The sequence below is a fragment of the Flocculibacter collagenilyticus genome (genome assembly GCF_016469335.1).
Taxonomy (GTDB): Bacteria; Pseudomonadota; Gammaproteobacteria; order Enterobacterales; family Alteromonadaceae; genus Flocculibacter; species Flocculibacter collagenilyticus.
Genome location: NZ_CP059888.1, coordinates 865,074 through 922,530, shown reverse-complemented (window position 1 = coordinate 922,530; position 57,457 = coordinate 865,074). Strand labels below are relative to the sequence as shown.

Sequence of the window (57,457 nt, the reverse complement as noted above, 5' to 3'; positions counted from 1 at the left end):
GTATCCTGACTTACAGCTTCTCGGCGTATTCCTTCCCAGCAATTGCCAGTGGTTCTTAATAACATAATGATTAATACGCTGCTCTGTATACAGTTGCGGGTACAGTTGTGGCCTTTCACCACATTCCCAGCGCCAATTAATTTGGCATCAACAGTTTATGCTGCGAATTATCGACTTATCCGTACAAATAGCAAGCGCTATACGCACTTTCATCCTCTGACCAGTTAAAAAAATAAATTTTTTTTGATTTCTATGTCAACCAAACCGTAACTGCCTCGTTTGAACTATTGAATACACCAACATACTCGATGTTTTTGAAAGCGCGCCAACATGAAGTCAGCCGCATTTAAATACCGTTGAGATAATAAAATCTATCAGGAGCGTATTATGTTTAAAAAACTATCTTTCGATTCAGCAACGGCTAGCCTAGTCGTTGGCGCTGCATTTGTCATTATGGGCACGACACTGCTTGTATCTACGCCAGCTCATGCTAAAGCAGGTGGGCATGGTGGCCCAGGTAAAGGCGGTATGCATAAATTCATGAAAGTTGATACCAACCAAGATGGGATGCTTGATTTAACTGAAATGACAACTGCCGCTCAATTAAAAGCGGAAAAGAAACTAGAACGCGTTGATGCTGACGACAATGGTTCAGTATCGTTTGAAGAATATACAGCAACCCGCCGTGGTGGTGCAGATTTAACCGAATATGCCGAAGACATTATTCAATGTGTAACCGATTTAAAAGAAGAGTTAGGCTCAACGACCATTCAAATTCCTAGTGTTGACGACTTTAAAACCCCACAAGCGCGCTTTGACAGCAAAGACACTAATAGCGACGGCATGATTGACTTAAGCGAAGCGCAAGCAGCCGCAACAGCTAAAGCCACCGAAAAATTTGAAAAGCTGGATGCCGATGAAGACGAGTTAGTAACAAAAACCGAAATTCGCGACCATCACCAACAGTTTAAAGGCACTAAACGCGCCATGAAGCACTGTATAAAAGAAACGCTAAACGACAACATAATGAGTGATGGCTTATAACCAACACTGTTAATCTGGTTTTCATGTTGGCGCTAGTTTTCAGCCTGTTGCAACTGTTACTAGCGCCGTTTTTAAAGGGATTAACTACACCTAAATAGTGGTAGTAAAAGGGATGTTCACAGAATGGATGCTCAAGGAGAAGTACAGCGATGGAGCGCAATTTCTACTGAAAGCAAAGTGACAGCTTATTCGTCGTATTACTGATAATTCGCTACTTAGCCAAGCTTTTCAGTCATTGTAATATTTATGCGTTAAATAAGTAGTTGGTATCTCCTTATTTTAATCAATTGCATAGCCAGCAAAGCTAACTTCCTGCTGAAGTTAGCTTTTTTCATTAGGATAAACGACGGTTACACAAAATCTGTTACAGGGTCATATTTTCGCTTTTAGGCTCCCTTTTCGCGTTCACGCTCCATCTTTTCATTAAATTCTTTCGCTTTATTCTGAATTTTTAAAATATCAATCGAGTGACTATCAGGCTCAACTTCAGGTGCAACTGCATCGTTAGTGAGCCTTGTGTATCGTACTAACAAAACATAAAGCTCTCCATCCAAATGCTTTAATGCATAGCTGTAACCTGATGCCATACTCAAACTCGACAGCTTTTCTTCTCGAAAGCTCATTGATAAAAAGTAATCGCTACGCTCATCAAATGTTTTCGCAGAAATATGTATTACTGGAGAATTATCAATCAAACTACTTTTTGTTGTAACTGTTTTTAGGTAAACACGATTGATGGTCCTATCTTCGAAAAAGTTTAAACTAAGATTTATAGGGGTATTTAAACTTTCATCTTTAGTTAAATTGTAGGTAGTATAAGAGTCACTAAGGCTTGGTGTTAAGTCATTTTTTATTGCCTCAGACAAAACATCGGACGCTAGCGCCTTTACTGATAGCAATGCATTATCATTTAATTTTACTAGCCTATGCCTCACTATGTGGTGAGCCGTTTCATTATACTTTAACACTTCACGATACAACTTTTGCTGAGCATCGCTAAGTGTACCGACGCCCTCTTCAACGGCTATAAATGCTTCAGCTAGATAGCCTCCTCTGTCACATACGTTCCTATCCAAACAAGCGGCATCTTTTGCCAACAGTGTATGACTAACTAACACAAGAGTTATTAAGTAGTATTTCATTCAATTTCCTTAAAAGTGAATTTATTTTGACTGCTATGTAAATGAACCAGTTAACTTACTACTTCTGATACGTTCAATTTAACTCCCAAAGGAATCCCCAACATTACCTTCAAACAAAGAAACTTTAAATAAAAATACTTTTTATTTTCACTAGCCCTAAACTAATTTGCCAGAACTAATCTCAGACACCATTAATGCCTGTAAAAATAACATTACTAATAATAAGGAAAATCGATTATTAACGAAGAATAAAAAACGCCAGCTGCTGTGTAATCCAACAAATAATCCTGTATAGTCGCGCCGAAAAATACGCCCTCCCTTTATAGCAATAACAACATAAGTACATAAAAATATGATGAATATGGTTGAAATATTTTTATTATCCATTGCCGTACTGGCATTGCTCAGCATTGTTTTTGAAGAAGTGACACACATTAACAAAGCTAAAACTACGTTATTCTTTGGTTGTATCGCATGGATAACATTATTCGTGACCAGCAATCCAAGCCAACACCCCCACATCAATCACAGCTTAGAAGAAAACCTGCTAGAAATAGCAACACTGTGGTTATTTTTAATGTCGACCATGACGTTTGTTGCATACCTAAACGCCAAGGGCGTCATTCAAATGGCAGTGCAGCGACTTTTTCCTGCTAAAACCACCACTAAAAAGCTAATGATTTGGGTTGCCTTGTTTTCGTTAGTAATGTCGGCAATCTGCGACAATGTTACCGCTACACTGGTCTCTCTTACGTTGTTACAAACCTTTAATATTGACGCTAAAACCAAGTTGAAAATGGCTATTTTAGTGGTTTTTTCGGTTAACTCAGGTGGTGTTGCATTAATTACCGGCGATGTAACCACATTAATGATTTTCCTTGATGGGCATGTACAAATGTCTCAGCTGTTTTTATTGTTAATCCCTGCGGCGCTAAGCGTACTCTTTTTAGCCATTATCTTTTCGTTTGGCGCAAAAGGTGTAGTGGTTACGCAACCTGCAAAGCACAATGTTGAAACCGTGGATATTTTAATTGCCGTGATTTTCTTTAGCACTATCGTTTTAACCATGCTGATGAATGTATTGTTTGGCGTACCGCCAGTGCTTACCTTTTTAACGGGCTTATCAGTCATGTTTTTAGTTGGCCGAATTTACCGTACCGACAAAGAAGAAAGCCAAATTTTAGAGTATATTCGCCAAATTGAGTACGACACTCTACTGTTTTTCTTAGGCATTTTATTACTTGTTGGGATGTTAAAAGAAATCGGCGTACTTCACCTTGTTACTGAACTTTACGCGCAGTTCGACCCTATGTTTTCTAGCTATGCCGCAGGCATGGGCTCAGCGTTATTAGACAATGTACCGCTTACCGCAGCCCTACTTAAAGCTCAGCCAATGTTATCAACACCACAATGGTTAGCCTTAACCTATGCGGTTGGTGTGGGAGGTTCATTATTAGTTATCGGCTCTGCCGCCGGGATTATTGCCATGAGCAAAATGAAGGAGATTACTTTCTTATCATACTCAAAATATATTCCCGCTTTGCTTGCCGCTTACACACTAGGTTATGGCTTAACGGTAGTATTGGCGAATTATATTTATTTGTAGACTGATACACTTTGCATACGCCTTGTAAGAATACAGCGAGGATGACTGTATTCTTACAGCGGTAACATTAGCTAATGTTCTGCCCGCATGGATGGGTTAATGTGTATTTAACATCACCATCATCATTAACGCTCCCCCGATGCCAACCTTGGGTTTTGTAAAAAGCATCGGCTCGGGTGTTTGGCTCTGTCCATAAGTTAATTGCTTCTTTACCTAATTGAAATAACCATTCTGCGGCAAGATTAATTAACTGCTTTCCAATGCCGCGTCCTTCATATTCGGGTAATACAAACAGTGCCCAAATTGCAGACTCCACTTTATCAGCGTAACTAAAGCCCACGACTTTTCCTTCTAACTCGCACACCCAACCCGCTCCTAATTTTTCTAAGTAATCTTCATACATTTGAGGTGTAACACGGTCATGGTTTATTAACACGTTTTCCTTAACAGCCAGCCTGATGGCAGACATCTCTGCAATATCGTGTAATTTTGCTCTGCGAAATATCACTTAACCTTCCTTTAATTTCCTATTAAATATGCACTTTCCTATTCTTAGCCACATTTATTTATGTGTGGATTGATAAAAAATACTAACGTCATTTATTAATATCATTTACCCTAGACAACTTACCTGCAGCTAAGAATACAAAATAGTAAATCATGAAAATAAAATCGCCAAATCTCCTTGCTTATTCAACCTTGTCACTTTCTATTATTGCTTTATGTTCACTCAGCCTAACGAGTGTAAATGCTTCAGCTGCAAGTGTATTTGTCAGTGCTGGGCAAACAGAGCTGTCGGCCGATGTTGGTGAAAAAGTAGTTAATTTCAAGCCTCGCGGTTCAAGCTTATCGATGTCATTTGAGCCAAGCGAAAATTGGTCTCTTAATGTTTATTTAAGCCAATATAGTGACGATGCAGACCTGACTTTGGATAATAGCCTGCCAACGCAAGCCGATTACAACGAAGACAGCTACGGGCTTTCAACAACCTATTTTAACGAACAATGGTCTTATCAACTCGGTTACTCGGTTTATCAAGACGACTTAATATTATCTAACCGAAAGCATGAACCATTTAAGGAAGACACTCGTGCGCCATCATATTTCGGTAGTGTGGGGTATAGCTGGATAGGTGAAGATAGCAATTCGTCACCATTTGGTGATACAACACTACAAAGCAGCACTTACCATAGTATTTCAGCGGGCCTGCAATACAGTGACTGGGAGCAACATCAAGTACGCTTTGCACCGCCACAACACCCGCCACGTTTAATGCCACCTCAATCGTTTGACAATAAAGGCAATAATTTATACGTAGATCTGAGTTATGACTTTTCTTTATACAACCCGTTATCATCTGATGCTGGTATTGTTTGGGGAGCAGCCCTATCTTGGCATTATTTAATTTCAGGGGAGTCTAACTTAATCGCCATTAACGGTAGAAGCATTAATCAAATTGTTAGCCGCTTACCCAAAAATAGCCGCACTACAAATTTCATAAATAGTACGCGCGCCTCGTCATCAGGTAGTAGCTATGGCGTTGTCGCAAGTTATATCTCATTCGAGCTAAACAAAAACTGGACGGTTGAATTTGAAGTATCCTCAAGCATTGCTGGGGATAACGATACACAGGCTGGATCAATATCTGTTGGCTATACTTTCTAACGTACCTACAGCTAAGTGACATAATCAGGCGGTACTTAATTTAGGGTAAAAATTAAAGGCAAAAATCAGAACTCAACAAATACGGAGCGCTGCTATGACTACCACATCTTCAACTACGTCTTACCGCATCGAAACAGACAGCTTAGGCGACGTTAAAGTACCCAAGTCAGCGCTCTACCAAGCCCAAACCCAACGTGCAGTAGATAACTTCAACTTTACGCCACGCACTATGCCATCGCTGTTTATTATGGCGTTAGCTTACATCAAACAAGCCGCAGCACAGGCAAATGGCGAGCTAGATTGCATTACATCATCCCATGCAGACTTAATTAGTAAAGCATGCGATGAAATACTTGCTGGCAATCATTTAGATCAGTTCCCGGTTCACGTATTTCAAACAGGTTCGGGCACTAGCAGTAATATGAACATGAATGAAGTGTTAGCGTCCTTAGCTAATCAACTTAGCGGTGCTAGTAGCAAAGGTGTTAATGACAAGGGTAATAACCAAGTACACCCGAATGATCATGTAAATTACGGACAAAGTAGTAACGACGTTATCCCAACCGCAGTGCAACTATCGGTGCTACTTTGCTTGCAGCAGAAACTTTTTCCTGCTTTACAACAATTATCTAAAACCCTTTCAACCCTTGCCACGCAATATCAAGCCATCATCAAAACGGGTCGCACCCACTTAATGGATGCAATGCCCTTGTCATTAGGCGACGAATTTAATACTTGGCGTCATCAAATTGAAGAAAGCCATACTCGAATACAGTCAAGTATTACAAGGCTAAGCGAATTGCCGATTGGTGGAACAGCTATTGGCACAGGTATTAACAGTGATAAGCGTTTTGCTGACTGCGTGATTAAACACCTTCAACACAATACAAAAACTGAACTCGCACGTTGTAGTAACCTCGCTTCAAGAATAAGTTCGCAAGATCCAAGCTTAGAAGTACATGGGCAATTAAAGGTACTAGCAACGGTTTTAATGAAACACGCCAATGACTTACGTTGGATGAACTCTGGCCCAAATTGTGGTTTAGCCGAAATTCAGCTTAAAGCTCTTCAGCCTGGTTCATCTATCATGCCCGGTAAGGTAAATCCTGTTATTCCGGAAGCTATTAGCATGATGTGCGCTGAGGTTATGGGAAACGATACAACACTGACTATTGCAAACCAGTCAGGCAATTTTCAACTGAATGTAATGCTGCCAATTATCTGCGATAAGCTTATTGGCTCAATCCAGTTATTAAGTGACTGCTGTAACGCTATGGCTGATAAGGCATTAAGCGACCTTAATGTAAACGAGCAAACATTAGCACAACAAGTATCAAGAAATCCTATATTAGTCACAGCTTTAAATCCCATTATTGGCTATGAACTTGCCGCAAAAATTGCAAAAACAGCCTATAAGGATGGTCGTAGTGTCATTGACGTGGCTGAGGAAATGACCGAGTTAAATAAAACTGAACTTGAGCGCCTACTCTCTCCTGAAAAACTGGCTAAACCGTTTGATTTATAAAAATTAAAAGGTTTAGCCCTCAGCAACAATCTGCTATAAAGTGTGAATAAAAAATGGGTTCATGAAAAATGAGACCGACAGTAATTTTTTACACTTAACATTCATTAAAAGGCTTTCTTATGTTACTGACCATGTTCAGTATGGTATTACTTACCTTTGCGGTGGGCTGTATCACTCTTTATATTCGCTTCACGAGCGTTAAAAAGCGTGATGTTTCAATAAAGTATTTTCAACTTATGCATGATAATAATGGCAAGCAAATACCTGATATTGTGGCAAAAACCGGCAATCACTTTAGTAACTTATTTGAAACCCCGGTATTATTTTATGTAGCCGCATCGTTAACCTTAATTATGGGGGTAGAAACGCGTTTAGCGTTAGTGCTAGCATGGCTATATGTCGGGTTTCGCATTATGCATGCTTATATTCACCTAACTTATAACAATGTATTGCACCGTATGTGTGTTTTCTGGTTAAGCTGTTTTTGTATATTGGGTTTGTGGATTAATTTATTACTCAAATTAGATGGGCTTCGTTTATTTTAAATATTTTCAGTCTTCTAAAAATATAACTGAATAGTCGGCAACAACGGAACGCAATACAAGGAGCAGAATCAATGAAAAAAATGAAGAATGAAAAAGAGTTATTAAAAAAAGCATTACAAGTAGGGCAAACCTACGCACAAAACCGACAATATAAACCGTTTAGTGCTACTGATTCTCAAGATCAAAAAATAGAATGTATTTATCGTTTATTAGTTCAAGACAAACTCATTACAGCCTTACCCGCAGAAGAAGAAAACGGTTTGAACATTAAGCGCAGACTAGCAAAGTGGATTGCGGGACAATTACCCAAAGATCACCCTTTGTTGCAGTAATTGTGTAGCACGATTTTAAAAGCAACTCAGCAATATACGTTGCTAACTAAGAGCTGTAGCAGATTCATGAACAGCTCTTAGTACTTACTCTTCTAACATTACAAATTGAAATAGACTTTTATACCACTCAGCGCATTAGTGGTTGCCACAGCGGTAAGAATTAATCCCATGACTCGGCTAACCACACTTGCGCCACTACTACCGATGATGCGATTAATAAAGTTAGAACCTAGCATGAGTAGGTAAACAATTAATAACACTAGCAGCATTACACCCGCAGTTTGCACTTGCTCTAAAATATTAAACTTGGCATTTTCTGTTAATAAAACTGCGGCCAGCATTGCCCCCGGCCCTGCAATAGACGGTACTGCTAATGGAAAAATGGCGGTGTCGTTGTGGTTAGTCGCAAGTTTAACTTCCTCTTCTGGCTTACTTTCACCGAAAATCATTGAAAGCGCAAATAAGAATAAGACAATGCCACCAGCAATTTGAAATGCAGCAAGTGGAATGCCCATCGCGGTTAAAATAAGCTCTCCGGCAACCACAAAAAATAACAAAATAGCTGCTGACACAATGGTAGCGAACAATGCAATTTTACGTTTAGCGGCATCGTCATAGTTCTTGGTCACCGCAATAAACACAGGTACCGTACCAATTGGGTCGATAACTGCGAAGAAGAAAATAAAGGTTGCTACAAAATCAATCATGCCAGTCTCATTTATTAACGGCGAACTTAATTCAGCATGACCGTGAAGTTAGAAACTGTCAATAAAGCTGATGATTTTATTAAAGAAACATTAAGTATGTATGAGATACGAATCAGTGCGGAACACAACTAAACTTTACCACATGATTAGTTAGTGTCTTCTAGGTCGTTTTTGCTTATGCTGCTTATTTTTTTGATGCTGGCGCTGCGATTTATTTTTCTTTGCATGTTTATACTGTTCGCGCAAATTACGCTGTTTATCGGCAGGCATCGATTTGAACGCATCCATTGCGCTGCGTAACTTTTTTTGTTTTTCAGGTGGCATCGCCTTAAACTTTTTAAACTGATGTTTAAGTGTTGCTTGTTTTTCTGGTGATAACCTTTGCCATTGATTAAAACGCTCCATAACAGCATTGCGCTGCGGCGCATCCATCTTTATCCACCGCTGAGCACCTATAGCCAACTTTTCGCGCTTAGCGGCAGGTAATGCGTCCCATTGACCAGAAAACTGCTTTAATACCTGTTGCTGCTCATTACTTAGCGTCTTCCATTCAACTGCAAATACGCTGTTAGCAAACAAACTACTCACCAATACAAGAAGCAGTACAATTAAGCGACTTAACATGCTCATTTTTGCTGCTCCTTTTCTTTAGTTGTGGTTACTTTGCCTTGGCTACTGTTATTCTTGTCAGTTAAGTCGATTGGCCCTACAAGCTTTCCATCGACTTCATCTAACTCAGCAAGGTATTCCAAAAACGCCATGCTTGGCATTTGATTAGCGTTTTCGTTAATTTCAGTGGCTACTTCAGTTTTTGTTGGTTTGGTTGTTGGTTTTGTCGTTAGTTTTGGCTCAGTTATTTTGGATTTATCTTTTTCATGTGCAGGGCGTTTCGCTTTATTATCGACGGCTTCATTATCGAGGGCTTTGTTGTCAGCAACGTCACTATCTATGCTGCTGTCGAATACAGCTCCAGTTGAATGAGAAAACGCAAACACTGACAGTGGCAATGTGCTCATGGATGAATAGAAACAACATAGCATGCTAAAGCACCCTACCTTCTTGATCAGTATTTTGTTGTTCCGACAACCAGTCAGCAAATTCTAAGTCCTGTAACAATGCCAAATCTTCTAACGGCAATTCTTCTTCCACTAATTCAGCAGGTAACTGAGGAATAGTGTCGACATGAGAAGCTGCAATATTATCTTCACTGAAAGATGAGGGTGGAAGAGAGTGCTGCTCGCCAAGCTGGTAGTGTACTAAGATCCCCAAACAAACCGCAAGTGTTACTGGTGTCATATTTTTCAACGTTAAGCTGCTTTGTAATGTATGTAGTATTCCCCTTTTAGGTTGCTGAGTTAAATATGCATTTAGCGCCTTAACACGTACAGCCTGAATATCCTTTTCCACATTTTGTGACATAGTCTGGGTGCTGGCGTTTAGTGCATTATTCGCAGCACTTAGCACATCTTGCTCGGTAGTTAGTTGTGGTCTCGCCTTTTGCTTCTGCTCTGTGTTAGATGGCCTGTTCATGCTTCGCCTCCAATAACGCCTTTATTTTGGTTACTGCTCTGAAGTAATGCGTCTTTACACTTCCCTGCGAGCAGCCCATCACCTCAGCCGTTTCAGCCACCGACATTCCCTCCCAACTACGCAATAAGAAGCACTGTTGCTGCTTAACCGGTAACTGCTTAATTTGCGCTAACACTGCTTCCTGTTGTTGTGCAAGTACTAACTCTTGTTCGGGCTGATCACTTCCATCTTCGTCCGGTGCTTGCCACTCTTCTTGCGTTTCATCATCACTATTACGCCAAAAGAACAGCATGTTTTTTACTTTTTGCTGTCGATGCCAGTCTCTTACTTTGTTTTGTAAAATTTTATAAAACAACGCTTTCCACTCTGTCGCTGGCTTGTCTTGATATTTCGTTACTAACTTAATCATGCTGTCTTGCAATAAGTCGATGGCATCGGCGTGCCCACCAGTCGCAAACTCGGCAAACCGATAAGCTTTTTTTTCAATATAGCTTAAAAACTCCGCCATGGTCTGCCACTCCAACTGCTGCGGAGCCTGCTCATTCATGTCAGCGCTACTGCTTGTTACATCACTTGCAGTATCGTGTGTTTTCGCTGCTTCGTTAGCAGAACTCAATTGCATTTTAAGCGCTAAACTTTCGGCTCAATAGATTACATTTAATAAATGCAGTACACCTAAACTTATTCAATTTGTTCACTGCACTTTCCTATATTATTTAAATGCACCACTAGATTAAACTCCTAATAATTGTAGCGTTAGCCTGTAGCATTAGCGCTTATTTTCATGCTGTTCTACTACTACAACGTTTCAACATTCATTTGGTTGACATCAAAATAAAAAATTTTAGCTTTTTAAATATTGATGATGAAACGCTAAGTGCTCATCAATATAACTAGCAATAAAAAAGTAACTGTGATCATAGCCAGGTTGCATCCGGATTTCTGCACTCACTCCCGCAGTTTCGCACGCTTGTTGCAAATTATTGAAGTTTAACTGTTCTGCTAAAAATTCATCTGCATCACCTTGATCAACTAACATTGGCAAGGCCATACCTTTTTGCTTAATAAGCTCGCAGCTGTCGTATTCTGTCCAGTCCGCTTTTTTATCACCTAAATACAGCCCGAATGCTTTATGTCCCCATGGGCATTGCGAGGGATTGGCAATAGGTGCAAACGCCGACACGCTAGTATAATTGTTGGGATTTTTTATGGCACAAATTAACGCTCCGTGCCCTCCCATAGAATGACCACTAATCGCTTGTTTATGGTTAACAGGAAAGTTTTCTTTAATAAGGCGGGGCAATTCATCCACTACATAGTCATACATATTGTAATGCTTCGACCAAGGCTGCTGTGTTGCGTTAACATAAAATCCTGCGCCCTTGCCTATGTCCCAACTCTCTTTAACATCTGGCACCTCGTCGCCACGAGGGGAGGTGTCTGGAGCAACGATCGCTATACCCAGCTGCGATGCTAGTTTTTGTGCCCCCGCTTTCTGTATAAAGTTCTCGTCGGTACATGTTAACCCTGATAACCAATACAGCACAGGCACTTGGTTTTGCTCAGATGCGCCAGAAGGTAAAAATACCGAAAATGTCATCTCGCATTGAGTTGATGAAGAAAAATGGCGGTAGCGTAGTTGCTTACCATCACAACACTTATTTTCTGAAACTAACGTTAGTTCGCTCATGATTAGTCCTTTTGAAATGCTCTAAACGGCACCACTTACTCGTTAATGAAACCAAGTAAGTGGCTAAATGGATTGTTTTGCAGTTTATTTATCGAATAGTACAACCGAGCGAATGCTTTCTCCTTTGTGCATTAAATCGAACGCACGATTAATATCTTCCAGCGGCATCGTATGAGTCACGAAGTCCTCTAACGGGAACTCACCATTTAAGTAGCGTTCAACATAATCAGGTAATTGACTACGACCTTTTACTCCACCAAATGCTGAGCCACGCCATACTCGCCCTGTCACGAGTTGAAATGGCCTCGTCGCAATTTCCTGACCTGCTCCTGCAACACCAATAATAACCGACTCGCCCCAGCCTTTATGACAACACTCAAGTGCAGAACGCATGGTATTTACGTTACCAATACACTCAAATGAGTAATCGACACCACCGTCAGTTAGGTCAACAATAACTTCCTGAATTGACGCATCATAATCTTTTGGATTAATACACTCGGTGGCGCCAAATTTTTTCGCCATTTCAAATTTATCTTCATTAATATCAATGGCGATGATGCGCTCTGCTTGAGCCATTTGAGCACCAAGAATAACTGATAAACCAATACCACCTAAACCAAATACAGCAACCGTTGAGCCTGGCTCTACCTTCGCGGTATGTTTAACCGCACCCATGCCAGTTGTTACCCCACACCCCAGCAAACACACTTTGTCTAGTGGTGCGGTTTTATTAATTTTGGCGACGGCGATTTCTGGTAACACGGTATATTCAGAAAAGGTTGAAGTGCCCATGTAGTGATATAGGGTTTTACCATTAATTGAAAAGCGTGACGTGCCATCAGGCATAACGCCTTTACCTTGGGTCGCACGAATGGCCTGACAAAGATTCGTTTTGCCACTTTTACAAAACTTACATTCGCCGCACTCTGGGGTGTATAACGGAATGACATGATCGCCAGGAGCAACACTTGTTACACCAGCGCCTACTTCCATCACTATACCGCCTCCTTCATGGCCTAACACACTAGGAAAAATCCCCTCAGGATCATCGCCTGATAACGTAAACGCATCGGTGTGACACACGCCCGTCGCCACTATTTTTACTAGTACTTCACCCGCTTTTGGTGGCGCCACTTGAATTGTTTCAATTTGTAGTGGCTTGCCTGCTTCATAGGCAACGGCTGCACGCGCTGTGATCATAACAATATCCTTAGTTTTTAATGTTTTATTAGTTTATATATTTTGCCATTGGTGCTGTCTGTAGCAATGTAAATAGCGCCATCAGGTGCCACATTTACATCACGAATTCGCTCACCTAAATCTTTTAACAGTGATGCTTGGCCTACAACTTTATTGCCCTGCATCTTCACCCAGCGTAGTTCTCTATATTTTAGTGCACTCGCTAAATAATCACCGTTTATTTCTGGAAACATATTGCCTTGATAAACTGTTAACGACGATGGCGCAATTGATGGCGTCCAGTCCACAAAAGGCTGCTGCATGCCATCATATTCAGTGTAAGGTGAAATAATAGCGCCAGAATAATCACGACCGTAAGTGATAACTGGCCAACCATAGTTTTTTCCGGCTGTAATAATATTAATTTCATCACCACCTTTTGGACCATGCTCGTTCGACACCAACCATTTACGCTGTGCGTCGTACACAATCCCCTGCGGATTACGATGGCCATAGCTCCAAATTTCATCCCGCTTTCCAGCCTGTCCTACAAATGGATTGTCTGTCGGAATAGTGCCATCGTCATTTAAACGGATCATCTTGCCTAGTAAGTTATCCAGCTTTTGTGCTTCTTCGCGATAATCAAAGCCATCACCAGAGGTCAGTACCAACGTGTTATCCGGTAAAAAAGTGATGCGCCCGCCATAATGCACAGGGGTATCTTTCATTGGAGAAACAGTAAATAACGTTTGTACATCAACTAATGCGTTATCTTTTAATTTTGCACGAAATAACCGTGTCGCATTTTTATCCGCATCGCCATATGCGTGAGTTAGATAAATCCAACCATTGTTTTTATAATCTGGGTGAAGCACAACATCCATCAAACCGCCTTGGCTACGCACATACGATGCTGGCACATTTTCGACTGGTGCCGATAATTTACCCTGCTCGACAATTCGTAAATTGCCAGAACGCTCCGTCACTAACAGCCTATTATCAGGCAAAAACGCAATTGCCCAAGGGTGGCTCAGCCCAGACGTTACCTGCACCAGTTTAAATGCAGGAAACGCTTTTGCGTCTAGCATTGGCGCGGCTTGTGGTTTATTGTTTGACTTTGCGGACACAGCTTCTATGTTGAAGAAACTTAATATCACTGTGCACACAATAAGGGCTGTCACAATGGAGCGGTGTTTTATAACGTTTTGCATAAAATTTCTCTCATCAATGTGTTCGCGCTATTATGGTTAAAAGATAAATAGCACTTAACGTTTTACCTATTATTCCCTGATTAGTATAACTAAGTAAACGAGTATCAATGACTTACATTCATAAAAAAACATTATTCGCGTTATTTACCGCGGCGTTTGTTAGCTTCTCTATCGCTAGTGTTTTACATACCCAATTTGTTTTATATCGTTTAACAGCGCTAAATATAAACATTTCATTGAATACTCGTATTAATGCCACTGCGCAAGATTGGCTTGGATTACTTCCTGGTTATGGCGCTATCATTTTACTTGGTTTAGCTGTCGGCTTTATGTGCGTGTACTTTGCTGCCAAAGCAATGTCGAAATACTTAAGCTTACGCATTTCGGCTCATTCTACCGCCTTATATGGCTTTGCTGGAGTATGTAGTTTTATTGCTATGTTTGCCCTAATGCAACCTATACTTAATATAACATTGATAGCAAGTGTACGGTCTGAATTAGGTTATTTGGCTCAATGTGTTGCTGGCGGCATTGGTGGTATTATTTTCGGTAGATTAAGTAAGCCTTAATCTATCTACTATGCTCAACGCTGAACTGAGCTTTACTAATCATTGAGTTAAATTTTAATATTTTGTTAAATTAGCTTTTTCTACTGTCCATTTTATGGGAAACTTCGCCCATGAAAAACAATCCTTCCAACTTACCTTCGCAATCAGCTGCTGAACAGCCGAAATCTGAAGCGTCACAGGTAACGCGCCCTACCATGAAGCAGCGCAGAGAAAAGCGCATGCTTAGCTTTCGACGAAATATGGTAAGAGTGAAGCACGCACTAGCACAAGAAAAGCAAGAAACGCGTGAAATGTTGGCTATCTACAGGAAATATACGCAAGGTAAAGCAAGCAAGGATGAGATGCGCACCGCAAACCAGCAGTTTGTTGATTTGCTTAAGGGCGTTGGATTAGGTATTTTCGCCGTGTTACCTTTTGCTCCCATTACCATACCTATCGCATTAAAATTAGGTCGCTGGGTCGGGGTTGATATTCTCCCGAGTTCCTTTCAAGAAGCTATTGACGATGCTATCGATGAAACCAAGCAAACCTTAACCACTAACACTCAGCAAGCACCTATTATTAAAAACATTGAAGAACAAATTGAAGAAACCATTGCTGTTACCGCTGCTGAAACCATTAGAGAAACAGTACAGCAAACGGTAGAGGAAAAAATTGATGAAACCATTGCAAAAGATGGTAGCCATCACACTACAGCAAGCGTAAAAACCACTACCACCCATGCAATTGATATTAAATCGAACCCTAAAGATGGAAAATCATAACTTGTTATATTTTGGTTGCATTTTGTTCCCACTCTAATCCCGACTGATCTTTTTCGCTTGGTTGGCTAAAACCTTGTGACACTAGTTCAGAATAAATACTGTTATCCATGTTTCTTCCTGTCATTTTCATTGACGTCACAAACTCTGGATAGGCTTCTACACCACACTCTGAATTATCAATCCCTTCCACTTCTTGTTCTAGCGTGACCCTTAGCCCTATCACTTTCTTAATAACGGCCCATACAACCACACTGGTAATAAATACCCAGCCAAAAATAGTCAGTGCTCCCACGAACTGGCCAATAACACTTGCATTCGCATTAGTTAGTGGCACTAACATCAAGCCTAACACTCCCACAACACCATGTACTGAAATCGCACCTACAGGGTCATCAATTTTAAGCTTATCTAAACCAATAATCGAAAAAACAACTACGCCACCACCTATAGCACCAAAAAGTAATGCTTGCCAAGCGGTTGGCGTAACAGGCTCAGCAGTAATAACCACTAGCCCCGCTAATGCTCCGTTTAACACCATGGTAAGATCGGCCTTTTTAAACCAAGCAACACTCACCAATAAAGCTGCGATTGCTCCGCCAGCCGCTGCTGCGTTAGTATTTAAGAAAACCAGAGCGACTGAGTGCGCATTGGCGATATCACCTAGCTTTAACACTGAACCACCGTTAAAACCAAACCAGCCCATCCACAGTATAAATGTACCCAAGGTAGCCAATGGCATATTAGCGCCAGGAATAGCATATACATGGCCATTTTTCCCATACTTACCTTTGCGAGGACCAAGCAGTAATACTCCTGCAAGCGCCGCAGCAGCTCCCGCCATATGAACAATACCAGAGCCGGCAAAATCAGAGAATCCAATCTCAGCTAAACTATATAAGCCTAAGACCTCCTTTCCGCCCCACGTCCAACTGCCTTCCATTGGATAAATAAAGCCGGTAAGCACAACCGTAAATGCTAAAAACGCCCACAATTTCATGCGCTCTGCCACCGCTCCGGAAACAATCGACATTGCCGTAGCAACAAAAACCACCTGAAAGAAAAAGTCAGAAGCAGCAGAGTATATTGCACCACCTTCGATACCCTGCTCCCGTTGAGCAAATTTATCTAACGTAGATGCAGTATCTAATGACTGGATTCCTGATAAAAATAAGCCGCCATCATACATAATGGCGTAGCCACAAATTAAATACATAGTGCAAGAGATGGCAAACAGTGCCACATTTTTTGTTAGAATTTCTGTCGTATTCTTTGCTCTTACCAGCCCTGCTTCTAACATGGCAAAACCAGCGGCCATCCACATCACTAGTGCACCGCAAATTAAAAAATAAAAGGTATCTAACGCAAATTGTAATTGGTAAATATTTTGTTCCATGATCTGCCCTCCTATATCGCTTCAGCGTCTAACTCACCAGTGCGAATTCGCACTGCGGCTTCAAGCTCAGTCACAAATATTTTCCCGTCACCAATTTTGCCAGTGTGTGCAGCGGAAGTAATTGCTTCTAATAGACGATCAATATCTTCATCGTGAGTCGCAATTTCTAATTTTACTTTTGGGAGGAAATCAACTTGATATTCGGCACCTCGATATAACTCCGTGTGCCCTTTCTGTCGTCCAAAGCCTTTCACTTCGGTTACGGTTAACCCCTCAATCCCAAACTGAGCAATAGACTCTCTTACATCGTCAAGTTTGAATGGCTTGATAATAGCGGTAACTAATTTCATTCTTCACTTCCTTTTTTATGATTATATTTTGAAAAAGAAAGAGGAAGTTTTATGCCAAATATAATTAGCTATAGATAACAATTAGTTAGGGTTAAATAAAAGATTGGATGAAGATAAATGCACCATCAGGCAACAGTGCTTCGCACTAATGCAGTGCAAATATTAGTCAGCGCGATGACTCTTCAATATTTTGGGAAAAGCCTGTTAATTTTGAATAAAATCTTGCCAAGCGTTAAGTAATAACACCAAGTCTTCAATGCCACAACTTGCTGCATGGCCATCAAGTTCTACATATAAGTCTTGTTCTGCGTAATCATCACCAAGCTCATCAGCTTGCATTACATTTGCTGTTACTTCAGCTTCCATTTGGTTCAAGGTTAACGTAAATTCTTTGCCAATTAACCGCAACTCTTGATGAGGGCTAGCGTTTGCTAAGTCGATCACATTAAACACTTTTTCCAACTCATCCGCGCTTTTACCAATTTCTTCCGACAACCAACGACCAAATACAGCTTGTTCAGATGAGATCTTAACGTGAAAACCACCAGTAATTGAGTCGTAAAGAAATTCGTATTCCACTTATGTAACCTTAATGTTAATTGTTAAGCGTGTGCAATGATACGTTGATCTTAAAAGAAAGTGAGTTGCATATAAAGATTTGTTAGTAAGATACTGATTACAATCCTTAACTAATTGCATTAACCTGTCTATTTTTTATCCTTTTCATCAAGTATTTAGTAATCGCACACAAATAATTTCACAACGCCCCTGCGTTGATAAAAGGCTAATGCCGACTTCAGCCCAAAATCTTGTGAGATATCTCCTACATTAATGCAGGAGATAACGTATTATTTACATCGAAATAACGACAAAGGAAAGCATAAGTCATTGATTTGTATAGAAGCACTTCATTCAAATGGTGTATGTAATTAATCTTACAATGTAAATTTTTTTATCATACCTATGATCCAAATCTAAGCAGCGTATTATGCATTTCAACGGAGCAGGAAATTCCTCAAGGTAGAGGACAAGGATGTAGGGACTTAAAGGGACGTCTCGGGATGGGACGAAAAGACAAGGAATGTAAGGCAGGAGCCTAGCACGAGGAACGTGCATTAAGGAAAGATTCAACAGGGAAATTACAGGAAGTATGATCTGCTTTAATCAAGCAGCTATGTGTAAAGGACAAACCAGGAAGGTTTAAGGAATGCTTAAGGATAAGCAGCGTTCACGGATGATGTAATGGATGCAAGTTAATTGGTTAAGGAAGTAACCAACTAAATGGATTAAACATGAACTGCGTATGGATTTAGCGCATACCAAACTATGGATGGCATCAGGACGATTAATACAAGGACAGTTTAAGCAAGGAAATTAAGGATAGAGGCGCACAGGAAATAGCGCGAAAACGGATTTATCAAGGATGGATAGCTAGGAGCGAGTTCAAGAAGAACAGACATGGATGACATGGAAGAACTTCAGGCAGATAAGGACTTGCCGACCTACTGGCGGTGCGGAGTGCCCAGTAATAGGAATTGGAGTAAACGGAATTCCAGAATGTAAAACGAGAGAGGAAGGATTGCAAAAGGAAGTAAGCAGGATGCAATCAAAGGAATACTTCAGGGATAAAAATAGATGGAATTTTCAAAGAATTTTAGAGCAGCCAACAGGCTGCTTTTTTTTGCTTTCACGTACACTCATTTTCTAGTGTAAGTTAATTGCTACTAGTCACTTGCTATTAGCCACATGCTACCAATAGCAATCAGCCTACATCTGAAAAAATACACGCCATTAAATTAGCTATAAAATCCTATTTTCCTGCCAAGCTTTTTCTCGCGCCATTTTCTTCTTACGTTTATCACATGGATCATCGCAGTCACACGCTTTATCCATGCCTATTGCCCCGATACCGCCGCAACTTCCAGAAATAGATTTACGCTGTACAATCATGCCAATAGACATCGCAATAACAACAATTAAAAAGATCGCAAAAGTTAGAATAAAAATAGACATAATATATACCTAGCCAATTAATTTAAATAAGGCTTAAAAGCGTTGCTCGTGCGCTCTTCAAACCCGTCAGCGGTTTTTAAAACCATTAAAATAGGAATATTTTCCTGTTCAGCTAACTGCAATCCCTTTTCTGGTCCCATCACATTAATCGCGGTCGCTAACCCGTCTGCAATCATACAGGAGGGATGCAACACAGTCACTGAGACAAGATTATGATTGATGGGTTTCCCTGTGTTTGGATCGATTAAGTGAGAATACCTAACGCCATTATCTTCAAAATAACTGCGGTAATCACCAGACGTGGCAATGCCCATAGTACCTGTTGCAATTACCCGCTGGATTGCGCGCTCATTAGCTGTAGGCTTTTCAATGGCAATTTGCCAGTTACCATTTGGCTTTTTACCAGAAATACGCATTTCGCCGCCCACTTCCACTAAATAGTTGGTTATTCCCTTAGACTCTAGTAGCTCAGCAACAACATCAACACCGTACCCTTTTGCAATTGCGTTCAAATTCAGTGTAAGTTGAGCATTCGGCTTAGTAATTGTATTACCTTCAAGTACTAACTTATCAAGCCCCAATTGTGATTTAACTTCAATAACGTCCTGCGCTGATGGCGCGGAAATAATTCGCCCTTCTGGTCCAAATCCCCACAAGTTAACTAGTGGCTCAATGGTAATATCTAACGCTCCAGAGGTTAAATTGCCTAATTCAATTGACTCAGCAATTACATTTGCGGTTTGTTTAGAAAAAGCTACTACGTCACCTTCATTAGCGGCATTGAACTTGGATACCTCTGAGCTTGCTAAGTAAGTCGACATTTGCTGATTCACCTTTTCAAGCGCCTGATCGACATCAGAGTATAAGTTCATTGATTTAAGCTGTTCTTCAGGAATGTAAAGCTTAACCGAATAGGTAGTTCCCATCGTTTTACCTTGCAGTAAAACTTCTTTAGGCACTGTTTCTACTTGCGTACAAGAAACGAAAATGGCCAGCCCTATTAGGGCCAGCCATATATTTTTATTAATGATGAAGTTCATCAGTAATTAAACCGAATTACCCACCGAAGTCATCAAGTAAGATGTTTTCATCTTCAACGCCTAAGTCTTTAAGCATATTGATAACTGCGGCATTCATCACTGGTGGTCCACACATATAGAATTCACAGTCTTCAGGTGCTTCATGATCTTTCAAATAATTATCATAAAGTACATTGTGAATAAAGCCTGTGTAACCATCCCAATTATCTTCCGGTTGAGGGTCAGATAATGCAACATGCCAGTCAAAGTTTTCATTCTCAGCAGCAAGCATATCGAAATCTTCTACATAGAACATTTCTCGTTTAGAACGTGCACCATACCAGAAGCTAATCTTACGATCTGACTTCAGTCGACGAAGTTGGTCAAATATGTGCGAACGCATTGGCGCCATACCAGCACCACCACCAACAAATACCATTTCAGCATTTGTGTCTTTCGCAAAGAATTCACCAAATGGGCCTGAGATAGTTACCTTGTCACCTTGTTTTAGGCTCCAAATAAATGAAGACATGATGCCACAAGGTAGTGTTAAGTTATTAGGCGGCGGTGTTGCAATACGTACGTTAAGCATAATAATCCCTTCTTCTTCAGGATAGTTTGCCATTGAATACGCACGAATTGTTTCATCGTCAACTTTAGATTCTAAACTGAAGAACTTAAAGCGCTCCCAGTCAGGACGATATTCTTCAGGAATATCATAATCTGCATACTTAACATGGTGAGCCGGAGCTTCAATTTGAATATAACCACCAGCGCGGAAAGGTACACTTTCACCATCTGGGATCGCTAATTTTAGCTCTTTTATGAATGTTGCTTTGTTATCGTTTGAGATAACTTCACAATCCCACTTTTTAACACCAAAGATTTCTTCAGGTAGCTCAATATCCATGTCACTTTTGACGTTAACTTGACATGCCAAGCGACAACCTTCTTTTGCTTCACCTTTACTGATGTGATCAAGCTCAGTAGGTAGAATATCACCACCACCACTTTTTACTTTTACTTCACACTGGCCACAAGAGCCACCGCCACCACAAGCAGATGAAACAAAGATACCTGATTCTGCAAGCGCGCCTAACAATTTGCCACCCGCAGATGTTTTGATTGCTTTGTCAGGATCGCCATTAACAGAAATTATAATGTCACCACTAGCCACTAGCTTTGATTTAGCAAATAAAATAATTAAAACCAAAGCCAGTACGATCGCAGTGAACATACCTACGCCTAAATATATTTCAGCCATGATATATTCCTACTCCTTAAAGAGAAACGCCAGAGAACGACATAAAACCAAGTCCCATAAGACCTACAGTAATAAAGGTAATCCCTAAACCACGTAGTCCATCTGGTACATCCGCATATTTCATTTTTTCACGAAGACCTGCAAGCGCTGTAATTGCTAATGCCCAGCCAACACCGCTACCCAGTCCAAATACCACACTTTCTGTAAAGTTGTATTCTTTAGCAACCATGAAAGATACCGCACCAAAAATTGCACAGTTAACCGTAATCAGTGGTAAGAAAATCCCTAACGCGTTATAAAGCGCTGGGAAATACTTATCTAACGTCATTTCTAATATTTGAACTAACGCAGCAATAACACCGATATAAGTTAAGAAGCTTAAAAAGCTTAAGTCTGCATCTGGGAAGCCTGCCCATCCAAGTGCACCTGGAGCAAGAATTGATGTATAAATTAAGTTATTAACAGGTACTGCTAAACCTAATACAACGATTACTGCAACACCTAGACCCATTGATGTTTTTACTTTTTTAGATACAGCAAGGAATGTACACATACCTAAAAAGAACGATAAAGCTAAGTTTTCAATGAAAACAGAGCGAACAAACAAACTAATATAATGTTCCATCAATTCACTCCTTAGTCTTTAGCTTCTACTTGATCTGGTCTTAGTTGCCTAATACCCCAGATAAGTAAACCAATAATGAAGAACGCACTTGGAGGCATCAATAAGAAGCCCATCGGCTGATACCAACCACCGTCTTTAATTAGCGGTAAGATTTCAATACCAAATAAAGTACCTGAACCAAATAGCTCACGAATAAAGCCTACTGAAAGTAAGATAGCGCTATATCCTAAACCGTTACCAATACCATCTAAAAAGCTCATCATTGGTGGCGACTTCATTGCATAGGCTTCAGCACGCCCCATTACAATACAGTTAGTAATGATTAGGCCAACAAATACCGCTAGCTGCTTAGCAATATCAAATGCATACGCTTTAAGTAATTGGTCAACTAAAATTACCAATGAAGCAATAATCGTCATCTGCACGATAATACGTACGCTTGACGGTATTTGATTACGAATAATTGAGATAAATAAGTTTGAAAACGCAGTAACCATCGTCAATGCAATTGACATTACTACTGCAGTTTCCATTTTACTGGTTACAGCGAGTGCAGAGCACACACCTAAAACTTGTAATGCAATCGGGTTGTTGGCCAAAATTGGGCCAAGCAACACCTTTTTCATTTCTTTAGTATCGGCCATTATAGTGCTCCACTCTTAAGATCTTTTCGCACATTGTTGATGAAAGGACCATAGCCATGGTCACCCATCCAAAACTCGAATGACTGTTCAACGCCATTACTAGTTAGTGTTGCGCCTGATAAACCATCAATTTTGTACTGAGCATTTGGATCGTTTTTGCTTACGCTACCTTTTACGATCTCTAGCGCAAATTCACCTTGATCGTTAAATAGCTTTTTATCTTCCCATAAAGCAACCCAGCTAGGATTTTCAATTTCGCCACCTAGTCCAGGCGTTTCTTTATGCCAGTAGTATTTAATACTTTTAATGGTGCGCAAATCTTTTTCTAAGGCCACGAAACCAAGCATTAAGTCCCATAGTCCTTTGCCATAAACTGGAAAAACTACAGTATCAACTTTGCCTGACTCAGACTTAACAAAGTAAACCGGCGCAATGTCAGCGCGACGCTTAATACCCGCTACGTCATTTTTCTTTTCAATTGAGTCACCATTACGTTTAGCCTTTTCATAGTCAAACGTTGTGGGATCAACTTCAGTAGCAAACGTACCGTCATCTAAGTTTACTAAACGTGCTTCTACACGTTTTTCAAACGTAGCTTGCACGCCTTCTGCAGCAAAGTTAACACCTGCGGCGCTTAGAACATTGCGTTGTAGATCTTTAGCTTCATTTTCTTTTTGTATCGGCTTTAGGGCTACTGCAGCACTAGATACAATAATTGCACAAACTAAACATAGAGAAATAACAACTATTAGCGTTTTGCTGATCGAATCGTTATTACTAGACATGACGCGCTAACCTCCGCTTGATGTTGCCTTGTACAACAAAGTAATCCATTAATGGAGCAAATACGTTAGCGAATAGAATTGCTAACATCATACCTTCAGGGTATGCCGGGTTCACAACACGGATCATTACAACCATAAAACCTATTAAGAAACCGTAAGCCCATTTACCTTTATCAGTAAATGAAGCGGATACTGGATCTGTAGCCATGAAGAACATACCAAATGCAAAACCACCTAATACTAAGTGCCACTGCCACGGTAAACCGAACATCACATTAGTTTCGCTACCTATCAAATTGAACATGCTACTGAACAGAACCATACCAATAAAGGTACCTAACACAATACGCCACGAGGCTATACGCATGTACATAATCATCAAGCCACCAGCTAAAAGTGCAAGTGTAGATGTTTCACCAACTGACCCTTGAATGTTTCCTAAGAATGCATCCATCCAAGTAATACCTGAAGCTTCAAGCGCTGCAACTGAGCCCATCGCTACGTCTGCACCAGCAGCAACACTTAATGCTGTTGCACCAGAGAAGCCGTCTACGGCAGTCCATACAGCATCACCAGAAATTTCAGTTGGATAAGCAAAGAAAAGGAATGCACGACCTGCTAATGCAGGGTTTAAGAAGTTTTTACCTGTACCACCAAAGATTTCTTTCGCAACAACTACACCAAAGGTAATACCTAGTGCAGCCTGCCAAAGTGGGATTGTTGCTGGTAGAATTAGTGCAAATAACACTGACGTTACGAAAAAGCCTTCATTAACTTCATGCTTACGGACGGTGGCAAATAACACTTCCCAGAATCCACCTACCGCAAATACAGTGAGATAGATAGGCAAGAAGAAACACGCGCCATAAAACATTTTGGCTCCCCAACCTGCATCAGCAGTGAGTGAACCACCTAACATTTGGAATAAACCAACTTGCCATGCGTCGCCTATTTGAGACCCATTAGCGATTGCCATTGCTGCTTGGTCGCCCACGTTGAACATACCAAAAAACATAGCTGGGAATGTAGCTAACCAAACCGTGATCATGATACGTTTTAAATCAATATTATCACGTACATGCGTTCCGTTCTTAGTTACTAAACCCGGTGTGTAAAAAATCGTGGCTGCGGCTTCATATAGCGCGTACCACTTTTCATATTTACCGCCTTTTTCAAATTGCGGTTCAATGCGCTCTAAGAAATTCTTTAAACCCATTTTAGCCTTCCTTCTCAATAATAGTCAGGCAATCACGCAAGATAGGGCCATACTCATATTTACCTGGGCAAACAAAAGTACATAATGCCAAATCTTCCTCATCTAGCTCTAACGCACCTAGCGTTATTGCACTATCAGTATCTCTTGCAATTAAGTCGCGCAACAGCAGCGTTGGCAAGATATCAAGCGGCATAACACGCTCATAGTTACCAATTGGTACCATGGCACGCTCAGAACCACCTGTTGAGGTTGTCATGTTAAATAAACGACCCGGCATAAGATGCGACAAATAAGCACGCGTTACTGAAAACTTATTCGCGCCCGGCGCTAGCCAGCCAAATAACTCTTTCTCACGACCTTCAGCCAATACTGAAACTTGATTATGATAACGACCTAAATAACCGTGAGGACCCGATGCAGTATTACCAGACAACACTGATCCTGAAATAATACGGTTCTCACCGTCTTCAAGTTCACTCATGGTTAATTCTGATGTGCTAGCACCAAGGACAGTGCGAATAAGGCGTGGGTTTTTAACAGCTGGACCAGCTAATGAAATGATACGTGAAGTAGGCAATTCACCTGTGGTGAATAAATTACCGAATGCCATTACATCTTGGTAATTTAAATGCCAAACAGCTTTCTTTTCACTTACTGCATCTAAATGATGGATATGTGTACCTACTAACCCTGAAGGATGAGGGCCAGCAAATTCATGTGTTTCTGCATTAGCAGCCGCAGGAATATCAGCACCCGCTTTTTTACACACGAACACTTTTCCATCAGTCAACTTTGATAATACCGTTAGTCCGTTTAAAAATGCTGTTTTATCAGTATTAATTACTAATGCTGGATCAGCAGCTAACGGATTTGTGTCAATGGCAGTTACAAAAATGGAGTTAGGTACGGCATCAATTGCGGGTACTTTGCTAAATGGGCGCGTACGTAGCGCTGTCCACATACCAGAATTAATTAGGTTTTGCTTCACGGTTGCGCGATCTAAACCTGCTAATTCTGCGTCAGCGAATTTAGCAAACGTTTCTTGCTCGTTACCATCGATTTCAATGACAACTGATTGCAAAATACGTTTTTCACCACGGTTGATTTGCTTAACTACACCTGCAGCGGGAGCTGTGAAAATAACGCCTGGATTCTTCTTATCTTCAAAAAGAATCTGGCCTTTTTTCACTCGGTCACCCTCACGCACTTTCATGGTTGGGCGCATACCGATGAACTCTTCACCAAGTGTAGCGACGGTTTTGACGGTAGGACCGTCATGTATGACTTGTTGTGGAGCACCCTCAATAGGAATGTCCAAGCCTTTTTTTATTTTAATCATATGCATTTGCACTACGTTAAAGGAAAGAAACTATATCAATTGGCTATGCAACACCTACATAGCAAAGCGCACCGTCTGTATATCTTTTAAACTATTTTTAAGAATACGAAACAGTGCGAACTAAATATCTTTGTATAACTAACGAATTTTAGCACTAATATGACCAATCGCGCCACGAAATTTAGAAAAATCTGCTTACATATTACGTAGTAAGATGAAATTTTAGTTCACATTTTGACCATTGGACATATTTATTTGGCTATGATGTTTCTTGTTGGCGAAAAAAAAGCAACCAACGGGTTGCTTCATTTAATAGATTGCTTTCACCACTTGGCTAATGGGGATACATCAGCATCATAGTCTACATTCTTGATACCAAAACCAAATAGTTTAAGAAAGTCATGATGATAGCCGTGATAATCTGCAAGCTCATCAAAGTTATCATTATTCACTTTGTCCCATAGCACTTTAATTTTTGCTTGAATATCATCATTTGTTTCTACTGAATCCATTCGAATACGTTTGTCATTATCTAACTGAGGGTTATCACTAAATAGCTGTTGAGAAAATAATTTATATATTTGCTCTATAACCCCTTCATGGCAGTCGTTATTTTTCATTACCTGATACATCAATGAAATATATAGCGGCATCACAGGTATTGCTGAGCTCGCTTGGGTAACCACAGCTTTTAAAGAAGTAACATAGGCATTAATGTTTAAATTTGAATAAGCTTCATTAAGCTGTGCCGCGGCTCTGTCCAGATCTTCTTTCGCTTTACCAATTGTCGCATGGCCGTAAATTGGCCACGTCAGCTCTTTACCAATATAGGTGTATGCGGTTGTGGTTGCATTTTCAGCAAGTACACCGGCTTCATGAAGTGCTTTTAACCATAACTCCCAATCTTCGCCGCCCATTACTTTTATGGTATTTGCGATTTCGTCTTCATTAGCGGCTTCTAACGACACCTCATGCACTACGTTTTTATCCGTGTCATAGGTTTTGGTAGAGTAATTTTTTCCTACCGGCTTTAGCGTTGAACTATATACTTCACCTGAATCAGGATCTGTTCTACGTGGCGAGGCTAAACTATAAATTACAGCATCAACTTGGCCTAAATCTGCTTTAATTGCAGCAATGACCTGCTGCTTCATGTCATGTGAAAAAGCGTCACCATTGAGTGTGTTAGCATAAAGCCCTTCGCTTTTCGCTGCTTCATGAAATGCCGCCGTGTTGTACCAGCCAGCCGTCCCTGTTCTACGTTCTGTTGGTTCTTTTTCAAAACATACACCTAAGGTATTTGCACCTGCACCAAAAGCCGCAGTAATGCGAGAAGCTAAACCATAACCTGTAGACGAACCAATAATTAAAACATTTTTTGGACATGCGCTAACTCTTGGTTGCGCTTTTACAAATTCTATTTGTTCTTGCACGTGAGCAGCACAACCAACAGGATGCGCGTTAGTACAGATAAAACCACGAATTTTCGGCTTTATAATCATGTGTAATAATATCCTTCAAACTGGATTTAAATAAATGCGACTTAAATGACAAGCTTCAGCATTTGTATTCAAAAATTGGCGTTAGTGTAATCGCCTTCCCCTAAAAAACACATCTGATGTCTCTATAATGCATTCTTATTTTCTCTGTAATTTATATACAGGTTATCTATTTTGATAATATTGCTGCTCAGTCAATGAATGGAACGCTCTGACTTCTTTATAAAATGATGAGTACGACTGCCATACTTTATTTAACTGAGGATCTTGTGCAGCTTGCTCAGCTATGACTTGCTGAGTAGTTTCTCTTAGCGCTGTCATTACTGAGTCAGGTAACGCCCTTAATTGCACATTTTCTTGAGCTTGAAGCTGTTTAAGTGCACTAATATTTCTTGCCGTATACTCATCTAACATATCTTGATTTGCCGCACGTGCCGCCACTTTTACGATTGCTTGCAAGTCTTTAGGTAATGCATTGTATGCTTTTTCATTAATTAAAAACTCTAAAACCGTGCCGGGTTCATGCCAGCCAGAGTAATAATAATAATCAGCCGCTTTATTCAGCCCAAACGCTAAATCATTATAAGGCCCTACCCATTCTGTAGCATCTATTGCACCAGACTGTAACGCAGTAAATAACTCGCCACCGGTTAACGTAACTGGCACAGCGCCTAAGCGCTTAATCACTTCCCCACCTAACCCAGGTATCCGCATTTTTAGACCTTTAAGGTCGTCTAAAGAGTTAATTTCTTTCTTAAACCAACCTGCCATCTGAACACCGGTATTACCACCCGCCAGCGGAATAATGCCAAATGGCTTGTACACTTCCTGCCATAACGCTAAGCCGCCGCCATGATGTAACCAACCATTCATTTCTTGTGCATTCATGCCAAAAGGTAACGAAGAGAACACTTGCGCCGCTGGAATTTTTCCCTTCCAATAATATGGGCCTGAATGTCCCATTTCTGCTGTACCATTGGAAACCGCATCAAACACTTCAAAGCCGGGCACTATTTCACCTGCACCGTAGACAGTGATTTTTAATCGACCATTACTCATTGCTTCAACATTCTTTGCAAACTTTTCAGGCGTAACCCCTAAGCCGGGAAAGTTCTTTGGCCAACTTGTCACTAACTTCCATTTAAACTTTTGTTGAGTTTCAGTTGACTGACTAGCAGTAGATGCTGACTTGTCTTGCTCACCGCAGCCTGCTATCAGGCTCGCGACAACAAAAAGCAGCGCAGATATTTTTATCTTATTCATTTAACAACTTCCTAGTTTTTATTGTTTTCTTTAGTTTTTATCAATGCATTCGAGCAAACGTCGGTGTATGCAGCTGTTTAGCCATATATCACATTTGGTAACCAAGTAACCACTTTTGGCCAAATTGACATGATAATCAATAAAAGGATCTGAATTGCAATAAAAGGCATCACTCCCTTATATATGTCTTTCGTCATTACTTCTTTGGGCGCCACGCCACGCAAATAAAATAAAGCGAAACCAAACGGCGGGGTTAAAAAAGAGGTTTGCAGGTTAACTGCAATCATGATGCCTAACCAAATGGGATCAACGCCCATCATCAATAAAACCGGTCCTACAATTGGCACAACCACAAACGTTATTTCGATAAAGTCGAGAATAAATCCTAATAGAAAAATCACTGCCATCACTATTACTAGCGCAGAAAAAACACCACCCGGCAGCTGACTGAAGACAGAGTGAATCAACTCTTCGCCGCCCAGCCCTCTAAATACTAAGGAAAACAAAGAAGCACCGATAAGTATCAAAAATACCATTGACGTAATTTTTAACGTGCTCAGCATAACTTGTTCTAACTGATTTTTACTAAGCTGCTCATTAAACAACGCCAATAACGTAGCACCACCTGCACCAATCCCAGCCGCTTCGGTCGGTGTAGCAAAGCCAAATAAAATAGCCCCTAATACCAAAACGATTAAAATGAGCGGAGGAAATAAAGCGGATAACAAACTGACGTGCTGGTGCTGTCTTTCTTCAATTAACACCGACTTGCTAATTTTAGGAACTAACTGTGGTTTACGCCACGCAAGCAATAAGGAGTAAACAATGTACATTGCTACTAGAATAAGCCCTGGGATAAGTGCGCCCGCAAATAGATCTCCCACTGATACCGTTTCCGGAGAAAAAATCCCTTGCTTAAGTTGTGCTTGTTGATATGCACTTGAAAGCACATCACCCAATAACACTAATGCTATTGAGGGCGGAATTATTTGCCCTAATGTGCCCGTAGCTGCTATTACCCCACTCGCATATTGCGGACTGTACCCGCGCTTAAGCATGGTGGGTAACGACATTAATCCCATCGTCACCACCGTTGCCCCAACAATACCTGTACTGGCCGCTAGCAACATACCAACAATGATGACCGCGATACCCAAGCCAGCTGGAGAACGTACAAATAATAATGTCATCGCATCGAGCAGTCGCTCTGCAACCTTAGATTTTTCTAGCATGACCCCCATAAACACAAATAAGGGGACGGCTAGTAAGGTTTGGTTATTCATAATCCCGTATAAACGGCTAGGCAAAGCCTGAAGAAAAACGGCATCAAACACATTGTTTGCTATACCAATGCATGCAAATATTAATGCGGTGCCAGCTAACGATATTGCAACTGGGTAGCCTAATAATAAAACCAAACAAACCACCACAAACATGACAATAGATAAATACTCCATAACCCTCGCCTACTGCTGTTTCTGAAAAAGAAGCGTTGTGTGTTTGATCAATTCAGCAACTGCTTGGATGAGCAGCGTTATCACAAAGCCAATGATGAAACTTTTAAGAATGAAGACAAGAGGCAAGCCACCTGCCTCTTTAGATGACTCCAATAACTGCCACGAAGCTGCTACATATTGCCAACTTATTATGAGTAATGTAATGCAGACAGGTATTAAAAAAAGAGCTGTGCCCAAAATATTAACAATCGCTTGATTCTTTTTTGAAAAACGGCGGTAGAAAATGTCGACCCTTACATGTTCATCATGTTTTAGGGTATATGCTGCGCCTAACATAAATACACACGCGTGTAAGTAGATGATGGATTCCTGCATTGCTATCCATCCCATATTGAAGCCATAGCGCAGTACAACAACGAGCACCATAAGCAACATCATCAGCAATGTCAGCCAAGATAATAGTTTTCCGGTATATTCGGTAAACTGCTCTACCCGAGTGCGTATATTCAAGAGCAATTGTTGCCCCATTCCATCACCTTTTATTCTATTTATTGTGTTAATGGATTTTTGAGAAGGGCTATTGTTATAAAAACATCAAGAAATTAAAAGCATTATCTTGATAAGTTGCAGAGATCAGACAAGCGACTTGTCAGATTGGAGTTTAGGAGTGCGAGCCATCACCGCCTAAGTCGCACATAAAGTTGCAGCAAATATCGCTGCAACTTTATATGACGTTAAACCGTGTTTACGTTTGTAATATGAGTTTTAGTTATATTGACGCTTTAGTGGATCCGCCTAAACACTTCGGTGAATTAGGAGGAAGTTCAGAATAGTATTCAAACCATTCTTGAGGTGTGTAAGTATGTAATGCCAACGCATGTATGTGGTTCGTTAACTCGTCCGCTAAGGCAGAGTTAATTGAGCGATGACGTTGAATTAGGCGCTGCCCTTCAAAACGATCTGTCACTATCACCACTTTAAAGTGGGATTCAGATCCTCTAGGTACATTATGGTTGTTACTCTCATTTATCACTTCCAAGTACTCTGGATCAAACGAGTCGTACAGCTTCCGTTCTATTGAGTTTTTTATCTTCATATTTAATAACTTCTTGTAATGCTGTGCGTATTGGTAAATTTAGCTCAAAGCATTTAGTTTTTCTTTACTTTATTAGCCATCTAGATAGCCAAACAAAACAAAAAATAACTAACCAACTGTCACTATTGCATATATTATTTTTGCATGAATGTTAGTAATTTCTGCGTTTTTATAACAAATAATGATAACAAATTGATTGCTAAGACTTTCTATTTTTTTACCGTGCGAAAAGTAAAATTAATGCGAACATCATTCACATGGCGGCTTTTGTTTATTCGATGCTTCCAATGAGTCTGTAATGAGCCTGCCATAATTAGTAATGAACCTGACGCTAATAAAATTGAGCACATTTCTTTTGACTGCTTATGCTGTAACTCAAAGACTCTTGGCTGCCCTATAGTGACAGAAGCAATGGTTGGCTCATCACCTAACTCTTTTTCGTTATCACTGTGCCACCCCATCGAATCTTGACCATTGCGATATTTATTAATTAAAACACTGTTAAATGACTGCGCTGTAACTGCTTCGATTCGCTGCTTTAACTTTGTCACCTCTGGAGTAAACGATTCTGGCATAAATGTCGTTCCAGAATATTTGTATACAGCGTCTTCATCTCCAAGCCAAGCCTGTAAACGTGGGATCTTCACCGACTTACCGAACATTTTTATACTAGGTTGCTGCCAGTGTATCTTGCTATCGCACTCTTGTGTTAATGCTTCGACTTCAGTCTCAGAGAGAAAGTGCGCATCATATAGCAATATACCATCTTCAACGTGTAATTTTTTTAATGCCATAGATAAATACCCGTACTCTGCTCACTCAACTACGTAAATCTAACAATTTGCACTAGTCAGTAACTGATTAGCATGTAACAATTCTACCACCCTGATTATTCGAGTACATGTCTTAAGTAATGAATACCCACTTTACATTTAATTTTTCACCTGCAAACGCCACTACCCCCGTCAATGTTGAGCTTGAATTACACCGCTTTCCCCAAAATACGACTGATAAGTCATTACAGGCTTGGGACGCAGCAGATGAGTTATTACTTGAGTATGTTTGTGAGCAAATCAGCACGCTAAATATAAAGCATATTGTTGTGTTGAATGATCAGTTCGGCGCAATTACGTGTGTGCTAAATGCATTATTTAAGCATTTACTAATTACTCATATAACAGACTCATACATTGCCCAACAGGCAGCACAACTAAATTTAAATAAAAATGGACTGAACCCAAGTAACATAGTGTGGCAAACCAGCTTAGAAAGCTTGCCTAGTCAATGCGAAATGGTTCTATTAAAAGTTCCTAAGAATAAAGGCTATTTACATAGTCAGCTAGTTAATATTGCTGCACTGAACAATCAACACTTATCGGTGATCAGTGCAGGAAAAGTTAAACAAATTCATACCTCCACACTGTCATTATTTGAAGAAGTATTAGGCAGTACTAAAACTTCGTTAGCAAAAAAGAAAGCGCGATTAATTTTCACCCAATGTGATCATATTTCCTCTCAACCTGCGCCTTTCCCCACTACTTGGCAACTTGAAAATACACCATATACAATGATCAACCATGCAAACGTATTTTCACGCGATAGTTTAGATTTAGGCGCACGTGAATTTATTAAGTACTTACCCGCGCCTTCTGCACCTCAACAAGTGGTCGATCTTGGATGCGGTAATGGTGTGATTGGTCTGAACGCGTTACTAAAAAATCCATACGCTTCGGTCACATTTGTTGATGAATCTTATATGGCGGTGCAATCTGCCAAAGATACCATTACAAAAAACCTACCGGAACGAGTACTAGACTGTCAGTTTTTGGTGAATGACTGTTTAAGCCAGCTAGAAGACAATCATTATGACTTAGTCTTATGTAATCCACCTTTTCATCAGCAAAATACCATTACCGATCATATTGCTGTTCAAATGTTCAATGATGCAAGGCGTGTGCTAAAACCAGGGGGAGAATTAAGAATTGTTGGCAACCGCCATCTTGGCTACCATAAAACACTGAAAAAAATGTTTAGCGCTGTAACTCAACTTGGTGCTAACCATAAATTTGTTATTTTATCGGCAATTAAAAAGAGTAAATAAGTATGATAATACCCGCCCTTTCACTTACATCCTTCAAAAAAACACTACCGCTTATTTTTGTCAGTGTTATTACAATAGCCATAGCAGGTTGTAGCCAAACGCCAACGTCACTCATTTTACAACCGAGCTTAGATTCACATAGCATCCCACCACAGCTTTCTGGATTTCGTTTGAATGTGGTTGATGAAAGAGCACAACCGGCTATTGCGTTTATTCATAAAGATGACCAATTAACTGCGAAAATAAGTGCTAGCACTCCTGCTCAGCAACTTATTTCAAATGCCTTAACACCTGCTAAAAATTTTAATCCGGTTGCAACTAAAGTACTTAATGTAGCGATCACTAAATTACATAGCGATGTAAAGCAAAGCTCGGTATCACATGAAGTAGCAAATTATATTGAGTTAACATTAACTCTTAATAATCAACAACAAACGTTCACTAAATCTTATCAAGGAAATAGCCAATACAAAGGGCCACTTAAATATGATATCGCTGTATTGGAAAAAGAATTAAATATGTTAATAAGTAATGTGCTTACAGAAGCGCTTGCAGACGAAGAGTTACAACAACAAGCAGGGTATATGAGATGAAGCATATAACAACTTTTACGCTTTTTATAATAGCGCTATTCAGCCTAACTATAAGTGCAGCCCCTAAAGGTGAATTTGTTCAACCAGACAACTTATTCCCACAGGTTAAGTTTAGCACTTCATTGGGTGACTTTATTGTTGAATTAGATCGTACCAAAGCGCCAATAACAGTTAATAACTTCTTAAGCTACGTCGTTAACGGCGAGTACAACAACACTTTATTTCATCGTATTGAAAAGAACTACGTTGCTCAAGCTGGCGGATATACTGACGCGTTTGAAGAGATGACATCTTATGCCCCAATCTTTAATGAGTCAGGCAGTGGCTATAAAAATAATTACGGCACTATAGCAATGGCACGCGCCAGTTCATTCAATCCCCATACTGCTACTCGACAGTTTTTCTTCAATTTAAAAGACAACGACAATCTTAACCCAGGGAGAGATTGGGGTTATGCTGTATTTGGTTATATTGCCGAAGGTGAAGATATTTTAGAAAAGCTACAAGAAGTTGAGGTTGGTTTTCACGACAAAACTGGCTGGCCCACAGTGCCAAAAACGCCTGTAATTATAAAGTCCATCACCATTGTAGATGAAGAAAAATAATAATCATTCTCATCAATAAGTTAGCTATATTCGCTCAATTATTTCATAAGCTGGCTTTGAAAATAACCGTGATGCACTATACTGAAACTGAAAAATTTAGAGCTTAGACAATTAAAGGGCAATAGACCCTTGTGCATTACGGTAAGAGTCTTCAACAATCTCTCAAAAATAATAATAGCGTTTAAAATGTCTATACCCGTTGCAATTAATATGTGCGCTTTACTTTAGAATTGCTTAAGTAGCCTTCACAAATAAAGCAGTACATTAATGCAATACAGTGTATTCACAATCTAACTTCAATACGCTCACAAGATAGAGATTGAACTTCTGACTGTTGTTTTGTGTCTTTTCAGAAGGGGTTATGCGTTGATAAATGTAAATGATTTTATAGAACATAAAGCAAGGCAACTGACGTTTTATGTAAAAGCGTTTTTATCTCGCCAGATCGGCTACTCAGAGATAAAGTTGTATTTATGGGACACACTTGAAGAGTGGTCTCAAGTGAACATTAAACTAAAAGAGCCATACACGACCAAGGAACGTGTATTTTGGCATTTACTGCACCAACTGAGCTTTTGGTCTGAAAATACCTTATTAAGTGATCAATATTTGCAATCCGAGTTATCAACTTGTATTGACTATCTTGAAGGCGAAGGTCAGTATCCACTTGATTGTGTAGGCATTAGGCCGTAGTCTAAAGCCTACACAAGATATTCTCTGCAAACTGTTCGTTACTATTTAAAAACTTACGATAAAGTAAGCTGCTTTTTTGGCTTACTCATCACCTTTAGCACCCTAATTTTAGTTTCGCTTAGCCTTGCAGTACCAAACAATAATAAAGCTGACTTCTCATTCATGACAAAGCAACACTCATTTTCACAGCATATTCGGTGCTACAAAGATAAACGTTTATTAAGTATTTTTTTATTCGGTATGGCAAGTGGCTTTCCGTGGGTGATGATTGGCTCTGCCATGACTGCGTGGCTAAAAGAAGCGGACTTATCGCGCAGTGCAATTGGTTTTTTTGGCGTGGTATTTCTAACCTATTCAATCAACTTCCTTTGGTCACCGCTTTTAGACCGAATAAAAATTCCGCTTCTTACAAAATTATTGGGCCTACGAAGAAGTTGGATTTTTCTAACTCAATGCTGCATCGTGTTGGGTTGTGTGTACCTTTCTTATGTAGATGTAGTGAATCACCTCTATTTTGCAGGCTTAGTGGCATTGGGTATTGCTATCTCATCTGCCACTCAAGATATCGCTATTGACGCCTATCGCATTGATATTATTAATGACGATGAAAAAGATAAATTAACTGCTGGTGCTGCCATGGCAACCAGCGGTTGGTGGACAGGCTTTGGTGGACTAGGCAGTATCCCATTCTTCCTAGCCGATCGCCCGGGCTGGTCTTGGGCTGATGTATACTTAGTATTAGCCGGAATTATGGGCTTATTAATGCTAACCATTTTTTTTAGTAAAGAGCCCAACACCAAACGGGAACAGCTACAACAAAACGCAGAACAAGCCCACCAGAAAATGCTCTTTACTGAACAGCTGTCAACAAGTAACGCTCGCCGCTTTCTAACTTGGCTTAGCGTGACCATTATTGAACCCTTTCGAGAATTTTTTAGTCGTAATGGCGCTAAAACCGCTCTTTCAATACTCTTCTTTGTATTTTTATTTAAAATTGGCGAAGCGTATCTTGGCCGCATGTCCGTTGTCTTCTACAAAGAAATTGGCTTTACCAATACCGACATTGGCTACTTTTCCAAGTTGCTCAATTGGTGGGTTACTATCATTTTCGCTTTTATTAGCAGCTTATTCACTATTCGCTACGGCATCGTGAGAGGTTTATTTATTGCTGGTATTGCAATGAGTGCCAGCAATCTACTATTTGCTTTAATGGCCGTTGTAGGGCCTAACAAAGCGCTATTCGCCATTACAGTCCTCATTGATGGCTTTACTGGTGCGTGGGCCTCAGTTGCGTTTGTCGCCTTTATTTCATTAATGTGCAACCGTGCATTCACCGCAAGTCAATACGCGTTAATGGCTTCTCTGGGTACATTCGGGCGTGTTTCCCTAGGCTCGTTAAGTGGTTGGTTTGTAGATTTAATGGATGGGAACTGGGCACTGTTTTTCATCATAACTGCTTTTATGGTGATCCCGAGTCTTGTCTTCTTATATAGCATTCGTCATAAAGTGGCTCAGCTTGAGCGTGAGAACGGCAATGCCACATAACCAAGTGTGAGATGTGTGAACTTAAGATGATTGAATCTTGAGGGCTGTGTATCTTATAGGCTCTAATTTACAGAATGCTTAAAGAGGTCTGAGAGGTATCTTTTATTGTTGTGCATTAAATAGCGGTAAGAAAGTAGATGAAAAGAAATGGCTGCTGAATCACATGATTAAACAGCCACTCTAATTTTGTTTAATTACTTATAAACCTTACTTAGTCCTTCAATTGGATCAATTTCCAAGGCATTGCAATAGCGAATGAATTCAACCACATCCAGTCGTCTTTCCTGATTCTCAATCTTCCCTACAAACGAATGGGGTGTGCCCAAAATTTCAGCCAAACTGCGCATAGTATGACCTTTTTCTTGACGCTTATCTTTCAACCACTGTGTTAAAATGCCGTTTTCTTCTGACGAAACGGTTTTACTCATCATTACTCCGCTCTCCCGGTATAGTAAAGAGTTATACTTGCTTTTTTTAATAGTTATGTGCATTAGCTATTGCAGCAGCGTAAGCCGCTACAACGTGCTTAAAACTTACTATACCTTATTTCGGGTATATTGCTAGAGTAAATTTATTAACAAACAAAATTCAATAAAGCGATGAGTTCGTTTTGGGAGTGAGTGCTGGTTTTTCTAAAAATACCTTTTAGTTGAGATCTTACAGTATGCTTTGAGGTATTTTTAATTTCTGCTACTTCGCCTAGGCTTAGGCCAAGTGATAAGTAAACTGCAATTTCAGATTCTGCCGGAGATAATTTAAATAATTCTTTGAAGCACTTACGACGCACAACCTTATTTTGATTATTTACCGACAATAGTACATAGTTGTCATCCGAGCTAGGCAGCACTATAGATTTGAGTTTAATAGTGCACTCCCAAGAGCTCTCTGCCACTTTTATCAGCTTAGTAGGCAAAGGCTGTGTCTCAGAAGCCAGTTGTTCACAGTACGCTTGAAGTTCGGCACCGATATTCGACTGCTCGAAGCCCAGTTTGTTTTGTTCAACCCATACGGAAGGCTGATTATCAATTAATGACTTACAAGCCTGATTATAACTTTCAATTTCACCAGTCGCTTTAATTAACGCTGTAGGAACATCAATCGCATTAACAATGCCCTGACTAATACTCGCCTGTTCAATTTCATGATTTTTTTTAACTAACAGGAATATCCAGCGGAAAATAGGTAAAAAACCTTTTAGGCCTTCCATTTCTTTTTGATCAAAAGGCTTTTGATTAACTCCGCGAGTCAACGTCACCAAACCTTCAACATCGTTATCTCGAAACACGGGCGAAACAATATAGCTATCAATGTCAGCGCCGTCGGCTAAGTTCGTTATATTTAAGTTCGCTTCATCAACGATGATATCGGCTTTCGTAATTATTTTACCGACTTTACTGTTCCGAACATAATCACTAAATAATGGGTGGGTAGGATTTGAGATCTCACTGGAAAGCTTATTTGCATGCTGTCCATTCATACCAATAAACAACTTACTTTCAGGTATAGCAACATCACGTAGTGTAATCACACAGTGATTAGCCTCAAATAGTTGAGCCATATATGAAGCAACATAGCTCCATCTATTTTGCTCTACGCCATCTGTAAAAAGAATATCTGCTAATTTTGACAACTCGTCCATTCAATATCCTATTGTGCCTATTTTCCTAAAATCAGTACAGGATAGAAAATACCCTTTTCCATCACAAGAAACAAGTAGATACCAAAAAAAATGAAAAGAAAGATTCACAATTGAAGTCCGCTAGCTAATTCGCTAATCTTTAGTTATTAATATATAAAAAGAATATAAAATGATTAAGATCTTTGCGTTACTACCATTAATTATGAGTTTTCTATGGTGGCTTTATTTACGTCATAATGGCTGGACGATTAAACAAGGCATCAAGGGGTTCATCTATATTTTCGCCTTTAATGCGTTAATTATCGGGTTCTTTACTGTAATGCTATTCATTACCAATTAGCGACAATCACCTCCACCATATACTGTCCTTGCCTACAAACAAAAACGGCTCCTTAACTTTCGCTAAGGAGCCGTTTAAATGCTTTATCTACGAGAGATTAAGCTTTTTCAACTACATTTACCAAGTTCCAAGATTTTTTCTTAGAAATTGGACGACATTCAACGATTGATACTAAATCGCCTTCTGCCGCAGTGTTGTTTTCATCATGTACGTGTAGCTTAGTTGTACGCTTCATGAATTTTCCATAGATTGGATGTTTCACATAACGCTCAATCGCAACAACAATAGATTTGTCCATTTTGTCGCTAACAACACGTGCTTGAAGTGTACGTTGTGTATCGCTCATTACGCACCTGCCTTCTGATTAATAACAGTTTTAACGCGCGCAATGTTGCGGCGTACTTCTCTAAGCGTATGTGTTTGAGCTAGCTGACCAGTGCTTGCTTGCATGCGCAGGTTAAACTGTTCACGTAGCAACTCAAGAAGTTCAGCGTTAAGCTCTTCAACGCTTTTGTCTTTTAATTCGCTAGCTTTCATCACATCACCGTTCTAGTTACAAATCGAGTTTTAAATGGTAGTTTAGCAGCTGCTAAAGAAAATGCTTCGCGAGCTAACTCTTCAGAAACACCTTCCATTTCGTATAAAACACGACCAGGTTTGATTTGAGCAACCCAGTATTCAACGCCACCTTTACCTTTACCCATACGAACCTCAAGAGGTTTCTTGGTAATAGGCTTATCTGGGAATACACGAATCCAGATTTTACCTTGACGTTTTACATGACGAGTCATAGCTCGACGAGCTGCTTCAATTTGACGCGCAGTCATACGACCACGATCCGTTGCTTGCAAGCCGAAAGTACCAAAGCTAACTTTGTTACCTGTTTGTGCTAAGCCACGGTTTCCGCCTTTAAACATTTTGCGGAATTTAGTACGTTTTGGTTGTAACATCGTAACTTACCCCTGCTTAGCGCCTTTTTTACCTTTCTTTGGAGCTTTAGTTTGCTTAGGCTCTGCATTAGCAAGTGGAAGACCACCTAATACTTCACCTTTGAATATCCAAACTTTAACACCAATGATACCGTAAGTAGTTAAGGCTTCTGAAGTTGCATAATCGATATCTGCACGAAGAGTGTGTAGTGGTACACGACCTTCACGATACCATTCAGAGCGTGCAATTTCTGCACCGCCTAAACGACCGCTAACTTCAACTTTGATACCTTTAGCACCAAGACGCATAGCATTTTGAACCGAACGCTTCATAGCACGACGGAACATAACACGACGTTCAAGTTGGCTAGCGATGCCATCAGCAACTAATTGTGCATCTAACTCAGGCTTACGAACTTCAGAAATATTAATCTGAGCAGGAACACCTGTAAGTTTAGATACGTGCTGACGTAGCTTCTCTACATCTTCACCTTTTTTACCGATAACAACACCAGGACGAGCTGTGTGAATTGTTACACGAATTGATTTAGCTGGGCGCTCAATAACGATCTTAGATACTGATGCACTTTTTAACTTAGAAGTTAAAAATTGACGTACCTTGTGATCACCATGTAAGTGCTCAGGAAATTCTTTTGTACTCGCATACCAGGTTGAAACCCAAGGTTTCGTGATACCTAGGCGAATACCAGTAGGATGAACTTTCTGTCCCATTACTTATATCTCCTAGTTATCCGATACGACCACAGTAATGTGGCTAGTACGTTTAAGAATGCGATCTGCACGACCTTTGGCACGTGGTTTGATACGCTTCATAGTTGGACCTTCGTCAACGAATACTTTTGATACTTTAAGCTCGTCAATATCAGCACCTTCGTTATGCTCTGCGTTTGCAATTGCAGACTCAAGTACTTTCTTAACAAGCTCAGCCGCGCCTTTTGGGCTGTAAGCTAAAAGTTCTAACGCTTTTTCAACTGTTAAACCACGGATTTGATCCGCAACTAAACGAGCCTTTTGAGCAGAACCTTTGGCAAATTTGTGTTTAGCTAATGCTTCCATAATTCACCCCTTACCTTTTAGCTTTTTTATCAGCCGCGTGACCGCGGTAAGTACGAGTAGGTGCGAATTCACCTAATTTATGGCCAATCATTTCGTCAGTTACGAAAACTGGAACATGCTGACGACCATTATGGACAGCGATGGTCAATCCGATCATATCAGGAATGATCATTGAACGACGGGACCAAGTCTTAATAGGCTTTTTGTCACCGCTTTCCAACGCTTTCTCTACCTTCTTCAGCAAGTGGAGGTCAATAAAAGGACCTTTCTTGAGAGAACGTGGCATGGTTATACCTCACTCATTTACTTATTACGACGACGAACAATAAATTTGTCCGTGCTCTTATTCTTACGTGTCTTGAAGCCCTTAGTAGGAACACCCCAAGGCGTAACAGGATGACGACCACCAGAAGTACGTCCTTCACCACCACCGTGCGGGTGATCAACCGGGTTCATAGCAACACCACGAACTGTTGGACGAATACCGCGCCAGCGATTTGCACCTGCTTTACCAAGTGAACGAAGCATATGCTCAGCATTGCCAACTTCACCGATAGTTGCACGACAGTCAGACAATACTTTACGCATTTCGCCAGAGCGAAGACGTAATGTTACATATTGACCTTCACGTGCAAGAATTTGTACGTAAGCACCTGCAGAACGTGCAATTTGAGCACCTTTACCTGGTTTAAGTTCAACGTTGTGAACCATAGAACCTACAGGAATATTACGCATTGGTAATGCATTACCTGCTTTGATTGGTGCATCGCTACCAGACTGAATGCTGTCACCAGCTTTCATGCCTTTAGGAGCGATGATGTAACGACGCTCACCGTCTGCGTAAAGCACTAGTGCAATGTTTGCACTACGGTTTGGATCGTATTCAAGACGCTCAACCTTTGCAGGGATACCATCTTTATTACGTTTGAAGTCAATTAGACGGTAGTGCTGTTTATGACCACCACCTACGTGACGTACTGTAATACGACCATTGTTGTTACGACCACCAGACTTAGAGTTTTTCTCTAATAAAGGAGCGTATGGAGCACCTTTATGCAAGTCATTGTTCACTACTTTAACAACGTGACGACGACCAGCAGACGTAGGTTTACATTTAACTAAAGCCATTTTCTAAACCCTCCTTACTCTGCGCCGCCAACAAGATCTAACTCAGCGCCTTCTTTAAGAGTTACGTATGCTTTTTTCCAGTCTTTACGACGGCCAAAACGCATACCTGTACGCTTAGTTTTACCTTTAACGTTAACAGTGCGAACACCTTCAACTTCTACTTCGAAAAGCTTTTCGATAGCACCTTTAATCTCTTCTTTAGTCGCATCAGTTGCTACTTTAAATACAACAGTGTTGTTATTTTCAGCGCAGTTTGTTGCTTTTTCAGAGATATGTGGAGCTAAAACAACTTTTAGTAAACGTTCTTCGCGGATCATGCTAGCTGCTCCTCAAGTTGTTTAACTGCATCAGCAGTCATTAATACTTTATCGAAGCCGATTAGACTTACTGGATCAATACCAGCTACGTCGCGAACGTCTACTTTGTATAAGTTACGAGCAGACAAGAACAAGTTCTCATCAACTTCAGCAGTCACGATTAACACATCTTTAAGCTCAAGTTCTTTAAGCTTAGCAACTAGTTCTTTCGTTTTAGGTCCTTCAACTGCAAACTTTTCAACAACGATTAAACGCTCTTGACGAACTAATTCAGAGATAATGCTTTTAATCGCACCACGATACATTTTTTTGTTAACTTTTTGGCTGTGATCTTGCGGCTTAGCTGCAAAAGTCACACCACCGCTGCGCCAAATTGGGCTACGGATTGTACCAGCACGTGCACGGCCAGTACCTTTTTGACGCCATGGTTTTTTACCACCACCGCTAACTTCAGAACGAGTCTTCTGAGCACGAGAACCCTGACGAGCTCCAGCTGCAAAAGCTGTAACTACCTGGTGTACAAGCGCTTCATTAAACTCTTGACCAAAGGTAGCTTCTGAAACTTCAAGAGCGCCTGAAGCGTCTTTTAATGCTAATTCCATCACTTATCCCCCGGACTTATGCTTTAACCGCAGGTTTAACGATAACGTCGCCACCGATTGCGCCTGGTACTGCACCTTTAATAAGAAGCAGATTGCGCTCAGCGTCAACACGTACAAGCTCAAGGTTTTGAGTCGTTACACGCTCGTTACCCATTTGGCCTGCCATTTTTTTGCCTTTGAAAACTTTACCTGGTGATTGGTTTTGACCAATTGAACCAGGAGCACGGTGAGAAAGAGAGTTACCGTGAGTAGCATCTTGCATGCTAAAGTTCCAACGCTTAACGCCGCCTTGGAAGCCTTTACCTTTAGATGTACCTACAACGTCTACTTTCTTAGTTTCAGCAAAAACTTCAACAGTAATTTCACTACCTACTGCTAATTCTTCACCTTCACCGTTAGCTAAACGGAATTCCCAAAGACCGCGACCAGCTTCAACACCAGCTTTAGCATAATGCCCAGCTGTTGCTTTGTTTACGCGGTTTGCTTTTTTAGTGCCTGCAGTTACTTGAACAGCACGATAACCGTCAGTTTCTTCTGAACGAACTTGAGCAACGCGGTTCGGAGTTGCTTCAACTACGGTTACTGGAATTGAAACGCCATCTTCAGTGAAGATACGAGTCATTCCTACTTTACGACCGACTAGACCTATAGTCATTATAAAAACCTCTATAATCTCTCGGTTAACCTAGGCTGATTTGAACATCAACACCAGCCGCAAGATCCAAACGCATTAGTGCGTCAACAGTTTTTTCTGTTGGCTCAACAATGTCGATTAGACGCTTGTGGGTACGGATTTCATACTGATCACGCGCGTCTTTGTTAACGTGCGGAGAAATAAGAACGGTGAAGCGTTCTTTACGTGTAGGTAGTGGAATTGGACCACGAACCTGAGCACCAGTACGCTTAGCAGTTTCAACAATCTCCTGCGTCGACTGGTCGATCAAACGATGATCGAAAGCTTTTAAACGAATACGAATGCGTTGACTAGACATTCTCAACCTCAAATATAAAGAGCATTTTAGAAAGAGCATAAAAAACCACCTCTCGACCACATTTTCTATTTTTAGAAATTGAGTGAGGGTGTTTTCTTATATCGATGAACTCCAAATCGGAGTTCCTGTACTAAATTGCTTTAACATTATTAAAGCTGGTTAACATAAAGAGCATTTTATCTTGTTAACCTCGAACCTGTTTAATCTAACAATCTAGACTAAGCAGGTCGGCGTATTATAGGTAAGTTGATTAATATTGCAACTACTTTTTTAAATTAACTATATATTACTATCTAAGCAAGAAAGTACCGCTACAGGGATAGCAATAAATCTGTTAATCATCAACTTTTACCGGACCATGAATGTCTTTGATCTTTAAACTGCCGCTGCCCGATTCAGTGATTGTCAACGAGCCTGCGTCATTAACGGATATGCCGCCCGAACCATCATCAATAGTTACTGCACCACTCACTCCTTTGATATAAATATTGCCCGAATTATCTTTAATATTTAAATTGCCACGAACATCAAAAATATCACTATCACCTGAGCCATCTTCTATTTGAGTGTTACCTAAGATGTTTTTCAACGTCAGGTTACCTGAATCATCATCAATATTTACACTGCCAACAATATCTTTTGCATCAATATGACCTGAGCCATCTTTTAACAGCAAACTACCATTAAGTTTAAACAACGTAATATTACCCGAACCATCATTTATAGAACTGTTACCAGTGATATGCTCCATAGCAATGCTACCTGAGCCATCATTAATAGTGCTGTTACCAGTGATATCTTCCATAGTAATACTGCCTGAGCCATCATCAATACTGATATTGCCTACAACTTTATGAAGAGCTATATCTCCCGAGCCATCATCTATCACTAAATTATCATGAATATTCTTAATGGTAATATGGCCAGAGCCATCGTTTACTTTTAGCGCGATATCTGCAGGAACAAACACCGTTAAGTCAATATAAGGCGCTTTACCGCTAAAAAACCTAAGTCCTCGATCAAATTTACTGGTTAACTTAGCTTTTTTACTGCCCTTGGCCTCCAACGTTAATTCAAAATCACTCGTTAACTCGGCGTAATTACCGACCGTTGCCTCAACACGTATCTGTTTAGTATTAGTATCACCGATAATATTAAGTACACCCGAGCCCGCTTCTATTTCTAGCTCTTTAAATGACTGTGCATCAATACTTAACGTTTGTTGTGACTCAGTCCATTCACCATAGTCGGCAGCATTGATTTGAACGACACATCCTGAAACTAATAAAATGGATAAGAGTGTGATTATTGCTTTCATTTTTTGTCCTTATTGCAGCAAGTATGCTATTTATTCAGCGCACAGCGTCATTGCGATATAACGCTAAAATTGATTGAGATATGATAACACTGATAGCGTTCTGCTTAATTTTCAAAATGTTAAATTTTATTTCGTTAATAACCAACAAACAATTAGGCGCTAGAAAAGCAAAAAAGCCACTAACTAATAGTGGCTTTTTTATAATAACGTCTGTTTAAAACGTGACGTTTACTTAAATGGGTTAACAAGTACCATAGTTTCAACACGATCAGGGCCAGTTGAAACAATATCAATTGGCGTTTCCGTTAACTCTTCTAAGCGCTTAATATAGTTCTTAGCCGCTTGTGGTAATGCATCAAAAGACGTTACACCAAATGTGTTATCAGTCCAGCCAGGCATTTCTTCATATACTGGGGTCACTTCATCATAGCCTTCAGCAGCCATTGGCGGTACATCAACGACTGTACCATCTGCTAACTTGTACCCAGTACAAATTTTCAGTGTGTCTAAGCCATCTAATACATCAAGCTTGGTAAGACAAAAGCCAGAAATACTGTTGATTTGAATTGCACGTTTCATTGCAACCGCATCAAACCAGCCAGTACGACGTTTGCGACCCGTCGTAGCACCAAATTCATGTCCTTTTACACCAAGGTGCTGACCAACTTCACAATCTAGCTCTGTTGGAAATGGGCCAGAGCCAACACGTGTTGTGTATGCTTTCACAATACCTAAAATATAGTCTAAATGACGTGGTCCAAAACCTGCCCCTGTAGCAACACCACCTGCAGTGGTATTTGAAGACGTTACATACGGGTAAGTGCCATGGTCGATATCAAGTAGTGTACCTTGCGCACCTTCAAATAAAATGGACTCACCATTCTTACGCGCTTTGTCTAGCACGTCAGTAACATCTACTACCATTGACTTCAATAAATCGGCAATTGCTAAAGCGTCATCCAGCGTCTTTTGATAATCAACCGCTTCAACTTTATAGTAATCAGTCAGCATAAAGTTGTGATAGTCGAGTACTTCTTTGAGTTTCTCGGCAAACAATGTTGGATTAAATAGATCACCCACACGTAAACCACGGCGTGCAACCTTATCTTCATACGCAGGACCAATTCCGCGTCCCGTTGTACCAATCGCTTTTGCACCGCGCGCTTCTTCGCGAGCCACGTCTAGTGCAATATGAAATGGAAGGATTAATGGACACGCTTCGCTAATAAATAAACGTTCTTGTACTGGAACACCGCGCTCTTTAAGCATCGTCATTTCAGTCATTAGCGCATCAGGAGATAATACAACCCCGTTACCAATAATGCATTTTACATTGTCACGTAAAATACCAGATGGGATTAAATGTAGAACTGTCTTCTCACCGTTAATTACTAAGGTGTGGCCAGCGTTGTGACCTCCTTGATAACGAACAACATAAGAAGCCTTATCTGTTAAAAGATCAACAACTTTACCTTTACCTTCGTCACCCCATTGGGTGCCTAGTACAACGACGTTTTTACCCATTGTTTCGCCACTATTATCACAAGCAATTATGCTTAGAAAAAATTAGGCGTGGATTCTAACAAATTTCGAGCTAAATGTTCACCCGTTTATTGCATATTTTTACAGCGGTTCAATAAAATGAATAGGTATGAAGCGTTAAGAAATAAATACCCAAAACAGGTAGAGGGAAATGACAAGCGTCAAGTGATTGGGAGGTAAGTAATAAGGCCTCGACTGAGGCCTTATTAGGTTAAACGCTTGCTTATTTACCGCCTTTGCTATCTTTCATAAAACGGAAAAAGTCGCTATCTGGTTGTACAATAAGTACATCCGATTTGCTGTCAAAACTTTTCTTATATGAATCTAGACTGCGAATAAACGCATAAAAGTCAGGATTTTTTGAGTAAGTTTCAGCATATATTTTAGCTGCATTTGCATCACCTTCACCACGAAGGGTTAATGCTTTACGCTCAGCATCAGCCAACATCACAGTTACACGAGCATCAACATCAGCACGAATAATTTCTGCTTTTTCTTGACCTTGAGAACGGTGCTCTTTTGCTACAGCGGTACGCTCTGCACGCATACGCTGGAAGATAGAGTTACTGACTTCAAGTGGTAAATTTATCTGCTTTACGCGCACATCAACAATGCTAATACCTATGTCATCAGAACTTTTAGCTGCTTCCATTGCTTGGCTCATTAGTTCATCGCGCTCACCAGAAACAATCTCTTGTATTGTTCTGTTACCAAACTCTGTTCTTAATCCATTATTAACTTTTTGTTTAAGTAGAGACTCGGCTTGCGCTTTATTTCCGCCAGTTGATAAGTAATAAGTGGCAAAATCCGAAATGCGCCATTTAACATACGAGTCAACCATTAAGTCTTTTTTCTCACCTGTTACGAAACGGTCTGGAGCATCGTCCAATGTTTGAATACGTGCATCTAGCTTTTTAACTTGCTCAATAAATGGCAATTTAAAATGAATACCTGGCTCGTACACCACTGTATTGTCGTTACTATCACGCTTCACTTTACCGAATTGAATAACAATTCCGCGCTGCCCTTCTTGAACAACAAATAAAGATGAGATACCAAGAATGATTAAAGCAATAACTGCTGCAATTGAAAAATTCTTCATGGCTTAGTTTCTCCCACTACGTGTTCTATCTGAACGTACACCTACCTTCGTCTGGTTAGACGATGATTGGGTATTATTCGTTGTGACTGTATCTCTTATTGACTGTACGTCGGCTTTTTTAGGGTTTGATGATGCTCTATTTTGATTTTGCATAATCTTGTCTAACGGAAGGTACATCATGTTACCCCCACCTTCCACATCTACAATAACTTTAGATGTCGCACTGAACACAGCTTCCATCGCGTCGAGATATAGGCGTTGGCGCGTTACTTGCGGAGCTGCCTCATACTCTGGTAGCAACTTTTCAAACTTAGCCACTTCACCTTGTGCTTCGAGTAATACACGCTGCTTATAAGCTTGCGCTTCTTGATTCATACGATTCACACGACCACGAGCAGCAGGTTCAATTTCTCTCGCATAGGCTTCAGCTTCACGAATAAAACGTTCTTCATCTTCTTGCGCAGAAATTGCATCATCAAATGCCGCTTTTACTTCTTCTGGAGGACGGGCATCTTTAAAGTTAACATCAGAAATCGTAATACCTAAATTATAAGGCTCAATGATTTTTTCAATTTCCTGCCACGTTTTTTGTCTCACATCTTCACGGCCTGAAGTTAAAATGGCATCCATCTTTGAATGTCCGACAACATAACGAAGTGCGCTATCCATTGCTTCACGCAAACTTTCATCAGCATTAGTCACGCTAAATTTATAGTTACGCGGGTCTACCACACGGTACTGCACTTCAAATTCAACACGTACCACGTTTTCGTCTTCCGTTAGCATAAAGCCAGACGCTGGTAGTGTACGAATGGTTTGTACGTCAACGTTAAATACTTCATCAATAAATGGAGGGTTCCATCTTAAGCCCGGCTCCTTAATTTCGTAAAATTGGCCGAACCTTAACACAAGTCCTTTCTCAGCTTCTTTGATTGAGTAGAAGCCGCTAATAAACCATACCAATAAAGCGATAACGATAATTAGCGTTAAGCCAATAGACGTTGCAGGGCTAGAACCAGACTGACCGCCCTTACCACCGCCGCCAAATAAACCGCCAAATTTATCACTTAGCTCTTTAAAAAATTGATCTAAATCCGGTGGCCCCTGATCACGTCCGCCTTTTTGTTTCCACGGATCATTATCTTTGCCATTATTCCCCGGCTCATTCCAAGCCATGCTTCTCTCCGTCTATCTAGTTTTTATTAATTTCAAGTTTCGCGTAATTTAACACTATCTTCGACTAAACAATATAGTTTTCAAGTCTTCCTTCACTACGTTTAGCCAATTTATTCCAATCATCATACGAAAGTCTTACATGTAAAGACCAACTTCCATCATCAAAATAGTCTTCTTCTGAAATACAATTTAAACGATATAAGGCACTTCTGATTTTGCCTTCCGTCGCGGGTAGCTTTAAATGGTGTGACACCATTTTTTTACTTAATAGTTCGCTAACTGCTTCTCTGACAAGCTCTACACCTTCACCTGTTTGAGCTGACAGCCATACCCGAACAGGTAATCCATCGTCATTTCTGTCAATTCGTGGTGATACGTCGTCAAATAAGTCTATTTTGTTGTATATTAATAATTGCGGTACTTCGTTAGCGTCAATTTCTTCTAACACTAGTTGTACTTGCTCAATATTATCTTTCCGCCTGTCATCTGCCGCATCAATAACGTGTAGCTGCAAATCTGCTTCACGTGTTTCAGTTAACGTGGCTTTAAAGGCTGCGACTAAATCGTGCGGCAAATGCCGAATAAATCCTACTGTGTCCGCTAAAATTGCAGTTCCTATATCGTTTAACTGAATTTTTCGCAGTGTTGGATCGAGCGTAGCAAATAGCTGATCAGCAGCGTAAATACCCGCATTAGTGATAGCATTAAATAACGTAGATTTACCTGCGTTGGTATAACCGACTAATGACACTGTTGGGATTTCTGCACGATTTCTAGCACGACGGCCTTGGTCGCGTTGCTTAGACACTTTTTCTAGCCGCCTTAAAATACTCTTAATGCGCCCACGAATCAGTCTTCGGTCAGTTTCTAATTGCGTTTCACCGGGTCCACGCAAGCCTATGCCCCCTTTTTGTCGCTCAAGGTGTGTCCAGCCTCGAACTAAGCGGGTAGAAATATGTTTTAATTGCGCTAATTCAACTTGTAATTTTCCTTCATGCGTACGTGCACGTTGAGCAAAGATATCTAGGATTAACCCTGTCCTATCAAGCACACGACACTGGCATAATTTTTCAAGATTCCGCTCTTGAGTTGGGCTCAAGGAGTGATTGAAAATTACAATATCAGCATTTATATCTTGAACGGTTTGTGCGATTTCTTCTGCTTTGCCAGAACCGACAAAGTATTTTGGGTGAGGGGCTGCACGACTACCAGTAATCACAGCTAAAGCGTTTACGCCTGCCGAATCAACTAACATTTTTAGTTCTTCGACGTCTTCTCGCTCTCCCTCCTCAGGAAATTCTAAATGAACTAGAACCGCCTGCTCACCGGCTTTATAACGGTCAAACAAGCACTACTCTCCTATTAGGAATTTTTTGCGCGGCAACAAAATCGGCCGCGCAATATAATACATTACTACTTATTGGCCGTTACCTTCACCATCCATAGGTGAGTTATAACCATTCGATGGCGCTTGGGTCGGTATGGCTCGTGAAGGCACTACTGTAGAAATGGCATGTTTGTACACCATTTGACTTACTGTATTCTTCAATAAGATGACAAATTGATCGAAAGACTCAACTTGACCCTGCAATTTGATACCGTTAACCAAATAAATTGAAACAGGAATACGCTCACGGCGCAACGCATTCAAAAAAGGATCTTGTAATGATTGGCCCTTTGCCATATCGATCTTTCCTTATAGTAGTCATTATTTTTATTCAACTGCTTGTATGTAGAGCAGTTATTTTTTGTGTCACCTTAACAGCTTAGCGAAGAATATACACGTTGCAAGTTTTGTTTATCACCAGTATGTAACCAAGTGAGATCTTGCCAACTTCGCAGCCAGGTTAATTGACGCTTTGCTAGTTGTCGAGTGGCAACAACTCCTCTGAACACCATTTCCTCATGGTCATAATGCCCAGACAAGTAATCCCACATTTGTCGATAGCCAACACAACGAATAGAAGGTAAATCTTTATGTAAATCCCCTCTATTGTATAAGGCTCTGACCTCGTGTTCAAAGCCTAATTCAATCATTTGTGAAAATCTTTGTTCAATTCTTTTATGTAAAACATCACGTTGCGTCGGCGCAATTGCAAACTGAACACTTGGGTACGGTAAAGCGTCCCCCTTTGTTTCAGTAAGCTCTGTCATTGTTTTGCCTGTAATACGATATACTTCTAGCGCGCGGTTGATTCGTTGAGGATCATTTTCATGTATGCGGTTGGCCGCAACCGGGTCTATCTCCGCTAGCTGTTTGTGTAGGCCACTCCATCCTATCCGGCTGGCTTCATCTTCTAACTGTGCCCTTACTGATTCATCGGCTTCGGGTAATGGCGATATACCTTCCAATAAAGCCTTAAAGTACATCATGGTACCGCCCGCTAATATAACGAGCTTATTCCGCTGTTTTATTGCTTTAATTAATGCAAGCGCATCGTTTCTAAAATCTGCAGCGCTGTAACTTTCAATCGGATCAATAATATCGATTAGATGATGGGGAATACCTTGCTGCTCTTTCGCATCAGGTTTTGCTGTGCCAATGTCCATGCCTCGATAAACCAAAGCAGAATCGACACTAATAATTTCTGCTGGCACAATCTTAGCGAGCTCTATCGCTAAACTTGTTTTCCCCGATGCTGTCGGCCCCATAATAAATACAACTGGTAAGTCCTTAATTACGCTGGGATCTATCGCACTAAAATCCATGTCTTTGGACACGTTTTCTTGTGAATTAGATACCTTGGACTGTTCAGGGTTAGATTGCGACATACCACTCATCAATAAATACAAATTTATTAGCTAGACTCTAACCTTTGGGTTAGGTGAAGACGCTAATGTGCCAATTCTGTTAAACGTTTAATCCACTCTTGTGGGTCAATACGCAACGCGTTTGTTTTCAATATGGTGGCAATATTTGTGACTTCAAGGCGCGCTTGTAATAAACCTTGCCCGGTAGACTCAGAAATGTGGTGTTGCGCTTTATTTAATAACCATTTTTGAACTGAATCGTGTGAAAGTTCAGCGCTAATCTCTGTACTTAAGTACGTATTATCAGTTAGAAATTGTGACACCAGTGTAGCTATATCACTTTCTCTTACAAGCATAGGCACGGCACGAACAATCAAATGCCGCTCATGCTTATCGATAGTAAAGCCATTCTGATTTAGCGCTGTTATTGCCGCCCCAACGGTGTCGCGTTGCTCCAGCGATAAGCTGACTCTCACTGGCAGCAATAAAGGTACCGACTTAACCTGTGCGACATGCTCATTCTCGTTATTTGATGTAGCTACCTGAGTTGCTTCAAATTCAGAGCCACTGCCAGCCTGACTTAAGCATTCAGCGCGTAATTTTGCAGTATCCAGCCACCAAAACATATTTTCGTATTCAATTAATGCATATTGCCCTTGATAAAAAGACAACCATCGCCAGCCCTGCTGGTCTTTTTGACATGGTTTTTCAGCGCTCGGTGACATTAACTCGGTATAGTTAGCCAAGCTTGTCGTATCTAGCGGTTTAGTAACTTCGCCCTGTGGTTTATACACGCTAGAATTTGCACTGGAAGCGTTTGCGCCTAATGTTGAAGGCGCATAAGCAGAAGCATGCTGCCCACTTGGTAACACGTTATCTGCATTAGCATACTTATCTGGTGAAAATAGCGTCCCGACGTTAGATGCGTGCGAATAACTTGAAGTATGTTCAGCCACTTTATGTTGTGGCTCATCTAAATGTGAATGCCCGTAATGTGGTTGCATATTTTCATTAACATCAGAAGCAACACTTTGCGGCATATCTTTTTCGTGATTATCTGATAACAACGAATTAGATTGGTGTAACACTTTATAAATGGCTTGAAAAATAAAGTCGTGTACCAAACGAGCTTGATGGAAACGTACCTCATGTTTAGCTGGGTGAACATTTACATCAACTTGGCTTGGGCTAATTTCAAAAAAGAGTACAAATTGCGGCTGCTGATCATGGTGAAGTGTGGATTCGTAGGCTTGACGAATAGCATGATTAATCAGCTTATCACGCATCATTCTGCCATTCACATAGCTGTATTGATTATCGTTTTGTTTAGTACAGCCGCTTGGCTGGCATACCCATCCCCATAAGCGCATACCATCATGCTCAACGTCTAACTTAATTGCATTGCTGACAAAGGCATTGTTACATACCTGAGCTAGCCGCTTATCCTGCGCCTGAGCTGTTTCCGCACGACGATATTGACGAACCAGCTTATTGTTATGGGTTAAGTTAATTTGTACGTCAAATCGGCTCAGCGCAATTCGTCTAATTAACTCGTCAATGTGGGCAAATTCGGTTTTTTCTGTGCGTAAAAATTTTCGGCGTGCGGGAGTATTAAAAAAAAGATCGACAACTTCAATAGTTGTACCGTCTGGATGTGCCGCAGGTTGAATCACAACTTGCATATCTCTGCCTTCTGCGTAAGCCTGCCAAGCTTCACTTTGTTCAGCAGGTTTAGACGTTAGCGTTAGCCGTGCAACAGAACTAATACTGGCTAATGCTTCACCACGAAAACCTAAACTCAAAATATTTTCTAAATCATCAACATGAGCTACTTTGCTGGTTGCATGACGACTTAAAGCCAGTGTTAGTTCATCATGCGCAATGCCTGCACCGTTATCTCGAATGCGCATTAACTTATGACCGCCTTTTTCAACGGTAATATCAATACGTGTGGCACCTGCGTCTAAGCTATTTTCCACTAGCTCTTTAATAACGGATGCTGGACGCTCTACCACCTCACCCGCGGCAATTTGGTTTGCCAAACGGGCAGGTAAAATTTGAATTGGCATAAATAAAATTCAGTATTAGTTAAGGCTTAGCATTAAGATTGTGGAATACGTAATACTTGGCCTATACGCACCGTATTCGTATTTAAGTTATTGTACTTTTTAAGATCGCTTACCGTTGTATTATAGCGTTGTGCCAGTAATGAAAGGGATTCACCACTACTTACTTTGTGCTGTTGCACACGATGAGCAGCATAGTAAGTACCTTCAGGCGGATTATTTCGGTAATGTTTACGTAACGCCACAAATAATGCTTGCGCTAGTTTATTTTGATAAGAAGCAGTGAGCAGCAGTTTTTCTTCTTTTGGGTTAGAGATAAACCCTGTTTCCACTAAGATAGAGGGAATGTCTGGTGATTTTAGCACTCCAAAATTGGCCGACTCAGGCTTTTTCTTATGTAATTTAACCACTTTACGAAATTCGCCAATCACTGATTGTGCGACTTCAAAACCAGTACTGATAGAGTGATCCATCGACATATCTAACAGTGTTCGCGCTAAGTATTTTTCATTCTGCGTGTCGGTTATTACTTTGCCTGCTCCGCCTAATAGTTCAGAGTGTTTTTCTTTTTTCTCTAGCCACTTACCTATTTCTGAGTTAGCACGTTGTAGTGATAACCCCCACACAGAGGCGCCTCTGGGATATGGCGTTACAAATGCATCAGCATGAATGGAAATCAAAAAATCGGCTTTCTTCTGGCGGGCAATCTCACTGCGTCGCCCTATATCAACATAATAATCAGCACTACGCGTTAAAATGGCCTTCATGCCTTTTTCTTGATTGATCAATGTCGCTAGGCGTTTCGCGATGCCAAGCGTAATGTGTTTTTCGTATTTACCTGTAGGGCCAATAGAACCAGGGTCTTCACCACCGTGACCTGCATCAATGGCAATAACAATATCTCTATTTTTGGCAACGGCTTGCTTATGCACCACACTGCGGGCGTTAGCGTCAATTAAATCGACTACTAATCGGTCGCTATAAGGTGCAGTGGGTGCTAGCGGAAAAATAACGGTGTTCAATGGCTTGGTAAGATCTAGCACTATACGCACAGAATCTTTGTATTTTGGCTTACTTTGTCTAACCCGTTTAACTAACGGGTTGTCATCATCAATCTTTAATGTTGATAAATTAAAGTCGTTGGCGGTTTTCTTAAAATCAATAACTAAGCGCTGAGGGTTACGCAAGGTAAAATAGCTGTATTCCGCAGATTCTGATAAATCAAACACAATACGGGTGTTGTCTGGGCTCGGCCATACTCTTACACCATTTATTTTATTTATTGCAAAGCTAAAACAACTACACAACAAAGCAAATATACATAATGTATATACGAATACGTTTGTTAAATTTTTAGTATTAATTATCATCGCGCTCAGCTAACTTGTTACAACTGAAGTAAGATATTTTCACCTACTTCTGACAGGGCCGTGAGATTGATTTTACGGCCTTGTTCTAGATATTCAATATTAATCTTAATATCGGCTTGGGGTAGAATTCCTGCACCTTTGTCAGGCCACTCCACTAAACACAGGGTTTTATCATTAAAATAGTCTCTAATACCCATAAACTCTAGTTCTTCTGGGTCCCCCAATCGATATAAATCAAAGTGATATATATTCCAATCTTCAAGCTCGTACGGCTCAACCAGCGTGTAAGTAGGACTTTTTACATTTCCTTGATGACCCATAGCTTGAACAATTCCACGGCTGAGCGTGGTTTTTCCCGCTCCTAAATCACCACTTAAATATACACATAGCGGTACATTGGCTTGCATGACACTTGCCGCAAATTTTCTGCCAAAGGCGGTGGTTTGACTATCGTCTGCTAGGGTTTCAGTAATCGATTTCACTTTTTAACTTCTTATTTCTGTAACTTAGTTTTAGGTTTTTCTAACAAAGATGGGCGCTGCATGCTAATTCACCACTTTGTATAACTGCTTAATTATATCGCTTGCTAATAACCCTCGTATACCGCGGGCGCTTGCTAAGTCGTCGGCAATTTTACCGTGCGCCCAAACAGCATAGCGAAGTGCTGCAACGTGTGGCATCCCCTGTCCAATCAAGCCAGCGATTATACCAGATAATGTATCACCCATCCCACCACTTGCCATGGCAGGATTTCCAGTGGTGTTAATTGTTGTAGTTTTGCCATCAAATATCAAGCTGCCAGCACCTTTAAGCAACGTATTGGCACCATAGAGGTGATGCAGTTCTTTTACGACGCTAAAACGGTTGGCCCGCACGTCTTCAATGTTGATATTTAATAAGCGGGCAGCTTCACCCTCATGTGGAGTAATCACTTTTCTGATAGCGTTAATTTTCTGATGCATGGTTTGCAATGAACCTTGCTCTTGTGCCAGAAAGTACAAGCCATCTGCATCAATAATTATCGGCTTATTCAATATGCGAACTACTTGCCACAATGAACCCGCCCACTCATCCCTTCCCAATCCTGGGCCAAAAACAACCACACTTGCTCGGTCAATTAATGGTTGTAATTGAGTAACGGTTTCAATGCCCAGCACCATCAATTCAGGTTGGGCGGAAGCGACCGTGGTCACGTTGCTTGGATGTGTTGCTACACTAACCAGGCCAGCACCCGATCTTAGAGCAGCCGTTGCCGACAACTGAATGGCCCCCGCCATTCCCACGTTACCACCAATGCATAATATATGACCACATTGCGTTTTATGCGCATACTGAGTGCGTTTAGGTAACTGTAAAAACGCTTGCTGAGCATCAACTAACTCAACACTAGACACTATTTGCTGCTGAAATACTGCATCAATACCTAAACCATCATAATGAAGCTTACCGCAGCATTCTTTGGCTACTCCTGTTAAAAGCCCTTGCTTATAGCTAACAAAACTGATTGTGTGAGTGGCATTCACACATTCAAATGAAGTGTAGCCTGTATCTGCATTTAACCCCGAGGGCAAATCAACGCTGACAACAGGTGCCTTAGCCTTATTGATAGCATTAATGACCGTTGCAAATGCCTCTCTAGGCTTACCAACTACGCCAGTACCTAAAAGAGCATCAATGATGACTATTGAGACGCCAGCATGAGTTGAATTGTCTGCACTTGATTCAGTAAACGTGCTGGCATCCTGTAATAATTCACTTAACCTAGAGGTTAGCAAATTGACCTCTTCTGCAGACTGGTCATCATAAATATCGTATTGAATTGCCTTAGCCAGCTGACGCTGCTGATTTTGTTTTTTATATTGTTCATTCCATTTTTGCCATGCCTGTTTTGCATCACCTGTAAGGCGTTCCGTGCTACCTAACTGGATAACCGTGACTGCTCTGCCTTGCTCAATGGCTAATCTCGCGGCGACAAAACCATCACCGCCATTATTGCCTTTTCCAACAAATACGATTAACCGTGCTTTAGGGTAATACGTTTGTATAAGGTTAAATACGGCCTGCCCCGCTCGCTCCATTAAGGTGTACATGCTGAC

Annotated in this window: 64 protein-coding genes, 1 pseudogene and 1 riboswitch (2 of these 66 only partly in view); of the genes and pseudogenes, 14 read left to right on the top strand and 51 right to left on the bottom strand. The window is 40.6% G+C overall.

All coding sequences use genetic code 11. From position 1 onward, the window contains the following. Window positions 1-167, bottom strand: a riboswitch (cobalamin riboswitch) (it extends 22 nt beyond the left edge of the window). A 220-nt stretch (window positions 168-387) separates the two neighbouring features. Next, on the top strand, window positions 388-1,044 hold the full coding sequence (locus HUU81_RS04065) for an EF-hand domain-containing protein (protein ID WP_199610992.1): 657 nt from the start codon (window positions 388-390) through the stop codon (window positions 1,042-1,044). A 386-nt stretch (window positions 1,045-1,430) separates the two neighbouring features. Here the strand turns inward: HUU81_RS04065 and HUU81_RS04060 are convergent, their stop codons facing one another. Next, window positions 1,431-2,186, bottom strand: coding sequence for a hypothetical protein (locus HUU81_RS04060; protein ID WP_199610991.1), 756 nt, complete (start codon window positions 2,184-2,186; stop codon window positions 1,431-1,433). A gap of 361 nt (window positions 2,187-2,547) precedes the next feature. Here HUU81_RS04060 and nhaD point away from each other — a divergent pair, with 361 nt between their 5' ends. Beyond that, window positions 2,548-3,792 carry a sodium:proton antiporter NhaD gene (nhaD, locus tag HUU81_RS04055; RefSeq protein WP_199611956.1) on the top strand — a complete coding sequence of 415 codons (1,245 nt, stop codon included), beginning with the start codon at window positions 2,548-2,550 and terminating at the stop codon, window positions 3,790-3,792. 67 nt (window positions 3,793-3,859) lie between these two features. Here nhaD and HUU81_RS04050 read toward each other — a convergent pair whose 3' ends face one another. Continuing rightward, entirely contained in the window at window positions 3,860-4,300 is a 441-nt protein-coding gene (locus HUU81_RS04050; RefSeq protein ID WP_199610990.1) for a GNAT family N-acetyltransferase, read from the bottom strand. A gap of 152 nt (window positions 4,301-4,452) precedes the next feature. On the opposite strand from HUU81_RS04050, the gene HUU81_RS04045 reads away from it, so the two are divergent. From HUU81_RS04045 to HUU81_RS04030, 4 genes are all read left to right on the top strand, one after another. Further along, window positions 4,453-5,457 carry an outer membrane protein assembly factor gene (locus HUU81_RS04045; protein ID WP_199610989.1) on the top strand — a complete coding sequence of 335 codons (1,005 nt, stop codon included), beginning with the start codon at window positions 4,453-4,455 and terminating at the stop codon, window positions 5,455-5,457. A 94-nt stretch (window positions 5,458-5,551) separates the two neighbouring features. Next, the gene (locus HUU81_RS04040) at window positions 5,552-6,982 is read left to right on the top strand and encodes a class II fumarate hydratase (protein WP_199610988.1); all 1,431 of its coding nucleotides are present in this window, start codon (window positions 5,552-5,554) and stop codon (window positions 6,980-6,982) included. A 119-nt stretch (window positions 6,983-7,101) separates the two neighbouring features. After that, a complete protein-coding gene (locus tag HUU81_RS04035; protein WP_199610987.1) occupies window positions 7,102-7,527 on the top strand; it encodes an MAPEG family protein in 426 nt (141 codons plus the stop codon). A 71-nt stretch (window positions 7,528-7,598) separates the two neighbouring features. After that, window positions 7,599-7,859, top strand: a complete 261-nt coding sequence (locus HUU81_RS04030) for a DUF5062 family protein (protein WP_199610986.1) — start codon at window positions 7,599-7,601, stop codon at window positions 7,857-7,859. Window positions 7,860-7,957: 98 nt separating this feature from the next. On the opposite strand, the gene HUU81_RS04025 is transcribed toward HUU81_RS04030, so the two are convergent. The 8 genes from HUU81_RS04025 to HUU81_RS03990 all read right to left on the bottom strand — a co-directional run bounded on the left by HUU81_RS04025 (window position 7,958) and on the right by HUU81_RS03990 (window position 14,179). Continuing rightward, complete coding sequence (locus tag HUU81_RS04025) at window positions 7,958-8,566, bottom strand: MarC family protein (protein ID WP_199610985.1); 609 nt, start codon at window positions 8,564-8,566, stop codon at window positions 7,958-7,960. A gap of 150 nt (window positions 8,567-8,716) precedes the next feature. Continuing rightward, window positions 8,717-9,196: a DUF3106 domain-containing protein gene (locus HUU81_RS04020; protein WP_199610984.1), complete on the bottom strand. Its 480-nt coding sequence runs from the start codon at window positions 9,194-9,196 to the stop codon at window positions 8,717-8,719. Further along, entirely contained in the window at window positions 9,193-9,606 is a 414-nt protein-coding gene (locus tag HUU81_RS04015; RefSeq protein ID WP_199610983.1) for a hypothetical protein, read from the bottom strand. The genes HUU81_RS04020 and HUU81_RS04015 overlap by 4 nt, the downstream gene beginning before the upstream one ends. Before the next feature lies 1 nt (window position 9,607). Continuing rightward, complete coding sequence (locus tag HUU81_RS04010) at window positions 9,608-10,096, bottom strand: hypothetical protein (protein WP_199610982.1); 489 nt, start codon at window positions 10,094-10,096, stop codon at window positions 9,608-9,610. After that, window positions 10,080-10,718 carry an RNA polymerase sigma factor gene (locus tag HUU81_RS04005; RefSeq protein ID WP_199610981.1) on the bottom strand — a complete coding sequence of 213 codons (639 nt, stop codon included), beginning with the start codon at window positions 10,716-10,718 and terminating at the stop codon, window positions 10,080-10,082. Before HUU81_RS04005 ends, HUU81_RS04010 begins: the two co-directional genes overlap by 17 nt. 222 nt (window positions 10,719-10,940) lie before the next feature. Next, on the bottom strand, window positions 10,941-11,786 hold the full coding sequence (gene fghA, locus HUU81_RS04000) for an S-formylglutathione hydrolase (RefSeq protein WP_199610980.1): 846 nt from the start codon (window positions 11,784-11,786) through the stop codon (window positions 10,941-10,943). Between the two features lie 84 nt (window positions 11,787-11,870). Beyond that, window positions 11,871-12,989, bottom strand: a complete 1,119-nt coding sequence (locus HUU81_RS03995; protein ID WP_325071765.1) for an S-(hydroxymethyl)glutathione dehydrogenase/class III alcohol dehydrogenase — start codon at window positions 12,987-12,989, stop codon at window positions 11,871-11,873. Between the two features lie 17 nt (window positions 12,990-13,006). Further along, a complete protein-coding gene (locus HUU81_RS03990; protein WP_199610979.1) occupies window positions 13,007-14,179 on the bottom strand; it encodes a PQQ-dependent sugar dehydrogenase in 1,173 nt (390 codons plus the stop codon). Between the two features lie 107 nt (window positions 14,180-14,286). On the opposite strand from HUU81_RS03990, the gene HUU81_RS03985 reads away from it, so the two are divergent. Both HUU81_RS03985 and HUU81_RS17560 read left to right on the top strand, forming a co-directional pair. Next, on the top strand, window positions 14,287-14,748 hold the full coding sequence (locus tag HUU81_RS03985; protein ID WP_199610978.1) for a hypothetical protein: 462 nt from the start codon (window positions 14,287-14,289) through the stop codon (window positions 14,746-14,748). A gap of 194 nt (window positions 14,749-14,942) precedes the next feature. Then, window positions 14,943-15,236, top strand: a pseudogene (locus HUU81_RS17560) (hypothetical protein); the annotation flags it as partial. 280 nt (window positions 15,237-15,516) lie between these two features. Here HUU81_RS17560 and HUU81_RS03975 read toward each other — a convergent pair. From HUU81_RS03975 to HUU81_RS03895, 17 genes are all read right to left on the bottom strand, one after another. Further along, complete coding sequence (locus tag HUU81_RS03975) at window positions 15,517-16,905, bottom strand: ammonium transporter (protein WP_199610977.1); 1,389 nt, start codon at window positions 16,903-16,905, stop codon at window positions 15,517-15,519. 11 nt (window positions 16,906-16,916) lie between these two features. Further along, a complete protein-coding gene (locus HUU81_RS03970; protein WP_199610976.1) occupies window positions 16,917-17,255 on the bottom strand; it encodes a P-II family nitrogen regulator in 339 nt (112 codons plus the stop codon). Window positions 17,256-17,459: 204 nt separating this feature from the next. Next, a complete protein-coding gene (locus HUU81_RS03965) occupies window positions 17,460-17,834 on the bottom strand; it encodes a YacL family protein (RefSeq protein WP_199610975.1) in 375 nt (124 codons plus the stop codon). Between the two features lie 1,221 nt (window positions 17,835-19,055). Beyond that, window positions 19,056-19,268, bottom strand: coding sequence for a (Na+)-NQR maturation NqrM (nqrM, locus tag HUU81_RS03960; protein ID WP_199610974.1), 213 nt, complete (start codon window positions 19,266-19,268; stop codon window positions 19,056-19,058). Window positions 19,269-19,285: 17 nt separating this feature from the next. Beyond that, window positions 19,286-20,227: an FAD:protein FMN transferase gene (locus HUU81_RS03955; RefSeq protein WP_233520567.1), complete on the bottom strand. Its 942-nt coding sequence runs from the start codon at window positions 20,225-20,227 to the stop codon at window positions 19,286-19,288. Between the two features lie 97 nt (window positions 20,228-20,324). Next, window positions 20,325-21,551 (bottom strand): NADH:ubiquinone reductase (Na(+)-transporting) subunit F, encoded by a 1,227-nt coding sequence (gene nqrF / locus HUU81_RS03950; protein WP_199610972.1) that lies wholly within the window; start codon window positions 21,549-21,551, stop codon window positions 20,325-20,327. Window positions 21,552-21,567: 16 nt separating this feature from the next. Continuing rightward, on the bottom strand, window positions 21,568-22,176 hold the full coding sequence (gene nqrE / locus HUU81_RS03945) for an NADH:ubiquinone reductase (Na(+)-transporting) subunit E (protein WP_199610971.1): 609 nt from the start codon (window positions 22,174-22,176) through the stop codon (window positions 21,568-21,570). Between the two features lie 11 nt (window positions 22,177-22,187). Next, on the bottom strand, window positions 22,188-22,820 hold the full coding sequence (locus HUU81_RS03940) for an NADH:ubiquinone reductase (Na(+)-transporting) subunit D (protein ID WP_199610970.1): 633 nt from the start codon (window positions 22,818-22,820) through the stop codon (window positions 22,188-22,190). After that, the gene (locus HUU81_RS03935; RefSeq protein ID WP_199610969.1) at window positions 22,820-23,605 is read right to left on the bottom strand and encodes a Na(+)-translocating NADH-quinone reductase subunit C; all 786 of its coding nucleotides are present in this window, start codon (window positions 23,603-23,605) and stop codon (window positions 22,820-22,822) included. Before HUU81_RS03935 ends, HUU81_RS03940 begins: the two co-directional genes overlap by 1 nt. Next, complete coding sequence (locus HUU81_RS03930; protein ID WP_199610968.1) at window positions 23,598-24,821, bottom strand: NADH:ubiquinone reductase (Na(+)-transporting) subunit B; 1,224 nt, start codon at window positions 24,819-24,821, stop codon at window positions 23,598-23,600. The genes HUU81_RS03935 and HUU81_RS03930 overlap by 8 nt, the downstream gene beginning before the upstream one ends. Before the next feature lies 1 nt (window position 24,822). Next, on the bottom strand, window positions 24,823-26,160 hold the full coding sequence (locus HUU81_RS03925; protein ID WP_199610967.1) for a Na(+)-translocating NADH-quinone reductase subunit A: 1,338 nt from the start codon (window positions 26,158-26,160) through the stop codon (window positions 24,823-24,825). 323 nt (window positions 26,161-26,483) lie between these two features. Next, window positions 26,484-27,662: an enoyl-ACP reductase FabV gene (gene fabV, locus HUU81_RS03920; protein WP_199610966.1), complete on the bottom strand. Its 1,179-nt coding sequence runs from the start codon at window positions 27,660-27,662 to the stop codon at window positions 26,484-26,486. A 162-nt stretch (window positions 27,663-27,824) separates the two neighbouring features. Continuing rightward, window positions 27,825-28,922, bottom strand: a complete 1,098-nt coding sequence (locus HUU81_RS03915) for a TRAP transporter substrate-binding protein (RefSeq protein ID WP_199610965.1) — start codon at window positions 28,920-28,922, stop codon at window positions 27,825-27,827. Between the two features lie 77 nt (window positions 28,923-28,999). Continuing rightward, complete coding sequence (locus tag HUU81_RS03910) at window positions 29,000-30,379, bottom strand: TRAP transporter large permease (RefSeq protein ID WP_199610964.1); 1,380 nt, start codon at window positions 30,377-30,379, stop codon at window positions 29,000-29,002. Between the two features lie 9 nt (window positions 30,380-30,388). Beyond that, complete coding sequence (locus tag HUU81_RS03905; RefSeq protein WP_199610963.1) at window positions 30,389-30,907, bottom strand: TRAP transporter small permease subunit; 519 nt, start codon at window positions 30,905-30,907, stop codon at window positions 30,389-30,391. A 241-nt stretch (window positions 30,908-31,148) separates the two neighbouring features. Next, the gene (locus tag HUU81_RS03900) at window positions 31,149-31,475 is read right to left on the bottom strand and encodes a BolA family protein (protein ID WP_199610962.1); all 327 of its coding nucleotides are present in this window, start codon (window positions 31,473-31,475) and stop codon (window positions 31,149-31,151) included. A 209-nt stretch (window positions 31,476-31,684) separates the two neighbouring features. Continuing rightward, window positions 31,685-32,269 (bottom strand): alpha-ketoglutarate-dependent dioxygenase AlkB family protein, encoded by a 585-nt coding sequence (locus HUU81_RS03895; RefSeq protein WP_199610961.1) that lies wholly within the window; start codon window positions 32,267-32,269, stop codon window positions 31,685-31,687. Between the two features lie 119 nt (window positions 32,270-32,388). On the opposite strand from HUU81_RS03895, the gene HUU81_RS03890 reads away from it, so the two are divergent. The 5 genes from HUU81_RS03890 to HUU81_RS03870 all read left to right on the top strand — a co-directional run bounded on the left by HUU81_RS03890 (window position 32,389) and on the right by HUU81_RS03870 (window position 37,012). Continuing rightward, on the top strand, window positions 32,389-33,576 hold the full coding sequence (locus HUU81_RS03890) for a methyltransferase (protein WP_199610960.1): 1,188 nt from the start codon (window positions 32,389-32,391) through the stop codon (window positions 33,574-33,576). A 2-nt stretch (window positions 33,577-33,578) separates the two neighbouring features. Next, on the top strand, window positions 33,579-34,169 hold the full coding sequence (locus HUU81_RS03885; protein ID WP_199610959.1) for a YajG family lipoprotein: 591 nt from the start codon (window positions 33,579-33,581) through the stop codon (window positions 34,167-34,169). Continuing rightward, complete coding sequence (locus HUU81_RS03880) at window positions 34,166-34,774, top strand: peptidylprolyl isomerase (protein WP_199610958.1); 609 nt, start codon at window positions 34,166-34,168, stop codon at window positions 34,772-34,774. Before HUU81_RS03885 ends, HUU81_RS03880 begins: the two co-directional genes overlap by 4 nt. Window positions 34,775-35,140: 366 nt before the next feature. Continuing rightward, on the top strand, window positions 35,141-35,467 hold the full coding sequence (locus tag HUU81_RS03875; RefSeq protein WP_325071763.1) for a hypothetical protein: 327 nt from the start codon (window positions 35,141-35,143) through the stop codon (window positions 35,465-35,467). Window positions 35,468-35,629: 162 nt separating this feature from the next. After that, window positions 35,630-37,012 (top strand): AmpG family muropeptide MFS transporter, encoded by a 1,383-nt coding sequence (locus HUU81_RS03870; protein WP_199610957.1) that lies wholly within the window; start codon window positions 35,630-35,632, stop codon window positions 37,010-37,012. Window positions 37,013-37,206: 194 nt separating this feature from the next. Here HUU81_RS03870 and HUU81_RS03865 read toward each other — a convergent pair whose 3' ends face one another. Continuing rightward, on the bottom strand, window positions 37,207-37,443 hold the full coding sequence (locus HUU81_RS03865; protein ID WP_199610956.1) for a helix-turn-helix domain-containing protein: 237 nt from the start codon (window positions 37,441-37,443) through the stop codon (window positions 37,207-37,209). 143 nt (window positions 37,444-37,586) lie between these two features. Then, window positions 37,587-38,651: a helix-turn-helix transcriptional regulator gene (locus HUU81_RS03860; RefSeq protein ID WP_199610955.1), complete on the bottom strand. Its 1,065-nt coding sequence runs from the start codon at window positions 38,649-38,651 to the stop codon at window positions 37,587-37,589. Window positions 38,652-38,820: 169 nt separating this feature from the next. On the opposite strand from HUU81_RS03860, the gene HUU81_RS03855 reads away from it, so the two are divergent. Continuing rightward, complete coding sequence (locus HUU81_RS03855) at window positions 38,821-38,991, top strand: hypothetical protein (protein WP_199610954.1); 171 nt, start codon at window positions 38,821-38,823, stop codon at window positions 38,989-38,991. Between the two features lie 97 nt (window positions 38,992-39,088). Here HUU81_RS03855 and rpsQ read toward each other — a convergent pair whose 3' ends face one another. From rpsQ to HUU81_RS03745, 22 genes are all read right to left on the bottom strand, one after another. Beyond that, the gene (gene rpsQ, locus HUU81_RS03850; protein ID WP_199610953.1) at window positions 39,089-39,337 is read right to left on the bottom strand and encodes a 30S ribosomal protein S17; all 249 of its coding nucleotides are present in this window, start codon (window positions 39,335-39,337) and stop codon (window positions 39,089-39,091) included. Then, on the bottom strand, window positions 39,337-39,528 hold the full coding sequence (gene rpmC, locus HUU81_RS03845; RefSeq protein WP_199610952.1) for a 50S ribosomal protein L29: 192 nt from the start codon (window positions 39,526-39,528) through the stop codon (window positions 39,337-39,339). The genes rpsQ and rpmC overlap by 1 nt, the downstream gene beginning before the upstream one ends. Further along, complete coding sequence (gene rplP / locus HUU81_RS03840; RefSeq protein ID WP_199610951.1) at window positions 39,528-39,941, bottom strand: 50S ribosomal protein L16; 414 nt, start codon at window positions 39,939-39,941, stop codon at window positions 39,528-39,530. Before rplP ends, rpmC begins: the two co-directional genes overlap by 1 nt. Window positions 39,942-39,947: 6 nt before the next feature. Then, window positions 39,948-40,652, bottom strand: a complete 705-nt coding sequence (gene rpsC, locus HUU81_RS03835; protein WP_199610950.1) for a 30S ribosomal protein S3 — start codon at window positions 40,650-40,652, stop codon at window positions 39,948-39,950. A 12-nt stretch (window positions 40,653-40,664) separates the two neighbouring features. Next, on the bottom strand, window positions 40,665-40,997 hold the full coding sequence (gene rplV / locus HUU81_RS03830; protein ID WP_199610949.1) for a 50S ribosomal protein L22: 333 nt from the start codon (window positions 40,995-40,997) through the stop codon (window positions 40,665-40,667). 10 nt (window positions 40,998-41,007) lie between these two features. Next, window positions 41,008-41,283: a 30S ribosomal protein S19 gene (gene rpsS, locus HUU81_RS03825; RefSeq protein WP_199610948.1), complete on the bottom strand. Its 276-nt coding sequence runs from the start codon at window positions 41,281-41,283 to the stop codon at window positions 41,008-41,010. A 17-nt stretch (window positions 41,284-41,300) separates the two neighbouring features. After that, window positions 41,301-42,125 carry a 50S ribosomal protein L2 gene (gene rplB / locus HUU81_RS03820; RefSeq protein WP_199610947.1) on the bottom strand — a complete coding sequence of 275 codons (825 nt, stop codon included), beginning with the start codon at window positions 42,123-42,125 and terminating at the stop codon, window positions 41,301-41,303. A 14-nt stretch (window positions 42,126-42,139) separates the two neighbouring features. After that, window positions 42,140-42,442 carry a 50S ribosomal protein L23 gene (gene rplW, locus HUU81_RS03815; protein ID WP_199610946.1) on the bottom strand — a complete coding sequence of 101 codons (303 nt, stop codon included), beginning with the start codon at window positions 42,440-42,442 and terminating at the stop codon, window positions 42,140-42,142. Next, window positions 42,439-43,044 carry a 50S ribosomal protein L4 gene (rplD, locus tag HUU81_RS03810; protein ID WP_199610945.1) on the bottom strand — a complete coding sequence of 202 codons (606 nt, stop codon included), beginning with the start codon at window positions 43,042-43,044 and terminating at the stop codon, window positions 42,439-42,441. The genes rplW and rplD overlap by 4 nt, the downstream gene beginning before the upstream one ends. 16 nt (window positions 43,045-43,060) lie before the next feature. Further along, window positions 43,061-43,699 (bottom strand): 50S ribosomal protein L3, encoded by a 639-nt coding sequence (gene rplC / locus HUU81_RS03805; RefSeq protein ID WP_199610944.1) that lies wholly within the window; start codon window positions 43,697-43,699, stop codon window positions 43,061-43,063. 25 nt (window positions 43,700-43,724) lie between these two features. Next, window positions 43,725-44,036, bottom strand: a complete 312-nt coding sequence (rpsJ, locus tag HUU81_RS03800; protein ID WP_199610943.1) for a 30S ribosomal protein S10 — start codon at window positions 44,034-44,036, stop codon at window positions 43,725-43,727. Between the two features lie 334 nt (window positions 44,037-44,370). Then, the gene (locus HUU81_RS03795) at window positions 44,371-45,354 is read right to left on the bottom strand and encodes a DUF4097 family beta strand repeat-containing protein (protein WP_199610942.1); all 984 of its coding nucleotides are present in this window, start codon (window positions 45,352-45,354) and stop codon (window positions 44,371-44,373) included. A gap of 228 nt (window positions 45,355-45,582) precedes the next feature. Next, complete coding sequence (locus HUU81_RS03790) at window positions 45,583-46,878, bottom strand: adenylosuccinate synthase (protein ID WP_199610941.1); 1,296 nt, start codon at window positions 46,876-46,878, stop codon at window positions 45,583-45,585. A gap of 241 nt (window positions 46,879-47,119) precedes the next feature. Further along, window positions 47,120-47,998 carry a protease modulator HflC gene (hflC, locus tag HUU81_RS03785; protein ID WP_199610940.1) on the bottom strand — a complete coding sequence of 293 codons (879 nt, stop codon included), beginning with the start codon at window positions 47,996-47,998 and terminating at the stop codon, window positions 47,120-47,122. A 3-nt stretch (window positions 47,999-48,001) separates the two neighbouring features. Beyond that, entirely contained in the window at window positions 48,002-49,174 is a 1,173-nt protein-coding gene (gene hflK / locus HUU81_RS03780; RefSeq protein WP_199610939.1) for an FtsH protease activity modulator HflK, read from the bottom strand. A 64-nt stretch (window positions 49,175-49,238) separates the two neighbouring features. Next, entirely contained in the window at window positions 49,239-50,522 is a 1,284-nt protein-coding gene (gene hflX, locus HUU81_RS03775) for a ribosome rescue GTPase HflX (protein ID WP_199610938.1), read from the bottom strand. Between the two features lie 69 nt (window positions 50,523-50,591). Further along, window positions 50,592-50,858, bottom strand: coding sequence for an RNA chaperone Hfq (hfq, locus tag HUU81_RS03770; RefSeq protein ID WP_199610937.1), 267 nt, complete (start codon window positions 50,856-50,858; stop codon window positions 50,592-50,594). A gap of 74 nt (window positions 50,859-50,932) precedes the next feature. After that, the gene (miaA, locus tag HUU81_RS03765; protein ID WP_199611952.1) at window positions 50,933-51,853 is read right to left on the bottom strand and encodes a tRNA (adenosine(37)-N6)-dimethylallyltransferase MiaA; all 921 of its coding nucleotides are present in this window, start codon (window positions 51,851-51,853) and stop codon (window positions 50,933-50,935) included. 155 nt (window positions 51,854-52,008) lie between these two features. Beyond that, window positions 52,009-53,994: a DNA mismatch repair endonuclease MutL gene (gene mutL, locus HUU81_RS03760; protein ID WP_199610936.1), complete on the bottom strand. Its 1,986-nt coding sequence runs from the start codon at window positions 53,992-53,994 to the stop codon at window positions 52,009-52,011. Window positions 53,995-54,026: 32 nt separating this feature from the next. After that, the gene (locus HUU81_RS03755) at window positions 54,027-55,361 is read right to left on the bottom strand and encodes an N-acetylmuramoyl-L-alanine amidase (protein ID WP_199610935.1); all 1,335 of its coding nucleotides are present in this window, start codon (window positions 55,359-55,361) and stop codon (window positions 54,027-54,029) included. Window positions 55,362-55,378: 17 nt separating this feature from the next. Next, entirely contained in the window at window positions 55,379-55,843 is a 465-nt protein-coding gene (gene tsaE / locus HUU81_RS03750) for a tRNA (adenosine(37)-N6)-threonylcarbamoyltransferase complex ATPase subunit type 1 TsaE (RefSeq protein ID WP_199610934.1), read from the bottom strand. Window positions 55,844-55,906: 63 nt separating this feature from the next. Next, a protein-coding gene (locus HUU81_RS03745; protein WP_199610933.1) for an NAD(P)H-hydrate dehydratase crosses the window boundary here: on the bottom strand, window positions 55,907-57,457 show its 3' portion. The gene runs 90 nt beyond the window's last position; the window shows 1,551 of its 1,641 coding nt (coding positions 91-1,641); the start codon falls outside the window, past its right edge — the gene reads right to left on this strand; its stop codon occupies window positions 55,907-55,909.

Bases quoted from the DNA above. Each gene is read 5' to 3' on its own strand.
- rplP (WP_199610951.1), bottom strand. From the start codon at position 39,941: ATGTTACAACCAAAACGTACTAAATTCCGCAAAATGTTTAAAGGCGGA.
- HUU81_RS03890 (WP_199610960.1), top strand. From the start codon at position 32,389: ATGAATACCCACTTTACATTTAATTTTTCACCTGCAAACGCCACTACC.
- rpsC (WP_199610950.1), bottom strand. From the start codon at position 40,652: ATGGGACAGAAAGTTCATCCTACTGGTATTCGCCTAGGTATCACGAAA.
- HUU81_RS04010 (WP_199610982.1), bottom strand. From the start codon at position 10,096: ATGAACAGGCCATCTAACACAGAGCAGAAGCAAAAGGCGAGACCACAA.
- HUU81_RS04065 (WP_199610992.1), top strand. From the start codon at position 388: ATGTTTAAAAAACTATCTTTCGATTCAGCAACGGCTAGCCTAGTCGTT.
- HUU81_RS04060 (WP_199610991.1), bottom strand. From the start codon at position 2,186: ATGAAATACTACTTAATAACTCTTGTGTTAGTTAGTCATACACTGTTG.
- hflC (WP_199610940.1), bottom strand. From the start codon at position 47,998: ATGAAGAATTTTTCAATTGCAGCAGTTATTGCTTTAATCATTCTTGGT.
- HUU81_RS04025 (WP_199610985.1), bottom strand. From the start codon at position 8,566: ATGATTGATTTTGTAGCAACCTTTATTTTCTTCTTCGCAGTTATCGAC.
- HUU81_RS03930 (WP_199610968.1), bottom strand. From the start codon at position 24,821: ATGGGTTTAAAGAATTTCTTAGAGCGCATTGAACCGCAATTTGAAAAA.
- HUU81_RS03995 (WP_325071765.1), bottom strand. From the start codon at position 12,989: ATGATCACAGCGCGTGCAGCCGTTGCCTATGAAGCAGGCAAGCCACTA.
- nqrM (WP_199610974.1), bottom strand. From the start codon at position 19,268: ATGTCTATTTTTATTCTAACTTTTGCGATCTTTTTAATTGTTGTTATT.
- rpsQ (WP_199610953.1), bottom strand. From the start codon at position 39,337: ATGAGCGATACACAACGTACACTTCAAGCACGTGTTGTTAGCGACAAA.
- nhaD (WP_199611956.1), top strand. From the start codon at position 2,548: ATGGTTGAAATATTTTTATTATCCATTGCCGTACTGGCATTGCTCAGC.
- rplW (WP_199610946.1), bottom strand. From the start codon at position 42,442: ATGATCCGCGAAGAACGTTTACTAAAAGTTGTTTTAGCTCCACATATC.
- fabV (WP_199610966.1), bottom strand. From the start codon at position 27,662: ATGATTATAAAGCCGAAAATTCGTGGTTTTATCTGTACTAACGCGCAT.
- HUU81_RS03885 (WP_199610959.1), top strand. From the start codon at position 33,579: ATGATAATACCCGCCCTTTCACTTACATCCTTCAAAAAAACACTACCG.
- rplV (WP_199610949.1), bottom strand. From the start codon at position 40,997: ATGGAAGCATTAGCTAAACACAAATTTGCCAAAGGTTCTGCTCAAAAG.
- HUU81_RS03935 (WP_199610969.1), bottom strand. From the start codon at position 23,605: ATGTCTAGTAATAACGATTCGATCAGCAAAACGCTAATAGTTGTTATT.
- HUU81_RS03975 (WP_199610977.1), bottom strand. From the start codon at position 16,905: ATGGAACAAAATATTTACCAATTACAATTTGCGTTAGATACCTTTTAT.
- rplB (WP_199610947.1), bottom strand. From the start codon at position 42,125: ATGGCTTTAGTTAAATGTAAACCTACGTCTGCTGGTCGTCGTCACGTT.
- HUU81_RS03755 (WP_199610935.1), bottom strand. From the start codon at position 55,361: ATGATAATTAATACTAAAAATTTAACAAACGTATTCGTATATACATTA.
- HUU81_RS04045 (WP_199610989.1), top strand. From the start codon at position 4,453: ATGAAAATAAAATCGCCAAATCTCCTTGCTTATTCAACCTTGTCACTT.
- rpmC (WP_199610952.1), bottom strand. From the start codon at position 39,528: ATGAAAGCTAGCGAATTAAAAGACAAAAGCGTTGAAGAGCTTAACGCT.
- HUU81_RS04015 (WP_199610983.1), bottom strand. From the start codon at position 9,606: ATGCTATGTTGTTTCTATTCATCCATGAGCACATTGCCACTGTCAGTG.
- HUU81_RS03905 (WP_199610963.1), bottom strand. From the start codon at position 30,907: ATGGGGCAACAATTGCTCTTGAATATACGCACTCGGGTAGAGCAGTTT.
- HUU81_RS04030 (WP_199610986.1), top strand. From the start codon at position 7,599: ATGAAAAAAATGAAGAATGAAAAAGAGTTATTAAAAAAAGCATTACAA.
- rplD (WP_199610945.1), bottom strand. From the start codon at position 43,044: ATGGAATTAGCATTAAAAGACGCTTCAGGCGCTCTTGAAGTTTCAGAA.
- HUU81_RS03860 (WP_199610955.1), bottom strand. From the start codon at position 38,651: ATGGACGAGTTGTCAAAATTAGCAGATATTCTTTTTACAGATGGCGTA.
- HUU81_RS03795 (WP_199610942.1), bottom strand. From the start codon at position 45,354: ATGAAAGCAATAATCACACTCTTATCCATTTTATTAGTTTCAGGATGT.
- HUU81_RS03870 (WP_199610957.1), top strand. From the start codon at position 35,630: ATGACAAAGCAACACTCATTTTCACAGCATATTCGGTGCTACAAAGAT.
- HUU81_RS03895 (WP_199610961.1), bottom strand. From the start codon at position 32,269: ATGGCATTAAAAAAATTACACGTTGAAGATGGTATATTGCTATATGAT.
- nqrF (WP_199610972.1), bottom strand. From the start codon at position 21,551: ATGGCTGAAATATATTTAGGCGTAGGTATGTTCACTGCGATCGTACTG.
- nqrE (WP_199610971.1), bottom strand. From the start codon at position 22,176: ATGGAACATTATATTAGTTTGTTTGTTCGCTCTGTTTTCATTGAAAAC.
- HUU81_RS04035 (WP_199610987.1), top strand. From the start codon at position 7,102: ATGTTACTGACCATGTTCAGTATGGTATTACTTACCTTTGCGGTGGGC.
- HUU81_RS03790 (WP_199610941.1), bottom strand. From the start codon at position 46,878: ATGGGTAAAAACGTCGTTGTACTAGGCACCCAATGGGGTGACGAAGGT.
- hflK (WP_199610939.1), bottom strand. From the start codon at position 49,174: ATGGCTTGGAATGAGCCGGGGAATAATGGCAAAGATAATGATCCGTGG.
- HUU81_RS03910 (WP_199610964.1), bottom strand. From the start codon at position 30,379: ATGGAGTATTTATCTATTGTCATGTTTGTGGTGGTTTGTTTGGTTTTA.
- fghA (WP_199610980.1), bottom strand. From the start codon at position 11,786: ATGAGCGAACTAACGTTAGTTTCAGAAAATAAGTGTTGTGATGGTAAG.
- HUU81_RS03990 (WP_199610979.1), bottom strand. From the start codon at position 14,179: ATGCAAAACGTTATAAAACACCGCTCCATTGTGACAGCCCTTATTGTG.
- HUU81_RS03925 (WP_199610967.1), bottom strand. From the start codon at position 26,160: ATGATTAAAATAAAAAAAGGCTTGGACATTCCTATTGAGGGTGCTCCA.
- rpsS (WP_199610948.1), bottom strand. From the start codon at position 41,283: ATGCCACGTTCTCTCAAGAAAGGTCCTTTTATTGACCTCCACTTGCTG.
- HUU81_RS03985 (WP_199610978.1), top strand. From the start codon at position 14,287: ATGACTTACATTCATAAAAAAACATTATTCGCGTTATTTACCGCGGCG.
- HUU81_RS03970 (WP_199610976.1), bottom strand. From the start codon at position 17,255: ATGAAATTAGTTACCGCTATTATCAAGCCATTCAAACTTGACGATGTA.
- HUU81_RS03855 (WP_199610954.1), top strand. From the start codon at position 38,821: ATGATTAAGATCTTTGCGTTACTACCATTAATTATGAGTTTTCTATGG.
- HUU81_RS04020 (WP_199610984.1), bottom strand. From the start codon at position 9,196: ATGAGCATGTTAAGTCGCTTAATTGTACTGCTTCTTGTATTGGTGAGT.
- hfq (WP_199610937.1), bottom strand. From the start codon at position 50,858: ATGGCAAAGGGCCAATCATTACAAGATCCTTTTTTGAATGCGTTGCGC.
- HUU81_RS03940 (WP_199610970.1), bottom strand. From the start codon at position 22,820: ATGGCCGATACTAAAGAAATGAAAAAGGTGTTGCTTGGCCCAATTTTG.
- HUU81_RS03915 (WP_199610965.1), bottom strand. From the start codon at position 28,922: ATGAATAAGATAAAAATATCTGCGCTGCTTTTTGTTGTCGCGAGCCTG.
- HUU81_RS03865 (WP_199610956.1), bottom strand. From the start codon at position 37,443: ATGATGAGTAAAACCGTTTCGTCAGAAGAAAACGGCATTTTAACACAG.
- HUU81_RS04005 (WP_199610981.1), bottom strand. From the start codon at position 10,718: ATGCAATTGAGTTCTGCTAACGAAGCAGCGAAAACACACGATACTGCA.
- HUU81_RS04040 (WP_199610988.1), top strand. From the start codon at position 5,552: ATGACTACCACATCTTCAACTACGTCTTACCGCATCGAAACAGACAGC.
- mutL (WP_199610936.1), bottom strand. From the start codon at position 53,994: ATGCCAATTCAAATTTTACCTGCCCGTTTGGCAAACCAAATTGCCGCG.
- HUU81_RS03900 (WP_199610962.1), bottom strand. From the start codon at position 31,475: ATGAAGATAAAAAACTCAATAGAACGGAAGCTGTACGACTCGTTTGAT.
- rpsJ (WP_199610943.1), bottom strand. From the start codon at position 44,036: ATGTCTAGTCAACGCATTCGTATTCGTTTAAAAGCTTTCGATCATCGT.
- HUU81_RS03880 (WP_199610958.1), top strand. From the start codon at position 34,166: ATGAAGCATATAACAACTTTTACGCTTTTTATAATAGCGCTATTCAGC.
- rplC (WP_199610944.1), bottom strand. From the start codon at position 43,699: ATGACTATAGGTCTAGTCGGTCGTAAAGTAGGAATGACTCGTATCTTC.